At 42.1% G+C, this 57671-nt stretch carries 58 protein-coding genes and 2 riboswitches (1 of these 60 running past the window's edge); of the genes, 49 read left to right on the top strand and 9 right to left on the bottom strand.

Annotation, left to right across the window (positions count from 1 at the left end):
* Positions 1-97 precede the first annotated feature (97 nt).
* The 6 genes from ACZ5NG_RS02340 (at position 98) to ACZ5NG_RS02365 (ending at position 5879) form a co-directional block, all read left to right on the top strand.
* Complete coding sequence (locus tag ACZ5NG_RS02340) at positions 98-799, top strand: MBL fold metallo-hydrolase (protein ID WP_464252394.1); 702 nt, start codon at positions 98-100, stop codon at positions 797-799.
* Positions 800-1834: 1035 nt separating this feature from the next.
* Positions 1835-2527, top strand: coding sequence for a response regulator transcription factor (locus tag ACZ5NG_RS02345; RefSeq protein ID WP_093755188.1), 693 nt, complete (start codon positions 1835-1837; stop codon positions 2525-2527).
* 84 nt (positions 2528-2611) lie between these two features.
* Complete coding sequence (locus ACZ5NG_RS02350; RefSeq protein WP_461040651.1) at positions 2612-3535, top strand: ATP-binding cassette domain-containing protein; 924 nt, start codon at positions 2612-2614, stop codon at positions 3533-3535.
* Positions 3528-4298: an ABC transporter permease gene (locus tag ACZ5NG_RS02355; RefSeq protein ID WP_464252395.1), complete on the top strand. Its 771-nt coding sequence runs from the start codon at positions 3528-3530 to the stop codon at positions 4296-4298. Before ACZ5NG_RS02350 ends, ACZ5NG_RS02355 begins: the two co-directional genes overlap by 8 nt.
* A gap of 11 nt (positions 4299-4309) precedes the next feature.
* Positions 4310-5227, top strand: coding sequence for a sensor histidine kinase (locus tag ACZ5NG_RS02360; RefSeq protein ID WP_464252396.1), 918 nt, complete (start codon positions 4310-4312; stop codon positions 5225-5227).
* A 364-nt stretch (positions 5228-5591) separates the two neighbouring features.
* A complete protein-coding gene (locus ACZ5NG_RS02365; RefSeq protein WP_464252397.1) occupies positions 5592-5879 on the top strand; it encodes a hypothetical protein in 288 nt (95 codons plus the stop codon).
* On the opposite strand, the gene ACZ5NG_RS02370 is transcribed toward ACZ5NG_RS02365, so the two are convergent.
* The gene (locus ACZ5NG_RS02370; RefSeq protein ID WP_464252398.1) at positions 5853-6098 is read right to left on the bottom strand and encodes a hypothetical protein; all 246 of its coding nucleotides are present in this window, start codon (positions 6096-6098) and stop codon (positions 5853-5855) included. The genes ACZ5NG_RS02365 and ACZ5NG_RS02370 overlap by 27 nt on opposite strands.
* Before the next feature lie 687 nt (positions 6099-6785).
* On the opposite strand from ACZ5NG_RS02370, the gene ACZ5NG_RS02375 reads away from it, so the two are divergent.
* The gene (locus ACZ5NG_RS02375; protein WP_464252399.1) at positions 6786-6944 is read left to right on the top strand and encodes a hypothetical protein; all 159 of its coding nucleotides are present in this window, start codon (positions 6786-6788) and stop codon (positions 6942-6944) included.
* A 145-nt stretch (positions 6945-7089) separates the two neighbouring features.
* Here the strand turns inward: ACZ5NG_RS02375 and ACZ5NG_RS02380 are convergent, their stop codons facing one another.
* From ACZ5NG_RS02380 to istA (ACZ5NG_RS02395), 4 genes are read right to left on the bottom strand one after another with little or no spacing between them, the layout of a single operon-like run.
* Positions 7090-7986 carry an IS3 family transposase gene (locus ACZ5NG_RS02380; protein WP_464252400.1) on the bottom strand — a complete coding sequence of 299 codons (897 nt, stop codon included), beginning with the start codon at positions 7984-7986 and terminating at the stop codon, positions 7090-7092.
* Positions 7977-8660 carry a transposase gene (locus ACZ5NG_RS02385; protein ID WP_464252401.1) on the bottom strand — a complete coding sequence of 228 codons (684 nt, stop codon included), beginning with the start codon at positions 8658-8660 and terminating at the stop codon, positions 7977-7979. Before ACZ5NG_RS02385 ends, ACZ5NG_RS02380 begins: the two co-directional genes overlap by 10 nt.
* A gap of 34 nt (positions 8661-8694) precedes the next feature.
* Complete coding sequence (gene istB, locus ACZ5NG_RS02390; RefSeq protein WP_464252402.1) at positions 8695-9489, bottom strand: IS21-like element helper ATPase IstB; 795 nt, start codon at positions 9487-9489, stop codon at positions 8695-8697.
* A gap of 2 nt (positions 9490-9491) precedes the next feature.
* On the bottom strand, positions 9492-10703 hold the full coding sequence (istA, locus tag ACZ5NG_RS02395) for an IS21 family transposase (protein WP_464251620.1): 1212 nt from the start codon (positions 10701-10703) through the stop codon (positions 9492-9494).
* 132 nt (positions 10704-10835) lie between these two features.
* On the opposite strand from istA (ACZ5NG_RS02395), the gene ACZ5NG_RS02400 reads away from it, so the two are divergent.
* The 15 genes from ACZ5NG_RS02400 to ACZ5NG_RS02470 all read left to right on the top strand — a co-directional run bounded on the left by ACZ5NG_RS02400 (position 10836) and on the right by ACZ5NG_RS02470 (position 26348).
* On the top strand, positions 10836-13787 hold the full coding sequence (locus tag ACZ5NG_RS02400; protein WP_464252403.1) for a DNA methyltransferase: 2952 nt from the start codon (positions 10836-10838) through the stop codon (positions 13785-13787).
* A gap of 2 nt (positions 13788-13789) precedes the next feature.
* Complete coding sequence (locus tag ACZ5NG_RS02405; protein ID WP_464252404.1) at positions 13790-15553, top strand: GmrSD restriction endonuclease domain-containing protein; 1764 nt, start codon at positions 13790-13792, stop codon at positions 15551-15553.
* Positions 15550-18048: a DEAD/DEAH box helicase family protein gene (locus tag ACZ5NG_RS02410; RefSeq protein WP_464252405.1), complete on the top strand. Its 2499-nt coding sequence runs from the start codon at positions 15550-15552 to the stop codon at positions 18046-18048. The genes ACZ5NG_RS02405 and ACZ5NG_RS02410 overlap by 4 nt, the downstream gene beginning before the upstream one ends.
* 95 nt (positions 18049-18143) lie before the next feature.
* A complete protein-coding gene (istA, locus tag ACZ5NG_RS02415) occupies positions 18144-19355 on the top strand; it encodes an IS21 family transposase (RefSeq protein WP_464251620.1) in 1212 nt (403 codons plus the stop codon).
* A 2-nt stretch (positions 19356-19357) separates the two neighbouring features.
* Complete coding sequence (istB, locus tag ACZ5NG_RS02420; protein WP_464250998.1) at positions 19358-20131, top strand: IS21-like element helper ATPase IstB; 774 nt, start codon at positions 19358-19360, stop codon at positions 20129-20131.
* Positions 20132-20208: 77 nt separating this feature from the next.
* Positions 20209-20925 (top strand): hypothetical protein, encoded by a 717-nt coding sequence (locus tag ACZ5NG_RS02425; RefSeq protein WP_464252406.1) that lies wholly within the window; start codon positions 20209-20211, stop codon positions 20923-20925.
* 335 nt (positions 20926-21260) lie between these two features.
* A complete protein-coding gene (locus tag ACZ5NG_RS02430) occupies positions 21261-21605 on the top strand; it encodes a transposase (RefSeq protein ID WP_464253097.1) in 345 nt (114 codons plus the stop codon).
* On the top strand, positions 21593-22012 hold the full coding sequence (locus ACZ5NG_RS02435) for an IS3 family transposase (RefSeq protein WP_464252407.1): 420 nt from the start codon (positions 21593-21595) through the stop codon (positions 22010-22012). Before ACZ5NG_RS02430 ends, ACZ5NG_RS02435 begins: the two co-directional genes overlap by 13 nt.
* A gap of 259 nt (positions 22013-22271) precedes the next feature.
* Positions 22272-22439 carry a BlaI/MecI/CopY family transcriptional regulator gene (locus ACZ5NG_RS02440; protein ID WP_464252408.1) on the top strand — a complete coding sequence of 56 codons (168 nt, stop codon included), beginning with the start codon at positions 22272-22274 and terminating at the stop codon, positions 22437-22439.
* A 157-nt stretch (positions 22440-22596) separates the two neighbouring features.
* The gene (locus ACZ5NG_RS02445; RefSeq protein ID WP_464252409.1) at positions 22597-23133 is read left to right on the top strand and encodes a DUF4825 domain-containing protein; all 537 of its coding nucleotides are present in this window, start codon (positions 22597-22599) and stop codon (positions 23131-23133) included.
* A 69-nt stretch (positions 23134-23202) separates the two neighbouring features.
* Positions 23203-23766 carry an N-acetyltransferase family protein gene (locus ACZ5NG_RS02450; RefSeq protein ID WP_464252410.1) on the top strand — a complete coding sequence of 188 codons (564 nt, stop codon included), beginning with the start codon at positions 23203-23205 and terminating at the stop codon, positions 23764-23766.
* An 83-nt stretch (positions 23767-23849) separates the two neighbouring features.
* On the top strand, positions 23850-24029 hold the full coding sequence (locus ACZ5NG_RS02455) for a hypothetical protein (protein ID WP_464252411.1): 180 nt from the start codon (positions 23850-23852) through the stop codon (positions 24027-24029).
* 346 nt (positions 24030-24375) lie between these two features.
* A complete protein-coding gene (locus tag ACZ5NG_RS02460; protein WP_464252412.1) occupies positions 24376-24711 on the top strand; it encodes an ArsR/SmtB family transcription factor in 336 nt (111 codons plus the stop codon).
* Positions 24712-24877: 166 nt separating this feature from the next.
* Positions 24878-25930 carry an ACR3 family arsenite efflux transporter gene (arsB, locus tag ACZ5NG_RS02465; RefSeq protein ID WP_464252413.1) on the top strand — a complete coding sequence of 351 codons (1053 nt, stop codon included), beginning with the start codon at positions 24878-24880 and terminating at the stop codon, positions 25928-25930.
* Between the two features lie 16 nt (positions 25931-25946).
* Positions 25947-26348 (top strand): arsenate reductase ArsC, encoded by a 402-nt coding sequence (locus ACZ5NG_RS02470; RefSeq protein ID WP_464252414.1) that lies wholly within the window; start codon positions 25947-25949, stop codon positions 26346-26348.
* Positions 26349-26408: 60 nt separating this feature from the next.
* Here ACZ5NG_RS02470 and ACZ5NG_RS02475 read toward each other — a convergent pair whose 3' ends face one another.
* On the bottom strand, positions 26409-26810 hold the full coding sequence (locus tag ACZ5NG_RS02475; RefSeq protein ID WP_464252415.1) for a bacteriohemerythrin: 402 nt from the start codon (positions 26808-26810) through the stop codon (positions 26409-26411).
* A 457-nt stretch (positions 26811-27267) separates the two neighbouring features.
* On the opposite strand from ACZ5NG_RS02475, the gene ACZ5NG_RS02480 reads away from it, so the two are divergent.
* On the top strand, positions 27268-27705 hold the full coding sequence (locus ACZ5NG_RS02480; RefSeq protein WP_464252416.1) for a hypothetical protein: 438 nt from the start codon (positions 27268-27270) through the stop codon (positions 27703-27705).
* A gap of 229 nt (positions 27706-27934) precedes the next feature.
* Here the strand turns inward: ACZ5NG_RS02480 and ACZ5NG_RS02485 are convergent, their stop codons facing one another.
* The 3 genes from ACZ5NG_RS02485 to ACZ5NG_RS02495 form a co-directional block, all read right to left on the bottom strand.
* Complete coding sequence (locus ACZ5NG_RS02485; RefSeq protein ID WP_464252417.1) at positions 27935-28891, bottom strand: hypothetical protein; 957 nt, start codon at positions 28889-28891, stop codon at positions 27935-27937.
* 207 nt (positions 28892-29098) lie between these two features.
* Complete coding sequence (locus tag ACZ5NG_RS02490) at positions 29099-29356, bottom strand: hypothetical protein (RefSeq protein ID WP_464252418.1); 258 nt, start codon at positions 29354-29356, stop codon at positions 29099-29101.
* A 484-nt stretch (positions 29357-29840) separates the two neighbouring features.
* Positions 29841-30404, bottom strand: a complete 564-nt coding sequence (locus tag ACZ5NG_RS02495; RefSeq protein WP_464252419.1) for a hypothetical protein — start codon at positions 30402-30404, stop codon at positions 29841-29843.
* Positions 30405-31083: 679 nt separating this feature from the next.
* Positions 31084-31195, top strand: a riboswitch (TPP riboswitch).
* A 101-nt stretch (positions 31196-31296) separates the two neighbouring features.
* On the opposite strand from ACZ5NG_RS02495, the gene thiM (ACZ5NG_RS02500) reads away from it, so the two are divergent.
* From thiM (ACZ5NG_RS02500) to ACZ5NG_RS02625, 26 genes are all read left to right on the top strand, one after another.
* A complete protein-coding gene (gene thiM, locus ACZ5NG_RS02500; protein WP_464252420.1) occupies positions 31297-32118 on the top strand; it encodes a hydroxyethylthiazole kinase in 822 nt (273 codons plus the stop codon).
* Entirely contained in the window at positions 32105-32746 is a 642-nt protein-coding gene (gene thiE, locus ACZ5NG_RS02505) for a thiamine phosphate synthase (protein WP_464252421.1), read from the top strand. Before thiM (ACZ5NG_RS02500) ends, thiE begins: the two co-directional genes overlap by 14 nt.
* Complete coding sequence (locus ACZ5NG_RS02510; protein ID WP_464252422.1) at positions 32743-33399, top strand: HAD family hydrolase; 657 nt, start codon at positions 32743-32745, stop codon at positions 33397-33399. The genes thiE and ACZ5NG_RS02510 overlap by 4 nt, the downstream gene beginning before the upstream one ends.
* A 25-nt stretch (positions 33400-33424) precedes the next feature.
* Positions 33425-34219: a bifunctional hydroxymethylpyrimidine kinase/phosphomethylpyrimidine kinase gene (gene thiD, locus ACZ5NG_RS02515; RefSeq protein ID WP_464252423.1), complete on the top strand. Its 795-nt coding sequence runs from the start codon at positions 33425-33427 to the stop codon at positions 34217-34219.
* Positions 34220-34421: 202 nt separating this feature from the next.
* On the top strand, positions 34422-35126 hold the full coding sequence (locus tag ACZ5NG_RS02520) for a response regulator (protein WP_464252424.1): 705 nt from the start codon (positions 34422-34424) through the stop codon (positions 35124-35126).
* A 155-nt stretch (positions 35127-35281) separates the two neighbouring features.
* Positions 35282-36109 (top strand): sensor histidine kinase, encoded by an 828-nt coding sequence (locus ACZ5NG_RS02525; protein ID WP_464252425.1) that lies wholly within the window; start codon positions 35282-35284, stop codon positions 36107-36109.
* A gap of 105 nt (positions 36110-36214) precedes the next feature.
* Positions 36215-36988 carry an ABC transporter ATP-binding protein gene (locus ACZ5NG_RS02530; RefSeq protein ID WP_464252426.1) on the top strand — a complete coding sequence of 258 codons (774 nt, stop codon included), beginning with the start codon at positions 36215-36217 and terminating at the stop codon, positions 36986-36988.
* Positions 36960-38897, top strand: a complete 1938-nt coding sequence (locus ACZ5NG_RS02535) for an ABC transporter permease (RefSeq protein WP_464252427.1) — start codon at positions 36960-36962, stop codon at positions 38895-38897. The genes ACZ5NG_RS02530 and ACZ5NG_RS02535 overlap by 29 nt, the downstream gene beginning before the upstream one ends.
* Before the next feature lie 128 nt (positions 38898-39025).
* Positions 39026-39125: riboswitch (TPP riboswitch) on the top strand.
* Positions 39126-39193: 68 nt separating this feature from the next.
* On the top strand, positions 39194-40027 hold the full coding sequence (gene thiM / locus ACZ5NG_RS02540; protein WP_464252428.1) for a hydroxyethylthiazole kinase: 834 nt from the start codon (positions 39194-39196) through the stop codon (positions 40025-40027).
* A gap of 4 nt (positions 40028-40031) precedes the next feature.
* Positions 40032-40154: a hypothetical protein gene (locus ACZ5NG_RS02545; RefSeq protein ID WP_464252429.1), complete on the top strand. Its 123-nt coding sequence runs from the start codon at positions 40032-40034 to the stop codon at positions 40152-40154.
* Between the two features lie 50 nt (positions 40155-40204).
* Entirely contained in the window at positions 40205-40606 is a 402-nt protein-coding gene (gene panD / locus ACZ5NG_RS02550) for an aspartate 1-decarboxylase (protein WP_464252430.1), read from the top strand.
* A gap of 115 nt (positions 40607-40721) precedes the next feature.
* Positions 40722-42737, top strand: coding sequence for a sigma-54-dependent Fis family transcriptional regulator (locus ACZ5NG_RS02555; RefSeq protein ID WP_464252431.1), 2016 nt, complete (start codon positions 40722-40724; stop codon positions 42735-42737).
* 325 nt (positions 42738-43062) lie between these two features.
* Positions 43063-44088, top strand: a complete 1026-nt coding sequence (locus tag ACZ5NG_RS02560) for a molybdopterin-binding protein (protein WP_464252432.1) — start codon at positions 43063-43065, stop codon at positions 44086-44088.
* Between the two features lie 51 nt (positions 44089-44139).
* Positions 44140-46887, top strand: coding sequence for a molybdopterin-dependent aldehyde oxidoreductase (locus ACZ5NG_RS02565; protein WP_464252433.1), 2748 nt, complete (start codon positions 44140-44142; stop codon positions 46885-46887).
* A 157-nt stretch (positions 46888-47044) separates the two neighbouring features.
* The gene (locus ACZ5NG_RS02570) at positions 47045-49369 is read left to right on the top strand and encodes a pyridine nucleotide-disulfide oxidoreductase/dicluster-binding protein (protein WP_464252434.1); all 2325 of its coding nucleotides are present in this window, start codon (positions 47045-47047) and stop codon (positions 49367-49369) included.
* 18 nt (positions 49370-49387) lie between these two features.
* A complete protein-coding gene (locus ACZ5NG_RS02575; RefSeq protein WP_464252435.1) occupies positions 49388-49594 on the top strand; it encodes a DVU_1557 family redox protein in 207 nt (68 codons plus the stop codon).
* Between the two features lie 15 nt (positions 49595-49609).
* A complete protein-coding gene (trsM, locus tag ACZ5NG_RS02580) occupies positions 49610-50308 on the top strand; it encodes a DVU_1556 family methyltransferase (protein WP_464252436.1) in 699 nt (232 codons plus the stop codon).
* Positions 50309-50349: 41 nt separating this feature from the next.
* The gene (locus ACZ5NG_RS02585; RefSeq protein ID WP_464252437.1) at positions 50350-50781 is read left to right on the top strand and encodes a DVU_1555 family C-GCAxxG-C-C protein; all 432 of its coding nucleotides are present in this window, start codon (positions 50350-50352) and stop codon (positions 50779-50781) included.
* Between the two features lie 17 nt (positions 50782-50798).
* Entirely contained in the window at positions 50799-51842 is a 1044-nt protein-coding gene (locus tag ACZ5NG_RS02590; RefSeq protein ID WP_464252438.1) for an XdhC family aldehyde oxidoreductase maturation factor, read from the top strand.
* A complete protein-coding gene (locus ACZ5NG_RS02595; protein WP_464252439.1) occupies positions 51839-52969 on the top strand; it encodes a DVU_1551 family NTP transferase in 1131 nt (376 codons plus the stop codon). Before ACZ5NG_RS02590 ends, ACZ5NG_RS02595 begins: the two co-directional genes overlap by 4 nt.
* A gap of 5 nt (positions 52970-52974) precedes the next feature.
* Positions 52975-54354, top strand: coding sequence for a radical SAM (seleno)protein TrsS (gene trsS, locus ACZ5NG_RS02600; RefSeq protein ID WP_464252440.1), 1380 nt, complete (start codon positions 52975-52977; stop codon positions 54352-54354).
* A 20-nt stretch (positions 54355-54374) separates the two neighbouring features.
* Positions 54375-55676 carry a DVU_1553 family AMP-dependent CoA ligase gene (locus ACZ5NG_RS02605; RefSeq protein ID WP_464252441.1) on the top strand — a complete coding sequence of 434 codons (1302 nt, stop codon included), beginning with the start codon at positions 54375-54377 and terminating at the stop codon, positions 55674-55676.
* Between the two features lie 6 nt (positions 55677-55682).
* Positions 55683-56306 (top strand): alpha-ribazole phosphatase, encoded by a 624-nt coding sequence (gene cobC / locus ACZ5NG_RS02610; protein WP_464252442.1) that lies wholly within the window; start codon positions 55683-55685, stop codon positions 56304-56306.
* 38 nt (positions 56307-56344) lie between these two features.
* Complete coding sequence (locus ACZ5NG_RS02615; protein WP_464252443.1) at positions 56345-56779, top strand: hypothetical protein; 435 nt, start codon at positions 56345-56347, stop codon at positions 56777-56779.
* Between the two features lie 335 nt (positions 56780-57114).
* Positions 57115-57543 (top strand): bacteriohemerythrin, encoded by a 429-nt coding sequence (locus ACZ5NG_RS02620; protein ID WP_464252444.1) that lies wholly within the window; start codon positions 57115-57117, stop codon positions 57541-57543.
* Positions 57533-57671, top strand: partial view of a chemotaxis protein CheX gene (locus tag ACZ5NG_RS02625; RefSeq protein ID WP_464252445.1) — the 5' end (the start) only. The gene runs 311 nt beyond the window's last position; only the first 139 of its 450 coding nucleotides appear in the window; its start codon is at positions 57533-57535; its stop codon lies beyond the right edge, outside the window. The genes ACZ5NG_RS02620 and ACZ5NG_RS02625 overlap by 11 nt, the downstream gene beginning before the upstream one ends.

Below are 57671 nucleotides of genomic sequence, written 5' to 3' on the forward strand. Positions count from 1 at the left end.
CTTGTACGGTGCCTGTGTTTAAGCAGCTTACCGCAAAAATTGGATCAAGATTGGTGTCTAGCAAATAGATGCCATACTAATATTTGGAGGGGTACTGATGGCTGACATTATTCAAATAAACGGTAATACTTGGCGAATCGAGGACAACGGGGTACGTTTTTTCTTGCTGACAGGAACGGAAAAGGCACTGCTCATTGACAGCGGTATGAATACGCCGAATGCAAAACAGATTACAGAAAGTATCACAAAACTGCCGGTCATGCTTCTAAATACACATGCTGATCCGGATCATATTTCAGGTAACGGAAGTTTTGATTATTTTTATATGCATCCTGACGAAGAGGATAATTATAGGGCAAATGGCGGTTTGGGAGCTATTCTGCCTGTAAAGGATAATGATGTTATAGATCTTGGAAACAGACCGTTGAAAATTATTTTTATACCAGGGCATACGCCCGGTAGCATAGCTGTGCTGGATGTAAACAACAGGGTGCTTATTTCAGGAGATACCGTTCAGGATGGAAATATCTTTATGTTTAAGGAACACAGGAATATGTCCCTGTATATTGAGAGCCTGAAGAAGTTGTCCATGCTTACCGATGAATTTGATACAATATACCCGTCGCATGGTTCCTTCCCGGTCTGCTCCGAATTAATTGCAAGCCTTATTGAAGGAGCTGGGCAGATTTTGGATGGAACGGCAAAAGGTAAGGTTGTTGATATGTTCGGTACCCCGGTAATGTTTTATAAATTTCCATATGCAGGTTTCCTGTGCGAAATCCCTGAGAGCAAATCATGAAGAAAACACATAGGGCATCATTTTATTGTGGCTTATATTTCTGCCAGGGTTGACGGCCGATATCGATTTCTGGCAGAAGCAATTGAGGCCGATCTGGCATATGAAATCTAGCTAAAAGCATGAGCGCATTGCACCGTGGGCGAAGGATGACAACCCTTCTACCCTGGCCACAAGGTTCTAAACTTCGAAAGGTGCAGCCGGTGGACATGTTCCCTTAGACCCATCATGTGGAGTGTATGGTAGAGATGCAAAAAGTATAATCTTTCAAATAGACTGACTTTACAAGGCTTCCGACGGTTTTCAGTTTGTTATAAATGGAAGGGAAATTAAGAACTTTATTAATTGATGATTGGAAAATTGTTATATCTGATGAATCGCTAGATCCTTAGAATCTAAAGGTAGGGCAGTTAATTTCAATTATGTTTAAAAATTGGAGGCACTTCAATGAAAATTGTAGAAACGTCCTAGGAGTTCTATAAGTTTGCTTTATTCGTATTTGGTGTTTCACTTTTTCTAATAGGTCTTATAAATAATGGTTATGGGTGGAATTTAAGTATTCTTATTAAAAGGGTTTTATATGGATTATTTTAGGTGTGGGACTTAAAATTAAAAGCTATTATAAAGACATAAACTTGGAAACTTAAAAAGAGAAGGTCTTTGTTATGATGGCTCTGTAATAAAAATAATTCTTTCTCCATGGGTTAGGATTGGGAGTTTTATAGCAGCAAGTGTTAAATGTTTCTACAAAACTGAAAATGGCGAAAGATTAGCTAGGAGTGGCTATCATCTTCTTTTGACTTTTAATAGAAGAGAAGATTTGCATGCAAAAATTTACATTGCTCATAACATTTTGGAGAATTACGTTATAGAACTTTATCGAAGGGGTAGCCACAGATATGCAAGTCATGAAAAATAGTAGGTTTTGCAAAATAAATGAAAGTTTGTCTACACTTATTTCACTTTATTATTTAACTTATTGTTGCTATACTTGCATTAAAATCTAAATAGAAATCATCACTAAAGTAAAAAGGTGATATTATGAAAAAAATAAATATTTTAGTCGTAGAAGATGATAATGATATAAATAATTTATTATGTAATATTATAAAAAAAAGCGGATACACAGCACAAGCTGCTTATTCAGGAACTGAAGCAATGCTTTATATTGAAAAACAAGAGTGGGATATGGTACTTCTTGATTTGATGCTTCCAGGAATGACTGGTGAAGAGGTTCTTTCAAAGATTAGAGAAAATAGTTTGGCACCTGTAATTATTATTTCAGCTAAGGGAGAAGCCCAAACAAAGGTGAAAACCTTAAGGACAGGTGCAGATGACTATATTACCAAGCCCTTCGATATCGAAGAAGTTTCAGCAAGAATCGATTCTCTTTTAAGAAGATATAAGCATTCAAAAGGCTCTGAACGAAGGAAGATATTTACCCATAAAGACATCTGTCTTGATACGGAGTCAAAAATAGTTACAGTAAATGGGGTTGAGGTCCCATTAACAGCCCGTGAATATGAAATATTATTGCTTTTGATGCAATCGCCAAAAAAGATCTTTACTAAATCTAATATTTACGAGAGCATATGGGGAGATGATTTTTTAGGAGATGAAAATACCATTAATGTCCATATAAGTCATATAAGGAATAAATTATCAAAAATCAATCCAGAGGAAGAATATATTGAAACTATCTGGGGCATGGGATATAGATTAAAAAATTAAGGTTTTTTTAATAATTTATTAAGACTCTCTTATGAATTAATTATTATATTAAGGATATAACCATAAGAGAGGTAGGTAGATTCAATGGGTGAATATGTATTAAGAACTAAGAATATTTATAAAAAATATGGAAAAAGTCTTGCTCTTGACAATATAAATATTGAGATAAAAAAGGGCGAGATTTATGGATTTATTGGACAAAATGGTGCTGGAAAAACAACTCTACTTAGAGTAGTTACAGGTCTTACAATTCCCACTAAAGGAACTGTGGAATTATTTGGACAAAGTAGTGAGAAAGGATTAGTAAAATCCATTAAGAGAGTAGGGGCAGTAGTTGAAAGTCCTGCTTTATTTCCAAATATGTCAGCATATGAAAACTTGGAGCTACATCGCTTACAAAAGGGAATTCCAGATAAAAAATGTATTGATAGGACCTTAAAATTAGTCGGACTAGAAAACACAGGAAGAAAGAAGGTAGTAAATTTTTCACTAGGTATGAAGCAAAGATTGGGTATTGCCATTGCACTTTTAAGCGATCCTGAATTTCTAATTCTTGATGAGCCTACAAATGGATTAGACCCTATGGGAATAGTTGAACTTCGTAAACTTATAAAAAGGCTAAATAGAGAAAGAGAAATGACCGTTTTAATATCTAGTCATATACTAAGTGAACTACATCAACTTGCCACACGATATGGTATTATTCATAAAGGAGGGCTTTTAGAAGAGATTTCAGCATCAGAACTAAATCAAAAATGTAGGCAGTATTTACGGATTAAGGTGGATAATCCTAGCAAGGGAGCTACTGTGTTGGAAACTGAACTTAATTCAACAGATTTTGAAATTATGCCAGATGGAATCATAAAGTTATACAGCCATCTAAATGATATACAAAGGGTATCCTTAGCACTGACTAAGAACAATCTTATTATAGAACACTTTTCACAAGCAGGTGATGACTTGGAAAGTTATTTTGCAAAACTTGTGGGAGGTGTTAACAATGATTAATCTAATTAAGGCTGAATTATTTAAGTTAAAAAGGAATCGTACTTTTTGGGTTTTGATGGGAGTAGTAACATTTATATATGGACTGGCTAACTATTTAGTTATAATAGATTGGTGGAAAATGCACAATACAGGCTTTTACAATATAGGATTAAAAGAGTACAATGCCATGGAAATGGTAAAGCTGCCACTGATTTTTAATTTAATTATAAGTACTTTGGCTGGTTTTTTTATTAATATAGACTATACTACAGGAACCATTAAAAATCAGATCTTAAGTGGAAATGAAAGAAGCCGCATTTATTTAGCAAAGTTAATTGTTTTTTCCTTAGGCTCAGTAATTACTGCTGTAATATTGCCATTAATGACAGTTGTACTTGAAACTATTTTTTTAGGCCATAGTGATATTTATACTAGTGAAACAGTTATGTATTTATTAAGGGCTTTTAGTTTATATACTCTGATTATAATTGCTTATTCATCAATTATAATGTTGATAGCTTCTATAACTAAAGAAAGTGGAAGGACTATTATTATTACTATTATTATGACTATTATATTATTTATAATCGATAAGGCTTTAATCTTTAAATATGAAATAGTTAGAACCATATATGAAAATACTATATTCTATCAGATTTATCAAGCATTCAATTCTTCCATTACATCCGATGAAATTGGGAAGAATATTTTAATTTCCTTAGCAACATTTATTGTAATATCTTTTTGTGGTAGTAGGATTTTTAAAAAACAAGAAATCAAATAATATGAAAGTGGGTGAGAAAAATACTATATATAATAATTATATTAAGCTTATTATTAATAGTTTTTCTTACCCAATTATTATTTATAAAAAAACAACTTAAAAATATAACAGAGCAATTGAAAAATTATAATATGAGAAAAACTGATAAGAAAATAGACATAACATTCCTAAATAGGGAGATAGAAAGTATTGCTAGTGAAATTAATAATTTAATTGATTTGCATATACAATCAAATACAGAGAAAAAATCTGCTGAAAGACAGCTAAAACAGGCTATAGCAAATATGTCCCATGATCTAAGAACACCCTTAACATCTATTTTAGGATATATTCAACTGATGGAAGATGATGAGATTTCGGATGAAGAGAGGAAGCAATATTTAAAAATTGCTAAGGACAGAACAAAGAGGTTACAGACTTTACTAAATGACTTTTTTGAACTTTCTGTTATTGAATCTGTTGATTATAGTTTGAAATTAGAAAATTTAAATATAAAAAGTATTGTCGAAGAAACCATTATAAATCTATACGATAAATTTAATGAAAAACAAATAGTGCCAGATATTCAAATGCCTAAAGAAAAAGTTAGTATTAATGCAGATGAATCAGCTACAAAAAGGGTTATAGAAAATCTTGTCTCTAATGCTATAAAATATTCATATAGAAATATAGCTATAATACTTGAAAAGTCGAAAACAACTGTAGATTTAACTATAAGCAATGATGCGGAAAATTTAACAGAGAAGGATGTTGAATTATTTTTTGATAGATTTTACATGGCAGATCAAACTCGCTCAGGTAAAGGAACAGGATTAGGCCTATCTATTGCACAGAGTTTAATGGATAAAATGAATGGAGAGCTTTCTGCTGAATTAAAGGATGGGTACTTACATATGAAGTGCAGTTGGGCACTAACGGATAATAAATAAGCTAGGAGTTAAAGCCTATTCCAATAGAAGTAAGCTTACTTATTAAAGCGTTAATAGTGCAAGAAGACTATGACTATGATACTTAAATATCTAAGCAAATAGCAAAGGAACTTGGCTTGTCAAGAGATTCAGTTAGGGGTTACTGTAAAAGAAATGGATTAGACGGGTACGGTACGGAGAAGAGTTCTTTAGTGAATATAAGAAAACAAGAGTAGGGGGGTACTAATACCAAAATCCCCTATTTCTGCGTATTATTATCATTTCTCTGCCACAATCCATGTGGAGACGGTTGTTCTTTTGTCCCACAAAAGAACTTGATGATTTTATCTGCGTAAAGATAAATTTGTCAAGCAATAGACAGAGGATGCCTGACATAGTTACATATAAGTTGATTCAGCAGTATGTTGAGGAGCATTACGGATTCAAGGTTCATACAGCGTATGTTGCGGAAGTAAAAAGAAAGCTGGGTTTGCCAACATACCCAGCTCCCAATGCAGTAGCACGAAGAAAATATCGTTATTATTCAGTGCCCCAGTATAAAGAAGAAGCTATAATAGACGCCTTAAATACTTCAAGGTTATTGATTAAACTTCTTGACGGTTTTATTCGTCAAGGAGTTTTTATTTTATCCGCACCCATAAAGGGTCAATAAAGCTCTGTAAGCGTCAGGGTTTCTATTATCTAGCCATTCTTCTAAATTTGCCACAATTACACGTTTGTCAAAGTTGACTATATCGTCGTCACATTCTCCGGGTGGATGCCAGTAGGCACAGCCCAAAGCGGTAAATCTCTTGTATGTTTCACTAGCGACGTCTACATCCTCATAAGCTGCACAATACCGGTTTTGGAGACCCCCTCCCGCCCATGTCACCCGCTCGCCTCCCGACCCCTTACTTTAAGCGGCTTTCAGCCGCTGGTAGGATTTACCTTCATGCTTTAGCCGTTACCTTTTCTTGTATCACAGTGTTTGACCGAATCGTTACCAATGATATCCAGCTTTAGGATGGCATTCCTTTACAAAAACTGCTGTAAAGCCACGACCGCCTCTATACCCCTTCCTCCGTTGGTGATAATAGTTATACATCAACAGAGAAAAGTATACAAGTCTATTTGGCAAAGTTAAACATGGGATTGCACAAGTTGCTGCTCTTCTAGAGAGATCTTTAACTCTGCTCTTTCAACAAAGACAGGCACGTCATGGATATGTTTGTTCATAACAGGTATTTGAATGGATTGAATGATAGCTCGACTCCTTTATATCCTTGTATCATTGTGCATGATAGGGTAGGTATTGCACGTATTCTATTATTCTGTACAAAACAGGCCTATGAAGTACATGATCAAACAGCGTCTTATGTGTTGCTTTTAGTTTCTTCCGAATTCTATTCTAAGGAGGATGAAATTGACTATCGATGTAGAATAATTATATGAAGGTAAAGCTACAGGCAGGATGCTTCGGAAATCGTTTAAATAGGTTTTCGTTGTGCCTATCATCTCGGACCTGGTGGAGAAAGGCCGGGAGGAGTCAGAAAAAGAAAGAAAGGCAAGGTGAATAGCGATGAGCACTCCTCAGATAAAATTCCAACAACTTCTGCGCGAGCTATTTCAATTTGACTGTGCTGACCTGGATTTCGGCATCTACCGCATCATGAACTTCAAGCGGGCAATCATCGAGCGCTTTATCTCCGAGGACCTGCCACTGTCAACACCGGTTTAAAATTCCCCGATTTCTCCGGTGAGAAATTCCCCACCCTAGTGTAAAATTATCTAGCTTTCATCATCCCTGAACTGCCCCCTGTCAAGTAGACGGCTGAAAAAATAAAAACTCTGCAACTGGACTCCTAAAAAAGAGGTCCAGTTTTTTATGCCGCATTTTCGAGCAGTTGGCGGTATGTCATGGGAGGCATTCCGTTCAGCTTCTTTTGCCGACGCTCGTAGTTGTAGAAATATATGTATTTCTCAATAGCTGCTGCCAGACTGTCGTAATCCTCAAATTTGTTAAGATAGTACATTTCACATTTAATAATACCCCAAAAGCCTTCCATAGGGCCGTTATCAATACAACAACCGACCCTTGACATGCTTTGTGTCATGCCTGCCTTATCTAATCTAGCCTTAAATTGCCTACTCGTGTATTGAAAGCCTCTATCACTATGAAACAGCGGGCGCGCATCTGGGTATTTGGATACGGCCAAGTCAAAGGTGTCAAGTACAAGTTGATTGTTGTTACTGCGGCCCATAGCAAAAGAGACAATGCTTTTGTCCTTAAGGTCGAGAATTGCACTCAAATACAGCCTCTCATTATTTCCATACCTGAATTCTGTTACATCGGTCAGCCATTTCTCGTTAAGTTTTTCAGCTGTGAAATCACGATTTAAGATGTTCTCTGCGGTAATCTCCGGCGTAGAACGCTGGTATTGTGGTCGCTTTCTGCGAATGACGGCTTTTAAACCCGCAAGACTGGTAAGTCGATATATTCGTTTGTAATTGTAATTGGTTCCGTATCTTGCGTTTAGCTCATCTGTCAATCGCCTGTATCCATATATGCCATTGAATTCAGCGTAAAGATGACCGAGTTTATGAAGAATATCCTCGTTTTCCCGCTCACGGGCACTCTTCGTGCGGCGGAGCCACTTGTAATAGGATGATCTGTTCAAATCTAATATCCTGCAAATATTTTCTATTGGATATCCTTCTTTTTCATGCAGCTCCTTTACTGTCAGGTAAAGCTTTTCCTGACGGACGCCGCTTAACCCCACCTCCTTTCGATTTCTTGGAGCTTTTTTAATACGGCGTTCTCCATTTCTTTCTGTTTGAGCTCGGCTTTAAGCATCCTGTTCTCTGCTCTTAAACGCTCAGTTTCATTCATTTCTTCCAGTGGCTTGCGTTTCCCACGCCTGTCAACGAGGCCATCTACGCCATTTTTCTCATACTTACGTACCCAGCTATATATCTGCTGATAAGAGACCCCATACTTCTCAATTGTTGCAGCATAGTCCTTACCATTGGCTATGCAGTAGCTTACAATTTCAATTCTCTCATCTAATGTGGTCTTACGCCCTTTGGTCATATAGATTTCTCTCCCTCGGCCTTCTGGGGCCCGAAATTCTTTATGACCATTATACACCTTTATCCAATACCGAAGTGGTGTTGTACTACGGATTTTAAACCTTTTACATATCTCCAGTAGACTTCCTTCACCATTGAGATATGCCTTTACTGCTGCAGTTTTAAGCTCTACGCTATACCTAGTGTTCGTTTGTGTCGTTGCTAAACCGGATGGCCCCATGGCATCATAATTTGCTAACCAATGTCTAATACTAGAACGGCTTACTCCGTATTCACGCGAGATGCTTTCGAGGTTTCCTTCACCTCGCAGGTACTTTTCGACTGCTTCTAATTTCTCTTCGTAACTGATGTTTTTTTGTCCCATGAAAAACTCCCCTTTAAGTAATCATCAATTTCAGTTATTTCAAGCATCTACTCAAAGGGGAGCATATCACCCCCTTACTAAGGCATAAGCCTGATTTTTTCTTGTTTTTCATGCGGTAACTGGAGCCGCGAATGTTAACAATGCTAGCATGGTGCAATAATCTGTCCAAAATGGCAGTAGCTATGACACTTTCACCAAATATATCAGCCCATTCCGTGAAGCTCTTGTTGGAAGTAAGGATAATACTCCCGTTTTCATACCGCTCGGATATGATATTGAAGAATAAAGATGCTGAGAGCTTGTCTAGCGGATGGTAGCCAATTTCGTCAATTAAGAGAACTTTCGGACGTATATACTTTTTCATCTTCTTTTTTAGGCGATTTTCCTCATAAGCTTTCTTTAGATCGGCAATAAGTTCATCAGTCTTTACAAAATATGCAGTTGCTCCCTGGGCAATAGCTTCCATAGCAAGGGCTACCGACAAATGCGTTTTCCCCACTCCCGGCGGCCCTAAGAAAACTACATTCCCGGCCTCATGTACAAACCGTAAAGTGGCCAATTCTTTAATTTGCCGTTCATCTACTGATGGTTGAAATGAAAAGTCAAAATCGGCAATAGTCTTCTGGAAGGGAAGTCGTGCCATGCTTAACCTGGTTTTAAATGCACGGTCCTTCCGGGCTGATAATTCTTCCTCTACCAGTGTATTTAGAAAATCAAAGTATGTTTGGTCTTTATCAACTGCTTCTTGAAGCCGGTATTCTAAAGTTCTGGCCATTTCTTTTAGCCCCAGTTCGGTAAGATGTTCACGCAATATTTCAATCTGCAGCATTGCTATACACCTTCCCAAACCAGGGATTCATAGTAGTCTAAAGGCCTTTTTTCAACCTGAGGCGGTTGAAGCACTGTTACAGAGTTTTTTCTGCGCTGGCTGGTAATGTTTTGGCCAGGAAGCCCATAGTAATGTTCCGGTTTTGCAATACGCTGATAACGTTTATGTTTTACCAGGGTGTGTTGAGTGAGCATTTGCCCTTGCCAATATACTTGTAGTTGGTCCCCGATAATTCTAAGCAAAACATCTCGTCCGATTAACTGCCAGGGTACAGAATAGAAGTTGCATTTGTAGGAAACAAAGCAGTCTCGGCTGACTTTGCGCTGGCAGTAATATGCCAAGTCAAAGTCTGGGTAACCGGTATATGGCTGCAATAACTCATGGGCCCACCGAGTAACCGGCTTTTCTAGAGTAGTAGAGTGAATACGTACGTTGGCCTTTTCATCCCGCCACTTGTGGGCTTGGAAATTGAGGTCTTCCAAGGAACTGAACTTGCGCCCGGGAAAGAAGTTTTCCCGGATATACCGGATTGGGCGTTCTACTTTGCCTTTAGTCCGCGCCCTGTACGGATGACAAAGCCGGGGACTGAAATTAAAGTGAACACTAAAATCCAAAAACCGTTCGTTCCAGATGATATGACCGTTATCATCACGCCCCAGGGTTACTGTCTTGGTGTTGTCGTAAAGTATTTCTTTTGGTATGCCTCCAAAAAATTCAAAAGCATTAATGTGGCATTTTAATAGTGTTGCAACATCCTGAGATGTGGTAAACTCTAGATAGAGCATACGTGAGTAACTTAATACCATAACAAAGCAATACAAGGGACGGCGTGCTCCATCTAGGTCGATGATATAGCCGAAATGAGCCCAATCTACCTGGGCCTGTTCACCAGGTCTTGTTTCATATCTTACGGTTGCTTGGGCCTTTAATACTGGCCGGTATGGCTGCATAAAGTCTCTCAATATGGTAATTTTACCTTTATAGCCCTTATCTTTTATTTCATCATAGATGACGGTGGCGTTAAGTACACCTTCTTGCATACGGGAAACTATATATTCTTTATATTCATCTAACTTACTAGGTCTTCTCCGCCTAACTTTTTTGGGCGGGCCATCAGATTGTATCCATTTTCTTATGGTTTTGCGGTCTCGCCCGGTACGGCGAGCAATTTCGCTGATAGAAACACCATTTTCATACATTTGCTTAATGTTCAACCATTCCCCACTCCCTACGTAAATTTTAAACACCTCCGATTTGCCAGATCTTCGGTGTTTATATTTCTAGGGGGTGGGGATTTTTTCCCCGGTGATTATAGGGATTTTATCACCGTTTTTAACACACGCTTGGTGAACGATGAGCTAAACAAGGGGGCACTGGCTGCGCAAAGTCAAGCCATGCAAGAGCTGGATGCTGCCCGGAAAAAGGTGCTGGAAGCGCTGGGCGAGGGTGCCCTCGACGCTGATGGCAACTTAGCCGAGAAATACCGTGAGACAAAGGCAGGAAGAGAATATCTTGTTGCTCAGGAACGGGCTAGATCCGCCAAGGGACGCGAGGCGCTGGAGACGGCTATCTACAACCATCTTTATTCCTTTTTCAGCCGCTACTGGCAGGACGGCGACTTCATTTCCAAGCGCCGTTACTCCAAAAAGGAACGCTACGCCATCCCCTACAATGGTGAGGAGGTCTATCTTTATTGGGCCAACTACGACCAGTATTACGTCAAGACCGGTGAGTACTTCACTGATTATACATGGAAGGCTCCCCATGGCGTAATTGTGTACTTCAAGCTAAAGGGCGCCGACGTGGAACAGAACAACATCAAGGGTGAAAAGCGCTTCTTTCTGCCGGGACTGGACGAAATCACCTGGGACGCCAACACCAGTACCCTCATCATTCCCTTCGAGTTCCGCCCGCTTAACCAGGAAGAGCAGAGTACCTACGGTAAAAGGAACCAGCAGGAGGCCATTATTACTGAAGCACTGGAAAAGATTCCAAAACGTCTGCCCAAGAACGCCCCTGAGGCTTTGGCAGCACTGATTGCCGAAAAGCGCCGCACCGACGGGACGGCAGTAACCCTGCTGGAACACCACCTGCGCCAGTACACCCGGCGCAACACCAGCGACTTTTTCATCCACAAGGACCTGAAGGGCTTCCTCTCCCGCGAACTGGACTTTTACCTGAAGAACGAGGTGCTCAACTTGGAGGAGATGGAAGCCGCGGGCGAGGGGCTGGCCGAGGGTTGGTTCCAACTCATGCGTCTGATCAAGCGCATCGGCCTAATCATCATTGAGTTCCTGGCACAGATAGAAAACTTCCAGAAAATGCTCTGGGAAAAGAAGAAATTCATCACCGAGACTTTTTATGTCATCACTGTTGGCAACATTCCCGAGACGTTCTACCCCGAGATTGCCGAAAACGAGGCGCAGTGGGAAGAATGGAAGAAGATCTTAGCCATTGATACCCTGCCACAAGACCTGCTTTCCGGCAACTGTCAAACGCCGGAAGGCCGTATTGCATTTCTCAAAGCACACCCCTCCCTGCCGCTGGATACGCGCCACTTTTCGCCAGACTTCACCGACCGTCTGCTGGCGAGTTTTGACGATTTGGACGAAATGACTGACGGCCTCTTGGTACACTCCGAAAACTGGCAGGCGCTCAACCTGCTCCAGGAGAAGTACCGCGGGCGGGTGAAGTGTGTGTACATAGATCCGCCGTATAACACGGGAAGCGATGAGTTCATTTACAAAGACAATTATCAACATTCCTGCTGGATATCAATGATAGCCGACAGATTATCAATAGCTAGCCCTTTATGGGGAGATGGCCTTATTTTCATAAGTTGTGATTTCCATGAATATCAAAATCTTATAGGCATAATGGAGGCTCTTTATGGCGAAACCAATCGAGTGGCTACTTTTCACTTTAAGGTAAGACATGAAGGGCGAATTCTTACTGGCGATAAAGAAGTCCAGGAAGTGATAGAGTACGTAGTCGCGTTTAAACGGCCTTGTTATGCAGTTGCTAAGCTGGAGATGCCCGAACGGTTAGAGAATTATCGATACCGGGTAGTACTTGATAAAGAGCCATCAGAAGTCACTACACTTGGTGGTAGACGCGTAGAGGTTTTTGAACCTGAGCACTATCACATAATAGTTGAGGAAATGCCTGACAGTTCGCTTCTCAAACCTATTAGCGTTCGTGGCACTATACGTAAAGGTAATAGTAGCGGTAGGTTTGCAGTTGCAAACATTGAAGGCCGTTACGCTCCTGGTACATTGCTAAAAGTGGAAGGAATTGGTGATGATGGGTTGGGTTATAGGTTCTTTTTAGTGCCAAAGGATGCTAAGAACATAATCTATTTTCAAGGAGTTCCTCGCACCCGTATTGGAAGGAAAAAGCCTTTTCCAACATTTTATGATATGGTAGACGAGTTTAATGTGGTTGGTTACGAAGGCGATGTAAATTTCAGATACGGAAAGAAACCTGTCGCATTTATGCGGAAGCTGTTCGAAATAGCCGATCCTCCCAAAGACGCATTTATCCTCGACTACTTCGCTGGCTCCGGCACCACCGGCCATGCCGTCATCAACCTGAACCGCGAAGACGGCGGGCGGCGGAAGTTTATCTTGGTGGAGATGGCGGATTACTTTGATACCGTGCTCCTGCCACGCTTGAAGAAAGTTACCTTCTCGCCGGAGTGGAAGGACGGCAAGCCCAAACGTGTGGCCACGGCAGAAGAAGCCGAGCGGGGTCCGCGTATCATCAAGGTAATACGCCTGGAATCCTACGAAGACGCCCTCAACAATCTATTACCCTTCGATGAAAGCGGTGGGCAGGTGGCGATGCAGTTCGAGGACTACTTACTCAAGTACATGCTTCGGTGGGAGACGCGCAAAAGCGAAACCATGCTGAATGTGGAAAAACTCAGCAAGCCCTTTGACTACTGCTTGCACATTTACTGCGATGGCGAGACTTGTGTTAAAAAAGTGGACCTTCCCGAGACCTTCAACTATCTCATCGGTCTGGACGTGGCAAAGCGGCAGGTGCTGGACGATAACGGCCGTTACTACCTGGTTTATCGCGGCGCGACGCGCGATGGCAAGAGCACCGTGGTCATCTGGCGCGAAACCGCAGGCTGGACAGAGGAAGATTACAAAAGCGATCGCGATTTTGTGGCCAAGCACAAATTTACCGAGGGTGCGGACGTTATCTATGTCAACGGCGATTCGCTCATCCCCGGCGCACAGGCGTTGGAAGGTGTGTTCAAGGCAAAAATGTTTGCAGGCGTGGAGGGATAGGTATGGCAGAAGTACTTTTCAAGAAGGTTGATTATATACTTAAGAAACTGGTTGAAGATATATCTATGGGAGAAATCGGGCTGCCTGACATTCAGCGTCCCTTTGTTTGGCCGATGACCAAGGTACGTGATTTGTTTGACTCGATGTATCGCGGCTTTCCCATTGGTTATCTTCTCTTCTGGGAAAATGGTTGTTCTGATACCCACCGAACGATTGGTGCTGCTCCAAAACAAAAAGTGGCGCGTCTGCTCATCGTAGATGGCCAGCAAAGGTTGACCTCATTATACGCAGTTATGAAAGCCGTACCCGTGATTACAAAAGACTTCAAGTCCCAGCGGATAAAAATAGCTTTTCATCCGCTGAGTGAGAAATTTGAAGTCTCTAATGCAGCGATTGAGAAGGACGTAGAGTGGATTCCTGACATTAGCATTTTATGGCAACCCGATACGAAACCGCATGCTTTCAAGAGAAAATTCCTTGAGAAATTAGGAAAACGGCGCCCCTTGACCGTCGAAGAAGAAGATATAATTCATGAGAGAATTGACCGACTGATCAAACTGGAAGAATATCCACTCACCGCGCTGGAGATCTCCTCTTCCGTTGACGAAGACAAGGTTTCAGAGATCTTTGTGCGTATCAATAGTAAAGGGACACCTCTAAATCAGGCCAATTTTATTCTTACATTGATGTCCGTATTCTGGGACGAGGGTCGCAAAGAGCTGGAAGAATTTTGTCGGCGCAGCAAAGCACCCTCCCCGGATGGTAGTCCTTCGCCTTTTAATCATTATTTGCGCCCTAATCCTGAGCAGCTGCTGCGCGTAAGCGTGGCACTGGGGTTTCGCCGCGCTCGCTTAGAGCATGTTTATTCCCTGCTTCGAGGGAAGGACCTGGAAACGCGGCAATTCTCAGATGAACAGCGCGTGAAGCAGTTTGCCTTATTGCAAGAGGCTCAGGTATACGCTTTGGACCTTCAAAACTGGCATGAGTTCTTCAAGGTGCTGAAAAGGGCAGGATACCCCTCCGATCAACTCATCTCCTCACAAATGGCTGTTCTTTACACCTATGCATTGTGGCTCATAGGGAAGCGGGACTTCAAAGTAGATTTGTACCGCTTGCGTGAAGTGATGGCGCGCTGGTTCTTTATGGCAACGCTCACGGGGCGTTATACAGGTTCGCCCGAAGCGCGGTTTGAACAGGATATGGCCCTACTGCGCGGCGCAAACAGAGCCGATGACTTTGTCCGCATTCTCGATGAGCAGATTGGCGCCGTCTTGACAAAAGACTATTGGGAAGTAACCTTACCCAACGAATTGGAAACCGCTGCTGCCAGGAACACTGCGCAATTTGCCTACTATGCCGCGCTTTGTCTGTTGGAAGCGCGGGTCTTGTATTCGAAGATGAAGGTGTCCGAGTTGCTGGATCCTACCACGAAGGCCAAAAAGACTGCTTTGGAACGTCATCATCTCTTCCCCCGCAAATACTTGCAACGAATAGGGGTTCGAGAAAAGCGTCTCATTAACCAGGTAGCAAACTATGCTTTAGTGGAATGGAGCGACAATATCAAGATTTCCGACAGAGCTCCCAGGGACTATGTGCCGGAATTAGAAGAACGCTTTGCTTCCGATGAGCTTCAACAGATGTATGATTGGCATGGATTGCCTTCAAACTGGTACGAACTTGATTACAAGGATTTCCTCAAAGAACGAAGGAGACGAATTGCTCTTATTATAAAATCCGGTTTTGAGAGGTTGGTGGTTGGCGCATGAGCAACGGATCAACCCAATACCAAAAACTTGAAAATCGCCTGCTCCTGCTTTCCTGGCTCAACAGCCTGCTGGGTTACGAGAAAAACCGTGAACTGCTGGAGGACATGAAACAGGCTGAGGAAGGTTTTGATGCGCAGGGACGCAGCCATATTTACTACCGCCTTATCTCGCGCGGCAGCAAGCTCAAAATCTCTGCCGATGACCTTGCACGCTATGACGACAACATTCGCGCCCACCTGGCAGTCATTAACGCCCGCCGCACCCAGCCCATCACCCTCCGCTATTTTCAATACTTGGCAGCGCTGTACACGGAAATCGTCCTCGACCGCCTGTTCAACCACAAAGCGCAACTCCTGGCCGACCTGAACGCCTTTGTGTGCCAGCGCAACGCAAAGAAATTGCCCGGCGAACCGCAGGACGAGCCCTTCACCGAAGCCGACCTGACCAAGCTGGCTTACTGGATGGCTACGGGTAGCGGCAAGACGCTGATTCTGCATCTTAACTACTATCAATTCCTGCATTACAACAAGGAGCCGCTCGATAACATCCTTCTGGTCACGCCCAACGAGGGCCTGAGCGAGCAACACCTGGCCGAACTTGCTGCTTCCGGTATTCCCGCCCGCCGCTTCGACCTCAACCACAGCGGCTTGTGGAGCGACAGTAAATACACCGTACAGGTTATCGAAATCACTAAACTGGTAGAAGAAAAGCGCGGTGGTGGGGTTAGCGTGCCAGTGGAGGCATTCGAGGGCCGTAATCTGATCTTTGTGGACGAAGGGCACAAAGGCTCCGGCGGCGAAGCCTGGCGCAAGTACCGCGATGCGCTTGGCGAAACAGGTTTCACCTTTGAATACAGCGCTACCTTTGGGCAGGCTCTCTCGGCGGCGCGCAACGATCCGCTTACTGCCGAATACGGCAAGGCCATCGTCTTTGACTACTCCTACCGCTACTTTTACGGGGATGGCTACGGCAAGGACTTTCGCATCCTCAACCTGCAGGATGAGACCGACGAGGATAAAACCGATCTGCTCCTTCTGGGCAACCTGCTCTCTTTCTATGAGCAGCAGCGCCTGTTTGACGAACAAGCCGAGGTCCTGCGCCCATACAATTTGGAAAAGCCGCTCTGGGTGTTTGTCGGCAGCACGGTCAACGCTGTCTATAGCGAGAATAAACAGAAGCGCAGCGACGTGCTAACTGTGGTGCGTTTTCTCCATCGCGTGCTGGCAAACCGCGACTGGGCGGTCAAAGGCATCGAAGAACTGCTGGCGGGAAAAAGCGGTCTGATTACGCCAGATGGGATAGACCTGTTCGCCGGGCGCTTCCCGTACGTGCGTGAAACTGGCCTTACCGCCGAAGCCTTATACGACGACATCCTGTGGCGGGTCTTTCACTCTTCGGCCAGTGGCGGTCTGCACCTGTGCGACATTAAAAGTGCCGCCGGCGAGCTGGGGTTAAGGGCATCCGGTGCAAAGAAGTATTTTGGTCTCATCTACATTGGCGACACCAACGATTTCAAAAAACTGGTGGAAACCGATGACACCGGTATCACGCTGGAGGAAGACGCTATCGCTTCCTCGCTCTTTACGGATATCAACCACCCCGATACGCCGCTAAATATTCTTATTGGTGCCAAGAAATTTATGGAAGGCTGGAATTCCTGGCGCGTCTCCAACATGGGACTTCTCAACATTGGGCGGCGGGAAGGTTCACAAATCATCCAACTCTTCGGGCGCGGTGTACGCTTGCGCGGGAAAAACCATTCTCTAAAACGCAGTGCTGCCCTTCCGGGCAATCATCCACCGCATATAAAACTGCTGGAGACACTCAACATCTTTGCTGTGCGCGCCAACTACATGGCCCAATTCCGTGATTATCTCGAACGAGAAGGGGTAGAGACCGAGCCGCCGGTTGAACTACCGCTCCCTGTGTGGACCAACGAACAGATGCTTCAGCGCGGGCTGGTGCTACCGCGTCCTGAGAGCGGCCGTGACTTTGCTACCGAGACGATACTCCTGCTTACCCCTGATGAAAAAATCCGCCTGAGAGTGGATTTATCGGTCAAAGTGCAGGCACTGGAAAGCGACGCGGATGGCCTGCAGGACGCTCGCGCCCAAAGCGAATATAAGGCGACCACTATCCCGCCAGAAAGTCTGACATTGGTGGATTGGGAGCAGGCCTACCTCGAATTGCTGGACTACAAGGCGCGCAAGGGCTGGAGCAACATGGTTATTCGTCCCGAAACCCTGCGCGCTATCCTAGAAAAAGTTCCCTATACCCTGAAGGCAAGTGATGCTGTGTTCCGTCCTCGCACCGTCACTGACCGCACCCGTTTGCAAGAGGCGGTCACAGCTATCCTGCGGAAGTACCTGGACACCTTCTACCGCCGAGCTCACGAGCGCTGGGACAGCGAAAACCTAGTCTATCGTCCTCTTGACCTTGATGATCCCAACTTGGCTTTCAACCGTCTGTTAAAAACGGTGATAAAATCCCTATAATCACCGGGGAAAAAATCCCCACCCCCTAGAAATATAAACACCGAAGATCTGGCAAATCGGAGGTGTTTAAAATTTACGTAGGGAGTGGGGAATGGTTGAACATTAAGCAAATGTATGAAAATGGTGTTTCTATCAGCGAAATTGCTCGCCGTACCGGGCGAGACCGCAAAACCATAAGAAAATGGATACAATCTGATGGCCCGCCCAAAAAAGTTAGGCGGAGAAGACCTAGTAAGTTAGATGAATATAAAGAATATATAGTTTCCCGTATGCAAGAAGGTGTACTTAACGCCACCGTCATCTATGATGAAATAAAAGATAAGGGCTATAAAGGTAAAATTACCATATTGAGAGACTTTATGCAGCCATACCGGCCAGTATTAAAGGCCCAAGCAACCGTAAGATATGAAACAAGACCTGGTGAACAGGCCCAGGTAGATTGGGCTCATTTCGGCTATATCATCGACCTAGATGGAGCACGCCGTCCCTTGTATTGCTTTGTTATGGTATTAAGTTACTCACGTATGCTCTATCTAGAGTTTACCACATCTCAGGATGTTGCAACACTATTAAAATGCCACATTAATGCTTTTGAATTTTTTGGAGGCATACCAAAAGAAATACTTTACGACAACACCAAGACAGTAACCCTGGGGCGTGATGATAACGGTCATATCATCTGGAACGAACGGTTTTTGGATTTTAGTGTTCACTTTAATTTCAGTCCCCGGCTTTGTCATCCGTACAGGGCGCGGACTAAAGGCAAAGTAGAACGCCCAATCCGGTATATCCGGGAAAACTTCTTTCCCGGGCGCAAGTTCAGTTCCTTGGAAGACCTCAATTTCCAAGCCCACAAGTGGCGGGATGAAAAGGCCAACGTACGTATTCACTCTACTACTCTAGAAAAGCCGGTTACTCGGTGGGCCCATGAGTTATTGCAGCCATATACCGGTTACCCAGACTTTGACTTGGCATATTACTGCCAGCGCAAAGTCAGCCGAGACTGCTTTGTTTCCTACAAATGCAACTTCTATTCTGTACCCTGGCAGTTAATCGGACGAGATGTTTTGCTTAGAATTATCGGGGACCAACTACAAGTATATTGGCAAGGGCAAATGCTCACTCAACACACCCTGGTAAAACATAAACGTTATCAGCGTATTGCAAAACCGGAACATTACTATGGGCTTCCTGGCCAAAACATTACCAGCCAGCGCAGAAAAAACTCTGTAACAGTGCTTCAACCGCCTCAGGTTGAAAAAAGGCCTTTAGACTACTATGAATCCCTGGTTTGGGAAGGTGTATAGCAATGCTGCAGATTGAAATATTGCGTGAACATCTTACCGAACTGGGGCTAAAAGAAATGGCCAGAACTTTAGAATACCGGCTTCAAGAAGCAGTTGATAAAGACCAAACATACTTTGATTTTCTAAATACACTGGTAGAGGAAGAATTATCAGCCCGGAAGGACCGTGCATTTAAAACCAGGTTAAGCATGGCACGACTTCCCTTCCAGAAGACTATTGCCGATTTTGACTTTTCATTTCAACCATCAGTAGATGAACGGCAAATTAAAGAATTGGCCACTTTACGGTTTGTACATGAGGCCGGGAATGTAGTTTTCTTAGGACCGCCGGGAGTGGGGAAAACGCATTTGTCGGTAGCCCTTGCTATGGAAGCTATTGCCCAGGGAGCAACTGCATATTTTGTAAAGACTGATGAACTTATTGCCGATCTAAAGAAAGCTTATGAGGAAAATCGCCTAAAAAAGAAGATGAAAAAGTATATACGTCCGAAAGTTCTCTTAATTGACGAAATTGGCTACCATCCGCTAGACAAGCTCTCAGCATCTTTATTCTTCAATATCATATCCGAGCGGTATGAAAACGGGAGTATTATCCTTACTTCCAACAAGAGCTTCACGGAATGGGCTGATATATTTGGTGAAAGTGTCATAGCTACTGCCATTTTGGACAGATTATTGCACCATGCTAGCATTGTTAACATTCGCGGCTCCAGTTACCGCATGAAAAACAAGAAAAAATCAGGCTTATGCCTTAGTAAGGGGGATGATGAAAGCTAGATAATTTTACACTAGGGTGGGGAATTTCTCACCGGAGAAATCGGGGAATTTTAAACCGGTGTTGACACCGTCCGAGCGTGCAGGAAAAAAAAGCCGCCTACATCGTGCGCGTACCGCGTTCACACAGCGACCTAGTTGCTGCCATCGAAAAACTATGCGAAGATATGGATAAACTTATTAAAGAAGAAAACAGTGGCTTACCACGCCTCTACTTCGACCGGAGCATCTATCTGCCTCTGCTTCTCAAAAAAGGCAGTGTGCTCACCGCTGATCCGCTGCCGCTTGAAGAGAGTGAAGAACGCTTCGTCCGTGACCTGAGGGCCTACTGGGAAGCCGAAAAGGACAAGTCGCTGGCGGGAAAGGAAATCTTCCTCCTGCGAAACTTGAGCAGAGGCAAAGGCGTGGGTTTCTTCAAGGAGAGCAAATTCCACCCTGATTTTATCTTGTGGATTGTGGTTGAGAAAAAACAGCACATCGTCTTTATCGAGCCGCACGGCATGATACACGCTAAAGCCTACAAGCATGATGAGAAAGCCAGTTTGTGGGAGCGCTTACGCGAGCTAGAAAAAGAGGTAGGGCAAAGAAGCGGCCGACAGGACATTACGCTAGATTCATTCATTATCTCAGCTACGCCCTACGATGACTTATGCAAGCACTACGATGATGGTAGTTGGGACCGAGACAAGTTTGCCAAACATCATATCTTGTTCCCAGAACGGAATCAGGATTACGACTATCTCTGTAAAATCTTTCATGGCTATTGCATCAACCAGCAGATTTCAGGGCTAAAGTAATTGTGCATGAACTGTTGCACCTTAAAGTGCCAAATCATAGTCTATTATTAAAAGTGTTAAAAACGGTGATAAAATCCCTATAAGGACATGCGGACAAAATCTTAGACTCTAGCTGAGAGAAGAGGATGTCCGCATGTATTGAAGAGAAGAACGCAAAAAAGCGATTAGACTTTACATTAAATACGATAAATGTGCAGCAGATGTAATTCGTGAACTTAGTTACCCGGAACCGAAAAACCTTGAGAAAGTGGTACAGGACACACGTAGAAACTAGGGTTTTATTTGAACCGTATACACAAAGCTCTAAGTATTCGTTAGAACAAAAGAAAGATTCTGTGGAATGCTACCTGAAACACGGCCGCAATTTATCACGAACAATTAGGGCCTTGGGGTACCCTTCAGAAGATACATTAAGAGCATGGTGTAATGAATTACTGCCAGATTATCACAGTAAACGTGTCGGTAGTATTAGTATTACCCCAAAGCAGAAAAAAGAAGCGGTACTTGAACTATGCACCCGAACCGGCACTGCAAAAGATATAGCAAAAAAGTATGGCATTACCCGGGTAACATTGTATAACTGGAAAAACAATCTATTGCCCGGGGGTGCAGACAAAACAGTGGCTAGTAAAAATGACAAGCTTCTACCTAATGATAAGATACTCTTTTGTCTGAAATAGAAGCATTGAAGCGCCAAATTAATAAATTAAAACTTGAGAAAGACATCTTGGAACGGACTGTAGAAATCATAAAAAAAGACCCGGGCGTCGATCCGAAAAACCTGACTAACAAAGAAAAAACTCTTCTGGTCGACGCCCTGAGAAATCAATATCCTTTAAAGGAGTTACTTCATTGCTTGGGGTTGGCCCGTAGTAGCTATTTCTACCATCGAAAAATTGCCTCATTACCATCCAAGTACGAGAGACTAGAGCACCGTATCATAGAGCTTTTTAAAAATAATAGTGGGCGCTATGGGTATCGCCGGATCCACGCCTTATTAGCGCGGGAAGGGACACGTGTTTCCGAAAAGGTTGTGCGACGCATAATGTCGGAATGTGGCCTAGTTGTTGTCCTGAAAAAGACGTAAATATAACGCCTATCAGAGTGAAAGTGTGCCCGTTGCGGACAACTTGATTAAGCGTGATTTTCACACAGATGCGCCAAACGTCAAATGGGTTACTGATATAACAGAGTTCTCAATTCCGGCCGGGAAAGTGTATCTTTTGCCGGAGGTGGCAATGTCAGGAAACCCTTATTTTTTTTGCGATAACATCTGCCGGCAATTTTTGATTCGATAAATCTGCTTCATAACCGTTGACAACTTGGTCTATAAGATATAGACTGATTTGATTACAAGGGAGGAATATTATTCCCGGCAAAGTAGACGTTTTGTTGAGGATACCTTTGGCGGATCTTTGCCGAAGTTTTTAGCGGCTTTTATCGGCGGAAAAAAACTAAGCAAACAGCAGGCGGAAGAGTTGAAAAGATTGATTGACGAGCATAAGGAAGTGTAGAAATAAGTGGCATGGTTTGCATTCGGGTTAATGAGCATGGATATGGGGCTAACCTGTGACGAAAGGGTATTGAAAATAATGAATGAAGACGGCATGTTCTAAATAGAAGCCCTCTTGCTTTTGGCGAGGGGGATGTAAGAGAGGGAGGATTAAAAACGTGTTAAGTTATAAAAAACCGAGTTTTTGGCTGATTGCTGTTGTTTTGGTTACAGCCGTAGTTGTCGGCTTTGGCCTGTTTGCCGACCCAATGCCGTCTAAACCGGATGATAGAACTATTGTTTCGCGGCTTTGGGAAAATAAAACCGATTATGTAGGCGATAACTCAAAGGTTGGGGCTATCATTTCTTTATTAACCTTTCCCCAAAACATAGTTTACGACACCTTTGAGCTTTTTACTGATAGTGAGCCTTATGGGATCACTGTCAACCTAAAAACAGATACAAAAACCAAAAATTCTTATAGTGATGAAACAAGTCAACAACAGTTTAAAAATAATGCTATAATTATGTTTGCCCTGATTAGAAACGTAGAGTATATCAATTTCAACCTAGATGACGGGTTAGCCCCCTATTCCATGCAGTACACGCGGGAATGGGCGAATCAACAATATGGAAAAGATGTGCGTGATTTTGCCGTAAGCAAAGAAGAACTTAGCAAGCTGATTAACGGCATATCTGCTAACGGCAAAAATTAAGACGTGATATCGGAAGGCTTTGACAATCCGAAAAGAGATGAAATACAAATAATTTAAGGAGATGTGTGTATGAGAATAGATAAAGTTACTATAGAAGATGCCTCAGAACTACTTTCAATATATGGCCCCTATGTCAGAGATACTGCAATTACATTTGAACATGACGTGCCGACTTTAGAGGAGTTTCAAAGCAGAATCGTAAAGATATCGTCAAAATATCCTTATATAAAGGCAGTAGATAACGGAGAAATATTAGGATATGCATATGCTAATACTTTTAGGGCTCCTAAAGCATATGACTGGGCTGTAGAAACAACTATTTATGTTAAACAGGGCAAACATAGAATGGGTATCGGAAAATTACTTTATAACGCATTAGAAAAATCTTTAAAAAATATGGGAATTCTAAATATGAATGCTTGCATAGCCCTTCCTGTAAAAGAAGATGATCACCTTACTGATGTTAGCTACCGCTTTCATAAGAAGATGGGGTTTACTCTGGTAGGAAGATTTCATAACGTGGGATATAAGTTTAATACCTGGTACGATATGATTTGGATGGAAAAGATGCTTGGTGAGCATAATGATTTTGCACCGGATGTACAATTTGGCAAATGGACAGTTATAGAGTGATCAAGTCTATTTTTTAATTTTAAAAGTTACCCTGCTCATTAATAAACTAATGGTATAGAGAAAAGGGATATGAGAATTTTTCCGTGGGTGCCCCTGCGGATGCGTTGGTCGTCAAAACAGTTTTTCTGTATAACCATGTTTCCGGCATGGAAGATCTCAAGCTCACCATGGGATTGCCGAAGGTGCCAAATGCCGTTCCGGATCAGGCGGCAGCCCAAATCATAAATCCGATCATACAAGTGCTTTCCGGTTACGATGTATAAGCGCCGTTCCCGCGGTGCTGAATGTCGAGCTGGCGCTCTTGAACGCTATAGTGCTGTTTTTCTCGTTTCGCAGGAAGGTATTGTTGAAAACTTGCAGAGACGGTTCTTCTGAAAGCCAAAATGCACATTTTGAGAATACATAGCGTGCTGTTTAAAATGGGAGTCGAAATTGGTGCAGATATAAAATGGATTTGACCGCCGATTAAGGTGAGTGGCATCTTAGTCGGCGGTTTTTTAGTTAACATATTGCAAAATCATATTGACAACTATCGATATGCTTGATATATTGTAATATCGAAAAAATTCGATATCATTGATGTTTATAAATATACAGGAGGTAATTTTTATGAAGCATTCATATGCAGAATATGTTCCTGCAATTAAGGCCATGTCAGATGAAACGCGATTAAAGATTATTGATATGCTATCCTGCGGAGAAATGTGTGCATGCGATATTTTAAAAGAATTCAGCATTTCTCAATCCACTCTTAGCTATCATATGAAAATTTTATCTGAAAGCGGCCTTGTAAATGCAGTACGTGATGGGGCTTGGATGAGATATACCTTAAACAAGGAGAAAATAGATGAACTCAAAACCTTTATTGCATATATAACAAGCGACAAAGAAGACTGTATTTGTAAGACGTACAAAAATAAAAAATCTGATAATCAATGTTGTTAAAAAGGATTTTTGCCCCGGTATTGCTTGATTGCCAACCGCCAAAATCCATGAAAGAGGTTTAAGGTGGCCGTAATTCAGTCCCTTCATCAGATAATGAGAAGTATGAAATCCCACAAAACTTAATTAATTTTTTTGGTAGCTTAGAAAGAAAGAAGGATTGATTTCTATGAGTAAGGAACAAAACAGTGGAATTGGTTTTTTTGAAAGGTATTTAACCATATGGGTTATTTTATGTATGTTTGCAGGGGTATTGATTGGTAAGTTTCTGCCCGGAATTCCAAATTTTTTGGAACGTTTCGAATATGCAAATGTATCAATACCTATTGCCATACTAATTTGGCTTATGATTTATCCGATGATGCTCAAAGTTGACTTCCAGAGTATCAAAAATGTCGGTAAAAACCCAAAGGGATTATTTTTAACCTGGGTAACCAACTGGTTGATAAAGCCTTTTACCATGTTCGGCATTGCATGGCTGTTTTTCTTTGTAATTTTTAAATCTCTAATTCCGGCAGAATTGGCACAAGACTATCTTGCGGGAGCGATACTTCTTGGGGCAGCACCGTGTACAGCGATGGTATTCGTATGGAGTTATTTAACCAAAGGCAACCCAGCCTATACCGTCGTGCAAGTGGCAACAAATGATCTTATAATTCTCATAGCTTTCACGCCTATAGTTGCCTTTCTTCTGGGTGTGGGCGGTGTAACCATACCGTGGGATACTCTTATCCTTTCCGTAGTATTGTTTGTTGTTATTCCGCTGGCTGGTGGAGCAATTACCCGTAATTACATTACCAAAAAGCATGGACTTAATTACTTTGAAAAGAGTTTTATACCTAAATTTGGAAATATTACAACCATTGGCTTATTGTTAACATTGATAATAATTTTTTCATTCCAGGGAGATGTAATTCTGAATAACCCACTGCACATTGTTTTAATTGCTATACCATTAATTATTCAGACTTTCCTAATCTTTTTCATTGCCTATCTGGCAAGCAAAGCTATAAAGCTTCCCCATGAAATAGCAGCGCCTGCCAGTTTGATTGGTGCATCCAACTTTTTTGAATTAGCGGTTGCCGTTGCAATCTCATTGTTTGGCACCCAAAGCCCGGCTGCCCTTGCTACCATTGTGGGTGTTCTTACAGAAGTGCCTGTTATGTTGACGCTTGTAAAGATAGCAAATAACACAAGACACTGGTTCCCGGTAAGAAGCTAAAAAGTGGGTATGGCCAATGAGTAATAAGCTTAAGGTGGCATTTATATGCGTTCATAATTCATGTCGAAGCCAAATAGCTGAGGCCCTTGGTAAGCATTTGGCAGGAGATGTTTTTGAAAGCTACTCTGCCGGCACGGAAACAAAGCCTCAAATTAACCAGGATGCTGTGCGCCTAATGAAAGAGCTTTATGATATAGACATGGAGAAAACCCAGTATTCAAAGCACATTGATGAAATCCCTCCGGTAGATATTGTTATTACAATGGGATGCAATGTAGAATGCCCTTACCTTCCATGTAAACACCGGGAAGATTGGGGACTGGATGATCCCACAGGCAAAGGTGATGAAGAATTTAAAAAAGTGATATCTATAATAGAGACAAAGATTAAAGAGCTAAAAGAAAGACTGAAGCCATAATAATAACGCCAATCACAAATAGAGTGGTTGGCGTTATTATTATAGTCGATTAATTAAAAATTAAAGATTTTTTGCGTACTCACCTATTTTCTTGTCCATGGTACTTATGTGATTCGTAAGCCAGTTTACAACCAATTTATTGGCATTAATTATGACCAGAAGATTACCGCCGCTTTTGTTATACTCGCTTTTCAATTTGGCAAGTTCACTAATAAAGTTTGCGTGTGCTCTTTTTTGAGTTTCCAGCCCAGGGTAGCCGATTTTTTCCATATAGGCTTCTTCATCTCTAAAGTGTTGCTTTGTGTATTCATCTAAGAAATCAAGCATTTGACCAATATACTCTTTTGCTCTCTGTTCCTTTCCGGCTTGAAACAGCATATTCGCCTTTTCAAACAATGTTTTGTGTTGATCATCAATATGTTTAACACCGACCGACAAGTTAGGAGTCCATTTTATTGCCATATAAATCCTCCTTAATTAGACTATTTTTATCCTATTTGGCAGAATACTTCCCTTTAATAGGCATTAGCGCCTTAATCTCCGTTGACAAAGCGGATACACCTCAAGCTTATGAAATCAAACTGCTTGGCAATCTTCACTTCAAATTTAACTAGGCAATTAACTGGTGGGTAGTTCGTTATGTAGATTTTATACCTTTTTTTGGATAAATTCAATAGATTTTCAGAATAATGACACAATTATGAGCTTTTTACCCTTAACCGGGCCTGTCATGGGGACGTTCCTTATGGCAGGTTTAGCGCTTTGTATTTGTCGTATAATACAAAAAAGCTATTATTCATCGGAAACTTTTATAATGAAGTTGGAGCAAAGCCATAAAGTATAGGCCTTGGACTTTTTCAAAAACAGGCTTTTTTAAGCTTTGCTCTAAAGTAATGAAGGTTCGGAGAAATGAGGGTATTTGCTTAAGTTAATGAATTTTTCCACCCAATTACAATATGACCCATGGGAGCCATCCATTATACCGGCGGAACTGATCAAGGGATTTCACATGAGCTTTTGGCTCTCCTGGCTTGAGTTCTGGAAAGGTGATATTGAAGAACTAAATAAGCAATTTAAAGGTAACTGGGCCTATAAAGACTATTATGGCAGTGATTCCCCAATTGCATTAGTAGAGCACTACCGTAAGGAAATCCACACTGCCCTTAAAATCGGAGTCAAGTATGTGGTATTTCACGTCAGCCATTCCCGCCTCCAGGACAGTTACACTTACCACTTTACTTACACTGACAGGGAAGTGGCGGAAGCTTTTATAGAATTGCTAAATGAAGTGCTGGCAGGGGTACCGGCAGATTTCTATTTAAACATAAAGCTAAAAAAATTTTCCGTCGACCTGTAATAATGCAAAAACCCCTGGGGATCGACGAAAAAAAAACCGCCCATCTATGGAAAAGTTGGCAAATGTTAAAAACGGTGATTGGTTTAAGCGGGGTGTTTCAGTAGATACTTCAAAGAGTCAAGTACTGCAAATTGACAACTCAGACCATCGGCCAGTGCTGGCTTACGTATATACCGGTTAATGAAATAGGGGGTTTTAAACCCCCCCTCTTCTTTTTTAGTCTCCAGTTTTAATCTCTGGTGACTTCAGTGCTGATAAAATTTCCTATCGGTGTTCCATCTTTCAGTAGTTTCCATACCCTTACAAAGTTACCCGTGTCTGAATCGGTAACCAATAAGATGTATTCATCAAAATCATCACTTATTTTAACAAGATCTATCACACGCCAATAGTGAAAGTTATCTAAGGCTATGTCAAAAAGTTTGCGCAAACTGCCGGTACCCGGCCTGTATTTGTAAAGATTTCCACCAGTGTCCACGATATATAAAGAAAAATCTTGATAATCTAATATTCTAGTGGTAGAAGAAGTTGTGGAAAAGCTTTTTGCTATGATTTTCCGCAGATCATATGTATTTATTATGCTTCCTTTACCATCTAATTCGAAGACTATGCTGCTGAAGGGTATTCTTTGATGAAGCTCCACAAACAGGTGATCATTCTTACCCACAAAAATTCCACTAAAATATGCATCTTCCTGTTGTTGATCGGAAGGAAGGTTTTCAAAAGCAAAAAACAGTTTTTTTTCTCCCTCTGGTGTTATTTTCAATACCTGTTTAGCTGATACCAGGTAAAAGTTACCTTTTTGATCCAAATCCATTGAGGTATAGTTGTCATTATCCGAAAAGATCTTTTTGTTCTCTTTTTTCCGGACATCAATCATGTAGAGACTCGAGCCGGTTAGAGCCGCTATCTCGGAGGGGTTTACCACGGCAAATTCCATTATTATATTTTCCTTTTTAAACCCCTCAGGCAACCAAGATGTGAGATCATAAATTGTTCCCCGGTCGTATATTTTTATTGCAGAATATGTGTCTAAAAAATATAAATAATTCTCATGTACTTCTATCTGAGTAGGGTTATTCAGCTGGCTTTTTACTTTCCAGGATGTCGTTGAACAAGCAGTTATTGTCACTGTTATTAATAAAGATAAGACAATCAGGATAATTACCTGTAATTTTTTGGACATTTTTCCGCGCCCCAAAAAAATTTCTTATCACTAAAAACCTACTTTAAAAAATCTCTCAATAATAATAATAGGCGGATAAATGGCCTACTTTGTTCCGCTCTCCGCAACAAAATCTTTCAACGACCCTGCCAGCAAGATTAACCTTTACCTTCTCCAGGCAGGAAAGAACCCCTCCCATCAAAGTTTTATAAGGCAACTGACACGTTGCTACTCTTTCAAGGATTTCGATATCTTTTCGTATTCGTCTCGGTTACCTTCATCGTTTACAAGCATATATCCCTGAATGTGAATTTCATTTTTAGTAAACTCATAACTACAAATATGCTTAGCCCAAGCGGAGATGTCGCTAATTTTACCTGGTCCTTCTAAATCCTCTGTGAAGATTATTCGCCCTTCCAGAGATGTACTGTCGCCTTTCATCTCTGTTACCATTAACACTTCAAATTTTTCCGGGTCATACCACAATTGTTTTACCATCTTTTCAGTTGGTATCCCTGGATTATTCCGCATAAATATTCCGTAATACTGAAAACGCTCCGGTAGATATTCAGGAGTTACAAGGTTATAGCCGGACTGATTTTTAACTTCCTTAGCAAGTAACCTGTTCGTATTCCTCTAACAACATACTATGTATGTCCTCCACCATAATCTTTTCACTGGAAGGCATCTTCGGTAACAACCCACTCAATTCAACAAATATGTCCCGGGCTTGTTCAATCTTCTGTGAGTTATCATCACGTATCCCTTTAATAGCTAATTGAAAACCGTCATTTACACTCGGAAATGGCCCTGATTTTCCGTTTGTAGCCTACCTATGAGGGATTGAAATGAAAATAAAAAGGCCCAATTGCGGGCACTTTTAGCCGGTTTGTAGTCTACCTATTATGTACCCTTTGAGCAAGGATGTAGCAAAATATGAGAAAGATGCATCGCCAATTACAAAAAATTTTTATCTATTCTCATATTGCTTCTTAAAAAAATAGCTTAATCCACATATACAAATAATTAAGCCCAATATTGCAGGTTTTAGAATAGATATGCCTGCTTCACCGCTAAATGCAATGCTCCAAATAAATTTCAGCACAGCTGCCCCTATGATGACACCTACAAGCCATTTCCAGTTTCTTTTCCATGCTGCTGTAATAAGCATAAAGAAAAATAGGGGTACTGCCAAACTCATAACTATTTTGGGAGCGGTCCATGCACTTTTAAGGTAATCCATTTCAAAAGCTAAAAATTCCAAAACCTGAGGATTACTTGTAGCTGGGACAGGAAACCAGAACATACTTGTAAACAGAGCGAATATTGAAGCGAATATGCCGGTAAAACTTTTCTTAAACGCAAATATAACCATCGGTATAATAAATAAAGGCCTTATATACCAGCTTAATATATTATGATGCCTTTCAAATGCCCAATTAAAGAACATATCATTGGTCAGAAATAATACTATAAATGTTATGGTAGCAGCTGCAAATAGCATCCCTATTATAAAATCTGTTTTCTTATTCATGGCAAGCCTCCTTTAATTTTTTTATTCTGAATCTGATTTAGCCGATGTATTATTTTCTTTGGAGAATTGCTTGCCTAAGGCAGCGTATTGAGGATGTTTTTTAGAAAGTCCTCTCGCGTCAGTTTTTATTAAAGCTTATCAAAACCCATTGATATGTTCCCACGAACAGATGGTTTCAAACATTAGCCATAGAGTTATTTAGACTTTATGGCTTTTTTTATTGCTTTAAGCCCATTTGCGTTTCAGGCAAATATAAATTCTTTCTTGTAAAATCCAGTATTCTAAAACTTAGGGCAAATGGCTTGCACACTAATACAAAAAAAGATGGTCGGTATTTACTGCTGCGTGAGTACAAACAGTATTGATGGGTTATCCGAAAGTGCGGCATAAAAAAACTGGACCCCATTTTTGGTAGTCCGGTTATACAGCTTTTCTTTTTTCATCTGTCTACTTGACAGGGAGCATATCACCCGCTTTGAAGGAAGCGGGTTTTTTTGTGTGTGCTCTGCACGCAACAATTTGGCGAGACAAGCTTCTTTATTTTACTGCTGGCATCTTATTTCTTTTTTCTTACAACAATTTTACACTATGGTGAATTATTAAGGTTGATTTTTATTGCTATGCTGTAATATAATCATACGGTATATAACATAATTATGCGATATGGAATAATTAAAACTAAATAACAAAGGGGAGCTTGCTTTAAGCAGGCTGAGAGTAAGCTGTATTGCTTAGACCCTTAGAACCTGACTTGGGTAATGCCAACGTAGGGAAATAAATTTGCAGGAATTTCTGCGTATATGAATTACTGCATATATGCTTTTGTTGGCATGTATGCAGTTTTTTTGTACTGCTGACAGGCCATCAGTTTGTAATTTAAGGGGGAGATGCCATGATGAAAAAATGCTTGGAAAACGTCCGTAGAAAAATGCCGCTTATTCACAATATTACAAACTATGTAACGGTAAATGATGTGGCAAATGTGCTTCTTGCTTGTGGGGCTAAACCGATCATGTCTGATGATCCGGAGGAAGTGGAAGAAATCACCTCCATCTGTGGAGGGCTGAATATTAATATCGGAACCCTGAACAAAAATACCATCCCCGCCATGTTTCTTGCCGGAAAAAAAGCAAACCAACTGGGGCATAAGGTTTTGCTTGATCCGGTTGGGGCAGGGGCAAGCAGGCTGCGTACAGATACGGCCCTCAAGTTGCTTAAAGAGATTAAGTTTAATGGGATCAGAGGTAATATTTCTGAGATCAAGACATTGGCCCTGGGAAGTGGAAGAACAAAGGGTGTAGAAGCTGATGTTGCAGATGCCGTAACCGAAGATACCCTTGACGATGGAATAACTTTTGTAAAAGCCTTTGCCAAAAAGGCAGGATGTATTATAGCAGTTACGGGGGCAATTGACCTTGTTAGCGATGGAGATAAATGCTATGTCATCAGAAATGGCAGGGCGGAAATGGCAGAAATCACCGGCACCGGTTGCCAGCTTTCTGCAATGATAACGGCTTTTCTTGTGGCCAATCCGGATAATGAACTTGAGGCAGCCGCAGCTGCTGTCTGTGCCCTGGGGCTGGCGGGAGAAATAGGATGGAGCAATATGCAGCCTGGCGATGGAAATTCCACATATCGGAACAGAATTATTGATGCAATTTATAACATGGATGGAGAAAGCCTGGAGAGAGGAGCAAAGTATGAAATTCGATAAGAAGAGTTTACTTTTATATGCTGTCACCGACAGGTCCTGGCTTGGCAGTGAAACCCTCGAAAGTGCGGTGGAAAAGGCGCTGATAGGCGGTGCCACCATTGTGCAACTTAGAGAGAAAGAACTGGATACGGAAAAATTTCTCGCGGAAGCAAAAGTGATTAAAGAATTGTGTAAAAAATATCAGGTACCTTTTATTGTCAATGATAATGTAGATATAGCCATAGCGGTGGATGCCGACGGAGTACACGTAGGGCAAAAGGATATGGAAGCCGGCAAAGTACGCGAACTGATCGGTAGAGATAAAATTCTTGGAGTGTCAGTGCAGACAGTGGAACAGGCGGTATTGGCAGAAAAAAGAGGAGCGGATTATTTGGGAGTGGGGGCGGTATTTCATACCGGTTCCAAGGCTGATGCGGATCATGTAAGCTATGAAACCCTAAAAGAAATCTGTAAAACAGTAAGTATACCTGTTGTGGCAATTGGGGGCATAAACAAAGATAACATAATGGAATTGTCAGGCTCCGGAATATGCGGCATAGCCGTTATCAGCGCAATTTTTGCCCAGCCTGACATTGTGAAGGCTACTGCCCAATTAAAAGAGTTAACCCAAAAGCTGGTGAAGCTATGATTAAAGGAGCAATCTTTGACCTGGATGGAACCGTTTTAGATTCCATGCAAGTCTGGGATAAGGCAGGGGAAATGTTTTTAAAAAGTATGGGGATTGAGGCAGAGCCCGGCTTGAGCAAAATTATGTTTTCCATGAGCATGACCGAAGGAGCTGAATTTTTAAAGGACAGGTACCGCCTGGATATGGATATACCTGCAATAATGGCGGGAATTAACCGCACCATTGAAGATTTTTATTCTTATCAGGTTCCACTAAAGGAAGGCGTGGAACAATTCTTAAAAGACATGAAGCAAGCGGGAATTAAAATGGTGGCGGCAACGTCCAGTGACAGGCAGGTTGTGGAAAGAGCTTTAAAGAGACTTAATGTCATGAATTATTTTGACCGGATATTTACCTGTACGGAAATCGGTGCCGGTAAAGTAAAGCCGGATATTTATCTGGCTGCCGCAAGGTATATGGGAACACTTCCAAAGGAAACATGGGTTTTTGAAGATGCTTTGTACGCAATTCGCACGGCAAAAAAAGCCGGATTCATGACAGTAGGAGTATATGATGCTTCTAGCATGGAAGACCGGGAAGAGATTAAGGCAATCTGTGACATCTATTTAAATAAGTGGGATGATTTTTATAGTTTGCTAGAAAGAATAAACTAAAATATAAAAAGGGTAGGAGAAGAATATGAGAACAGCATTAACGATAGCCGGAAGCGATTCAAGCGGAGGCGCCGGTATCCAGGCAGATATTAAGACCATGACCGCCCTTGGTGTGTATGCCATGAGTGCGATTACGGCCCTGACGGCCCAGAACACAACCGGCGTTACAGACATTATGGAGGTTACACCGGAATTTTTAGGCAAACAGCTGGACAGTGTTTTTACCGATATCTATCCGGACGCTGTCAAGATTGGCATGGTTTCATCGGCTAAATTAATTGAAACCATATCCGAAAAGCTGAAATTTTATAATGCAAAGAACATTGTTGTGGATCCGGTAATGATTTCCACAAGCGGTTCAAAGCTTCTGCAGGATGATGCCATAGAAACCTTGAAATACAGCTTGTTCCCTCAGGCAGTCTTATTGACACCGAATATTCCGGAAGCGTCTGTCTTATCGGGAATAACCATTACAAATGAAAAAGATATGATTAAAGCGGCTGAAATTATCAGCAACCAATTCGGGTGCGCGGTTCTTTGCAAGGGCGGGCATAGGGTAAACGATGCCAATGATTTGTTGTACTATAACCATAAATTCAAATGGTTTATGAGTGAGAAAATTAACAATGAAAATACCCATGGAACCGGATGCACTTTATCCAGTGCTATCGCTTGCGGTCTTGCTAAAGGCATGGATTTGGAGACATCAATTCAATTGGCCAAGGATTATGTATCAGGTGCATTAAAGTCAATGCTTGATCTGGGAAAAGGATGTGGACCCCTTAACCACATGTGGAATATCTATAAGGAAGAAAGATGATCATGAGGGAATATGCAGCCGGATAATACATAACCCGCTTTGAAAGAAGCGGGTTTTTCTGTGTGCCCTGCATGGGCAACAATTTGGCGGTAAAGCCCTAACTGTATAATAATATTATAAGTTAAATGACATAAAAGAGATGATTTGCTAACATGAAGGAGTTATATCATTACTGGGTTTAGTAAGGAGGGATGATAGGAGTATGGAATATAAAATAATGCTGGTTGAAGATGATGCCGCTATAGCAAAGCTGCTTAGCTCGCACATTGAGAAGTATGGATACAAAACTGTAACGGTGAGTGATTTTGATAAAGTTTTGGATACATTTATTGAGACGAACCCACATCTTGTTTTACTGGATATCAATTTGCCCAAATACGACGGCTATTATTGGTGTAGAAAGATTAGACAGATATCAACGAACCCGATCATTTTAATTTCCGCCCGTGACGGTGAAATGGATCAGGTGATGGGCATAGAAAGCGGGGCGGATGATTATATAACAAAGCCTTTTTATTACGATGTAGTAATTGCTAAAATAAAAAGCCAGTTAAGGCGCTGCTATGGTGCATTTGCCCACCATTCGTCTGAAGAAAGAAAAATAGAGTTAGATGGGCTTACCTTGTACCCCGAAAGGCCGGAGCTGCATTTTAATAATAATTCAACTGTGCTGACCAAAAAGGAAGCTGTACTTGCTGAAACATTAATGCGCAAATCCCCGAGGGCTGTAAGTCGAGATGTGCTTATGGAAAAACTTTGGGATGACCAGGCCTTTATCGATGAAAATACGTTAAATGTGAATGTGGCCCGTCTGAGAAAAAAACTTAAAGAAATTGGTATTGATCAGGCGCTGGAAACGGTTAGAGGACATGGATACAGATTGAATGTAACCTGGAGGAAAATTTAATGAAAATATTCTTTAGAGACCATCTGTCATTTGTAATGTTATACCTTTTCAATATGCTTTTTCTGTTTGTTTTTTATCACAAGCTAGGGGGATTTGAGACTTCAGAAAACGTTTATTACTTCATATTTTTAAGTACCTTCCTGCTGGGAATATTTTTGTTATACCGTTATTTTTCCCAGAAAATGTTATATGAAAAGCTGACTAACCTGCCTGCTAAACTTGAAGACACCCTGTCTTCGGCCGGAAGCGCACCTGTCTCGGAAGCTGTCAACCGGCTGCTGCGGGTACAATATAATCTATACCGGGAAGAAATCCAGCTGTACAAACGGAAACAGGAAGAACATTTGACCTTTATTCATCAATGGGTGCATCAAATGAAAACACCGATATCGGTAATTCACTTAATACTTCAAGAGAACGAAGGGGAGCCTTATACAGAAAATATCCGCCAAGAGATTGAGCGTATCAACAGAGGTTTAAACATGGCGCTACATATGGCCAGGCTGGACAGTTTTAAACATGATTTTTCTGTAGAAACCGTTTCATTGTATTCCGTTGTGCTTGAAGTCATCAATGAGCAAAAAAGGTATTTTATCCGCAAAAGGGTTTATCCGGAAGTGAAAGTGGATGGGAACATGTCGGTTAAATCCGACCGGAAATGGCTTAAGTTCATAGTAGAACAGTTATTGGTTAATGCTATTAAATACACGGTAGGGGAAAACAAAAAAGTGATTGTCTCGGCTTATGAGACTGAAAAGGGTAAGATTTTGGAAGTAAAGGATCAGGGTGTTGGCATTCCCCAACAAGATATCCGGCGCGTTTTTGAACCCTTTTACACCGGTGAAAACGGACGCAGGTTCGGTGAATCTACGGGCATGGGTTTATACCTGGTAAATGAGGTGTGCCAAAAATTACAACACCGAATTGAGCTGGAATCAAAACCGGCAGAAGGGACAACTATTCGCATTGTCTTTACCGGTTAAAAGCAACCTTACATCGCTGTAAGGTTAATGTAATGAACATCGATAGCAGGCGGTGCACGGCTACCTTACAATAAAGCTATCAAAAGACGAAGGGATGTTTGGAAATTGGAGATCTTAAAACTAAGTCATATTTCCAAAATATATGGAGACAAGGTACCGTACAGTGCACTGAAAGATATCAACTTGACGATCGAAAAAGGGGAATTTGTCGGCATCATGGGCCCTTCCGGGAGTGGAAAGACAACCCTGCTTAATGTAATTTCCACTATCGATCCCCCCACGGCCGGTGAGGTACTGATCAACGGTGAAAATCCTTATAAACTTGACAATTCAAAGCTGGCATTGTTCCGGAGAAGGAAGCTGGGCTTTGTTTTTCAGGACTTCAATCTAATTGATACATTAACCATCGGCGAGAATATTGTGCTTCCTTTAACACTGGATGGGCAAAAAGTTTCTACCATGGATAAAAAACTGAAAGAAGTAGCTGCCCGGCTTAATATAGAAGATATTCTCGCGAAAAGGACCTATGAAGTATCAGGCGGACAGGCCCAGCGCACTGCCATTGCCCGTGCCATTATTCACTCCCCCTTGCTTTTGCTGGCAGATGAACCGACGGGAAATCTTGACTCCAAAGCGGCCAAAGATGTAATGGCGCTATTTGAAAGCATAAATAAGGATACGGGAGTAACCACGGTGATGGTAACCCATGACGCTAAATCCGCAAGTTACTGCCATCGGGTGATATTTATAAAAGACGGCCGGTTCTTTAATGAGATTCATCGCGGGGATAGCCGCCAGAAGTTTTACCAGCAGATAATCGACGTGCTTGCGCTGCTGGGGGGTGAAGCAGATGACATTTCTGCAATTCGCTTTAAATAATGTAAAACGAAATACAAGGGTGTATCTGGCCTATTTTCTAAGCAGTGTTTTTACCATTATGGTCTTTTTCTCCTTTGCCGTTAATATGTTTCACCCCGTTATAGTAAGTAAAAGAGGCGGGGCAATTGAACTGATCATCGGACAAACTGAACTGGCAATCCTCCTATTTTCATTTTTCTTTGTGCTGATCTCAGTGAGCGCCTTTTTGAAAGTGCGTAGCAAGGAATTCGGCATTCTGATGATACTGGGAATGTCCAAAAAACAGCTTAGGCGGCTGGTTTTCCTGGAAAATATGATCATCGGATGTTTAGCCATTATTGTCGGTATCACCGTGGGATTGGTATTTTCCAAGCTTTTTTTAATGCTTTTAAGCAGCATTTTATCTTTTGGTTCCCTGTCTTTTTATTTTCCATCTGAAGCGATACTGTTGACCGCAGGATTCTTTATATTGATATTCCTGGGTATATCAGCTTTAACTCCGCTTATCATACGCACAAGTAACATCATTAATCTGTTAAAGGGAACAAAAAGACCTAACAGGGAGATAAAGTTTTCTAAAGTTCAATCTTTGGCCGCAGTGCTGTTGTTGGGTTTAGGTTATTTTATGGCCTTATCTCCCCAATTGTATGATTTAAACCCGTTTTTAGACAAGGTTGTTTTATTCATTGAAGACCTCCCATATGCTGAAATTATAATCACAACTTCAGTGGTTATGGGCACTTATTTGTTTTTCTCCCAGTTCAGTGTTTTTGTATTACACCGGCTGAAGGGGAAGAGAAGTTTCTACCTGCATAAAACCAATATGCTATGGATTTCGGATCTCATTTACCGGATGAGAGATAATACACGGATGCTTTTTTTAGTAACTATTCTTTCGGCGGTTGCCTTTACTGCTATAACCGGAGTATATGCCCTAAGTTCAGTGGTTAAGGATGAGGCCCTAAAAGACAATCCATTTGCCCTCACTTACACCTCATATAGCGGCAATGAAAATGAAGGGCAACACATAAAAACAATTGATGAAATGCTGGCAAGTCATGGCTTTAAGTACGAAAAATACAAAAGTGAAGTGATCAAGCAGGTTTCCCATAACAATCAAGTAGCCCATATAATTAGGCAGTCGGATTATAACAACCGGGCAGCTGCCCTGGGATTGGAGCAGGCGGTTCTGGATAAGGATCAGACATTATTGGTTCCGGTCTATGTAAGATATGATCCCAAAAGAGATAAGACATTAAGCCGGCAAAGCATTTCCCTTGATAACGGAGAAATAAATCTTAAAGTAGTTGGAGTAGCGCCCAAAGTTATCTTCTACTCCGGCTTGTTTCAAAACTTGATTGTCGTTAATGATGAAACCTATAATAAAATAACCGGTGTACAGGAAAAATACCATTCATATTCCTATGATATTCCCGATTGGCTAAACACTCTTGAAGTTACTGAAAAACTAAGGGAAGAACTTGGGGTAGGTGAACGGGGCCAATATTTCTGGTCAACGAGGATAGAAGGATATACTTTGGAGAATCAAAACAAGAAATTGTTTTTATATGTAGGGTTCTTCCTGGGGGCAATATTCTTTTTGGGAGCCAGTAGCTTTTTGTATTTCAGGCTATATACCGACTTGAACCGGGAAAAGAGCAAATATATTGGCATATCAAAATTAGGTTTAAGTTTTGATGAAATGAAAAAGGTAGCCAGTATTCAAATTGCAGTGTTGTTTTTTGTGCCTTTTATTCTTGCCGGCATGCACACTTATTTTGCCATCACTGTGCTGCAAACAGTATTGTATTCGTCAGTTTTTAAGCAGTTCTTAGTAGTTATAGGGGCATTTTTAATATTGAATATTATCTACTATATTTCGGTTCGTTCGCGGTATATAAATTACTTGAAGCGATTTGTTGTACCATAGTTGATTTGCTTCTTCCATGTTGCGTGGGTGGAGGTCCGGTCACATATTTTTGACTTCTTCAGGAGAACAAGGTTCCTGCAAAACTTAATGGAACTTGACACCATAAGGTTACAAGAGATATTTTATAAGAAAAGTTGCGGGGGAACTCATTTTGAGTTGAGAAGGTAAAACCTGACCCTTTGAACCTGTCAGTTAACACTGTCGTAGGGAAGCAACTAAGTATTAATGAAGAAGTGCGTTCCTTATGAGGGAGCGCTTTTTTTTTAAAGGTTATACCAATAAAAGGAGAAGGGGAAATGACTAAAGAGGAGATTCAAAAGCAAATTTTTCAAGCGGTGGAAACGGTAAAGCGGACGAATCCAATGGCCGGGTCAATTACCAATATGGTTACGATTAATTTTGTAGCCAATGCTCAGTTGGCCGTCGGCGGCTCCGCCGCCATGGTTTATCTACCCGAAGAGGGTGAGTTTTTGGCCAAAGCCGGCGGAGCTATCTATATAAACGTCGGCACACTTTTACCGATTCATGAGCAGGCTTTACCCTATGTAGCAAAAGTATTGCATGATACAGGTAAGCCTTGGGTGCTGGATCCGGTGGCTGTGGGGATTGGTTCCCTGCGAACTCAGTTGTTAAGGCAGTTTAAAGAATACAAACCCGATATAATCAGAGGAAATGCTTCGGAAATTATTGCTCTGGCCGGTCTATGGGAGTTAGAGGGTGGAACGGCTACCTCCAAGGTGCGTGGTGTTGATTCCACGGATTCTGTAAAAGCGGCAAAGACTGCCGCTGTCTCACTGGCCAAATGGACAGGCGGAGCGGTTGCTGTATCCGGAGAAACGGATTTAGTCACCGATGGAACTGTTATCGCCTACTCTTATGGAGGGTCGCACTTTATGCCTAAAATTACCGGAGCAGGCTGTTCATTGGGTGGAGTCGTCGCGGTCTATGCAACGGCTGCATCACCGTTTATTGCGGCTCTTACCGGTACTGCGGTATACAATTTGGCGGGAACCCGCGCTGAAAAAAAGGTAAAGGGTCCGGGGAGCTTTCAGATTCAATTCCTTGACGAACTGTATAAAGCAAGTGCAGAGGACATTGCTAACAATCCATTTGAGATAGAGGCGGTTTAGTTTAATGATGAATACCTTAATTGCAGTAAAAATAATCAATTTAGCCCTGTCAATTGAGGTGCATGTATTAAAGCCGAAAGACAAAGACTTATTAACAGATGAAGAAAAAATCTTGGAAAAAGGTTAAATAGTTTTGGCTATAGATTTTGATAATTTTTTGCCGGAGGTGAAATAAACATGTTTCGAGTGATGATGAAATCAAAAATTCACCGGGCCAGGGTTACCGAGGCCGATTTGAATTACGTAGGCAGTATCACCATTGACAGTGAACTCCTGGAAGCTGCCGATATTCTGCCCAACGAAAAGGTGCAGATCGTCAACAATAACAACGGGGCCCGTTTGGAAACCTACGTCATTCCCGCCCCTCCCGGTTCCGGGGTCATCTGCCTTAACGGTGCCGCCGCCCGCTTGGTTCAACCCGGCGATATCGTAATTATCATCAGTTATACATATTTAACCGACGAGGAAGCCAAAAGGCACCGGCCCACCGTAATTTTTGTCGATGAAAATAACCGGATACAAAATACCGGCATAGAAAAGCCTTTTACTAAAACTTCCCATTATGAAAAAGATTTTTGAAATGCACCGAGCTAAGTGTGGGGTGAAATTGTGACTGTTAATTTTCATCGGTTAATGATATAGTGTAATAAAAAGCTTTTCTTTTTGGTCGGATTTCGTGTACGGGGTGATTTTAATGAGTATGGTTTTATTAACTGAGCAGGATTATGTTTATACTCAATGGGAAAAATTTATCCGTACAGGTAGGGAAAATGGGGTAGAGGTTCGTCTTCCCATATTGGAATCATGGAAAAGGTGTTATTCTTTAGGAATCGACCCATTTAATCCCGAAATCCACCGCTCTCTAGATGAACAAACAATTAGGAAGGTAAGAAAAGAAAAAGAGAACCTTATTCAAATAGCCAGGCCGTTTATGGCCAATCTTTATAAATTCGTTAGAGGTACCGGTTTTGTTGTTGTTTTAACAGATGAAAAGGGGAATATTATCGAGCTCTTTGCTGATAAACATTCAATGCAAAAGCCCTTAACCAGAAATTTCTTTATCGGATCAAATTGGAGTGAAGAAGAAGCAGGTACCAATGCGATTGGCACTGCGTTGGTAATGAGGAAACATGTCCAAGTATCCGGCCCGGAGCATTATTGTCAGAAGCATCATTGTTTAACCTGTTCCGCTGCCCCGATTTTTGACAACCGAGGAAATCTTACAGCCATTCTTGATATTTCAGGTCCTTCCTATGCCTCTCACTTACATACACTGGGCATGGTAGTGGCGGCAGCAGAGGCTATTATGGCTCAGCTTAGGATTCAACAGAAAAATAATGAATTAGCTTTGGTAAATAAAAGATTGACTAACTTCTTTAAAACCGTTTCCGACGGTGTGATTATTGTCAGTAAAGACGGAAAAGTGACAGAAGTAAATCCGGCGGCCCGGGTTCTTTTAGGCCGGAGTGAAAAAAATATTATCGGAGCGCCGGTCAGTGAGTTGTTTGAATTCAGATCATCTTTTTTAAAAGGTAAGAAGTTTTCTATATATGAACAGTTTTCCGATGTGGATATTATGGTGGAAAACAAAGAGGGGGTCAGTTATTACCTGGCTTCTTCAGAACCTGTCATCAATGAACAGGGAGAAGTAACCGGTGGAATAATTATTATTCGGCCCATTAATCAAGTACAAAATCTGGTAAACAGATTGAGTGGACATAGTGCAAGCTTGGAATTTAAAGATATTATCAGCCAGAGTCCTGAAATTCTGAAAATTATTCGTTTAGCCAAACTCACCGCTGTCAGCAGCTCCAGCGTTTTATTGCAAGGAGAAAGCGGTACAGGTAAGGAGGTTTTTGCCCAAGCTATCCATAACGGCAGCTTCCGAAGCAACGGGCCCTTTGTAGCCGTCAACTGTGCAGCCATCCCCCGGGAGTTAATTGGCAGTGAACTGTTCGGCTATGAAGAAGGAGCATTTACCGGTGCCAAAAAAGGTGGCAAACCGGGGAAATTTGAATTAGCCAACGGAGGCACTTTATTTCTGGATGAAATCGGGGATATGCCCCTTGAACAACAAACAGCTTTACTTAGAGTTATACAAGAAAAAAAAGTAGCCCGGATCGGTAGTACCAGGATGATTCCGGTGAATGTGCGTTTAATCTGTGCCACTAATAAAGACTTGCGGCAAGAAGTGGAAAAAGGCACTTTTCGCAAAGATTTATTTTATAGATTAAATGTAATCACTATTACCATTCCACCGCTACGGCGGCGTAAGGAAGATGTGCCCCTTCTTTTTCAACATTTTTTAGATAAGTTGTCTTCTGACTGGAATTGTACCTTTCAGGTGGAGCCGGGGGTAATAGAATGTTTAATGAATTATAATTGGCCGGGTAATGTGCGGGAATTACAAAACGTGGTAGAGCGGGTTGCCCATTTTGCCCATTTTGCCGAAAACGGAGTCATCACCGTAAAAAATCTACCCCCGGAATTGCGGGAGGCTGCCCAAGCCGATTCGAAAAGTAGAGAAACCTACTCTTCTTCACTAAACAGCCGGGAAGAGAGGAAAAAACAGGCAATGGAAAGGGAAAAACAACAAATCCTGGCTCTATTGGATAAACACGGCGGAAACATCAGTAAAGTGGCCAGGGAAATGGGGGTTTCCCGGAAAACAATTTATAATAAAATGCGTCTTTATTCAATAAAAAACTAATATAAGAATTTGCTAAGTGTTACCTAAGTGTGAAAAAAGTGTTACCTATTTTATTCAAGGTAACACTTTTTTCACATAATGTCACAGGTGGCCTTCTTTTTAAAATCTAAGGAAATAATGATAAAACCTTAAACCAACTTGCTTTTCACGAAGAAAGTTGGTTTTTCTTTTTGCTGGCATAAATTTTGCGTATACAAACATAGTGAGTTTATCAAATTTTCGAAATTTAATCATGTGATTAAATTTTGAAAAAAGAAACACAGTGATTCTGTAATTGGCAGAGTAAGCAAAACACTGGGTTTTTACTAAGGGGGGATGCCGATAGATGAAAACGATACCTGTAATTGATGCGGTAGGAATGGTATTGTGCCATGACATAACGGAGATTGTTCCTGGCAAAGTGAAAGGCAGGGCCTTTAAAAAAGGTCATATCGTTCAACAGGAAGATATACCTAAATTACTTAATCTGGGGAAAGAACACCTCTATGTCTGGGAAATAAATGAAAACACCCTTCATGAAAACGATGCGGCAATCAGGATTGCCCAGGCAATAACCGGCCCGGGAATAACCCTAACAGAACCTAAAGAAGGAAAAGTGGAATTAAAGGCTGATCTGAACGGCTTATTAAAAATTAATACCCAGGCCTTAGAAGATATTAATTTTATTAATGAAATCGTAGTAGCATCCATCCATTCTAACCAAGTAGTTAAAAAAGGCAGGACTTTGGCCGGATGCCGGGTGGTCCCTTTAGTGATAGATAAAGGGAAAATTGAAAAAGTGGAGCAAATCGCAGGCCTAAACTACCCGGTTTTTGAAGTAAAACCCTTAAAATCCTTGAAAGCGGGAATCGTTACCACAGGCAGTGAAGTTTATCACGGTAGAATTAAAGACCGGTTTGGTCCTGTTATTCGGCGAAAGCTGGAAGAATTAGGCAACCAGGTTATCAGGCAGATTTATGCTAATGATGATATTTCCATGATTTCCAATGCAATAAAAGAACTGATTGAAGAAGGTGCGGAAATAGTTCTTATTACCGGGGGCATGTCAGTAGACCCTGATGATGTCAGCCCGGCCGGCATCCGAGCTGCCGGCGGGGAAGTGGTAGTATACGGCGCACCTGTTCTTCCGGGGTCCATGTTTATGCTGGCGTATATAGATGATATTCCCATCTTAGGTTTGCCCGGGTGTGTAATGTACCATCGGACAACAGTTTTTGATCTTGTGCTTCCTCGGATTTTAGCCGGAGAGAAGATCACCCGTAAGGATATCATCAGTTTAGCCCATGGCGGTTTATGTAATGTCTGTGATACTTGCACTTATCCTCACTGTTACTTTGGTAAGGGTAGTTAATACCGGGGCCTTTGGCCTTAATATAATAAATTAAACAAAGGAGTTGAAAGAATGCTGACAAAAAAGGTATTAAACATCAACGGTATCCCCAGAACCTTGCTTGTAGACCCTGAAGCCAGCCTAGCCAGCGTATTGCGGGAACAGCTGTTGCTCACCGGCTGTAAAGTAGGCTGTAATCAAGGTCAATGCGGAACTTGTTCCATCATCATGGACGGCGAAGTAGTACGCTCTTGTATCGTGAAGATGAAAAGAGTCCGCGATGAGGCTAATATTACCACCATTGAAGGGCTGGCTACCCCTGACAACCTTCATCCGTTACAGGTTGCTTGGATAGCTTACGGCTGTGCTCAATGTGGTTTCTGCAGTCCTGGATTTATCCTGTCGGCTAAAGTGCTTTTGGACAAAAACCCCAACCCCACACGGGAGGAAGTTCGTGCCTGGTTCAAGAAGAACCGCAATGCCTGCCGTTGCACCGGCTATAAGCCAATAGTGGACGCTGTAATGGCTGCCGCCAAGGTCATTCGGGGCGAAATGCGGAAAGAGGATCTGCTTTTCAAACCTGTGGGCAACAAAATTTATGGAACAACCTATCATCGTCCTTCCGCTATCCAAAAGGTTACCGGTACCTGGGACTACGGTGCCGATGTCAATTTGCAAATGCCGCCCGGCACACTGCGCTTAGCTTTGGTACAAGCGGAAGTATCCCATGCAATTATCAAAAACATTGATACTTCAGAAGCTGAAAAAATGCCCGGTGTTTATAAGGTAATTACCCATAAAGATGTTATAGGCAGAAACCGCATCTGTGGCTTAGTTACTTTCCCCACTAACAAAGGTGACGGTTGGGACCGGCCAATCCTTTGTGATGAAAAAGTATTCCAATACGGAGACGCCATTGCCATAGTTGCCGCTGATACTGAAGAACATGCACGGGCTGCGGCTAAAAAAGTTAAAGTTGATTTAGAGGTACTACCGGCATATATGAGTGCTCCTGCTGCTATGGCACCTGATGCCATCGAAATTCACCCCGGTACTCCTAATGTTTATTTTGAAATGGGCATTAAAAAAGGAGAAGAGACCAAGCCTTATTTTGAGCGGGAAGATGCGGTAACAATAGAAGTAAATACTTATTGCAGCCGGCAGCCTCACCTGCCCCTGGAACCGGACTGCGGTTGTGCCTATATTGATGAAGAAGGCCGTCTGACCATTCACTCTAAGAGTATCGGCATACATTTGCACCATGCCATGATTTGTGAGGGAATCGGTGTAGAGCCGGAAAAATTACGTTTGGTGCAAAACCCCACCGGAGGTACTTTTGGTTACAAATTCAGTCCCACCATCGAGGCATTACTGGGAGTAGCATGCTTGGCCACAGGCAGACCGGTTACTCTGGCCTTTGATATGTATCAAAATATTACCTATACAGGTAAACGTTCTCCGGGATTTGTTAAATGCAGACTGGCAGCCGATAAGGACGGAAAACTGTTGGCCATGGAAACCGACTGGACTATCGACCATGGTCCCTATTCAGAATTCGGCGATCTGCTCACTATGCGTTTAGCCCAGTTCATCGGTGCCGGTTACGATATCCCCAATATCCGTGGTCAAGGCCGTACCGTTTGCACTAACCATGCTTGGGGTTCCGCATTCCGCGGTTATGGTTCACCACAATCTTTCCTGGCTTCGGAAATTGCCATGGACGTATTGGCTGAAAAATTAGGCATGGATCCCTTTGATCTTCGTTATAAGAATATTTATCGTCCGGGAGCTACTACTCCTACCCAACAGGTTCCGGAAGTATTTTGCTTGGAGGAAATGTTTGATAAATTACGTCCTCATTATGAAGAAGCCAAGAAACGTTGCAAAGAATTATCAACTCCTGAAAAGAAACGTGGTGTAGGATTAGCCCTGGGTATTTACGGCTGCGGCTTAGACGGTCCTGATACTTCAGAAGCTTGGGTAGAGTTGACTAAAGAAGGAGTAACTGTTGGCGCATCCTGGGGAGAACACGGTCAAGGTGCAGATATAGGTGCCCTGACCATGGCCCATGAAACCTTACGGCCCCTGGGGATTAAACCTGAGCAAATTAAACTGGTCATGAATGATATGGCCTATACTCCTAACAGCGGTCCCGCCGGAGGCAGCCGTTCCAATGTAATGGTGGGTAATGCTATCCGGGTAGCCTGTGAAATGTTGCTTAACGCTATGCGTAAACCCGACGGCACCTACCGCACCTATGAAGAAATGGTTGCTGATAAAGTTCCGTTGCGTTATGACGGCAAATGGGTAGCTTCCGTATGTACTCCTTGTGATCCTGAAACCGCCAAGGGAGAACCTTTCTCCAACTATGTCTATGAATTATTTATGCCCGAAGTAGAAGTAGACATGAAGACCGGCAAAGTTAAAGTGGTTAAATATACAACTGTGGTGGATTGCGGTGTAATTACCAACAAAACTGCCGTTGACGGGCAGATCTACGGCGGCTTGGCTCAAGGTATCGGTTTAGCTCTCAAAGAAGATTTTGAAGACTTGAAGGTACACACCAACTTAGTAAAATGCGGTCTCCCCTACATCGATGACATTCCCGATGACATTGAGATCATTTATGTTGAAACTCCTCGTCCCACAGGACCTCACGGATCTTCCGGTGTAGGCGAAGGCCCCCTGACTGCCGGTCATGCGGCTATCCTCAATGCCATCTATAATGCTTGTGGCGTAAGGATTTACGATGTTCCCGCTTTACCGGAAAAAGTCAAAGCCGGTTTAGAAGCTTTAGCCGCTAAAAAGGAAGATAAATAAACTGAATACACTTCTCAAGCTTTAACTTTGAGAAATATAGTTTATCGGTTTCTTTAATAAAAATGGGGGACACTCCTGTAGAAAGAATTATATAAGTTTTGCAGGCGTGTTCCCTTTTTTCCACATAGTAATAACTTATATAGCGGGGGGTAGAAACATGGATCAAAAGAAAATGCGGGAATTGGAAGCGAGATGTACTCAAGATGAACCGCCCGGCTGTACCACAAATTGTCCGGTCCATGTTGACGGTCGTGGACTAATCGAGGCCTTTCAGAATAAAGACTTTACAAAAGCTTATCAAATTTTTCAGCAAGGGGTGCCTTTTCCGCGAATCATCAGCCGAATTTGCGATTCTCCTTGCAGGGAGGGCTGCAAAAGGAAAGAAATTGATGAGCCGATTAATATTAATGCTTTAGAAAGATTCCTAGTGGATAATATTGAATCGCCGCCTGTTAAAAACCTTCCGATAAGAGCCAAAACCGAAAGAATAGCAGTAATCGGCGGCGGTTTAAGCGGACTGACGGTGGCTTATGAGCTGGCGAAAAAGGGCTTTAATATCGTGATTTTTGAAGCAACTGAGGCTTTAGGCGGAAGTATACGGGATATCCCTGAAAAGGAATTGCCTCGGCAGGCTATAGAAGATGATTTTGCTCCAATTAAAAATAATTCCTTAATCGATATTAGATTAAATACCCTGGTGGGCAACCATAAAGATGCGGATATAACCTTTGATAACATCTGTAATGAGTTTGATTTAGTTTATCTGGGAATAGGAGGGAGAGAAATTGCCTCTTTAGAGCTGGGGCTGGAAATTGACAGTAACGGTAATTTAAAGATTGACCCGATTACTTTGGCCACCAGCCATCCTAAAGTTTTCGCCGGCGGCAGTTTATACTTGGGTAATGACGATAAATTACCTATTAATTCCATATATCAAGGTAAAAAGGCTTCTATCTCCATTGACAGATTATTGCAGAAATCTTCCCTTACTTCCAATCGGGAGAAGGAAGGGCCTTATCCTACCGCCCTGTACACCAGTTTAAAAGGGGTAAAAGTGGAAGCTCAAATACCCATGAGTGATCCCGGTAAAGGCTATTCAATGGAGGAAGCCCTGCAAGAGGCTAACCGATGTCTATTGTGTGAATGTTTAGAGTGTGTGAAAGTCTGTGAGTTCTTAGCCAATTACCGCTCCTATCCCAAGCGGTATGTGCGCGAAATTTATAATAACTTATCCATTGTTATGGGCATCCACTTTGCCAATAAAATGATAAATTCTTGCAGTTTATGTGGCTTATGTGAAGAAGTTTGTCCTAACAATTTAAATATGGGACAAATTATTCATGAAGCCCGGAAGCAAATGGTACGCAAGGGGAAAATGCCTCCCTCGGCCCATGATTTTGCTTTGCGGGATATGGAATTTAGTACCGGGGAAAAATTTATTCTTAATAGACATCAACCGGGGTTTAGCACCAGCAAAGCGGTGTTTTTCCCGGGATGTCAGCTTAGCGGTTCCGCTCCTCAACATGTAAGCAGTATTTACCGCTATCTATGCGAAAAAATCAGTGACGGTGTAGGCCTTAGCCTGGGTTGCTGCGGTGCGCCTGCCCTTTGGTCCGGAAGGGAAGAATTATTTAAAGAAAACCTGAAAACCCTTGAGGAAAATTGGCTTGAATTAGGAAAGCCAAAAGTTATTACCGGGTGTCCCACCTGCTACAGAGTTTTCAAAGAATGGCTGCCTCAAGTAGAGGTGGAAACCATTTGGACCCTTTTAGATGAGCTGGGGCTTCCGGAGACGGATGTCCCGAGGACGGCACCGAAACGGCTGGCGATCCATGACGCTTGTACTACTCGGCAGGAAGTGGAGTTGCACAACAGCGTCCGTAATATTTTACGTAAACTGGGCCATACAATAGTAGAGCTGGAAAATAGTTGTCAGACTACCGGCTGTTGTGGTTATGGCGGCTTAATGATGTTTGCCAACAGGGACCTGGCTAAGCAGGTGGTAGACCGGCGCCTTCAGGAAGCGGAAGAAGACTATCTGGCTTACTGTGCCATGTGCCGGGATAATTTTGTCAAACAGGGAAAAAGGACCTATCATCTTTTAGACTTAATTTTCGGTATAGACAGTGAAGACCAAAAGGCACCGGATTTTTCCCAACGGCGGGAAAACAGAGCCAGATGCAAACAAAAATTATTGAAGGAGATTTGGGGCGAGAAAATGGCAGAGGAAACCAGTAAAATTAAACTTATTATTACCGACCGGGTTCGTGAACTTTTGGAAGACAGGATGATTTTGCTGGATGATATTAGACAGGTTATCGAATATGCAGAATCAACCGGAAACCGGCTGAAAAACCTGGAAACCGGCCGTTACATTGCTTACCATAAACCGGCTGCCGTGACATACTGGGTAGAATATACCCCTCAAGAAGACGGTTTTGTGATTCATAATGCCTATAGTCACAGATTGGAAATCAGTTAATAGTGGGGCGGGATGAAAATGTATAAAGTGATTGAACAAAAACTACCAATAATTTGTGATAAATGTAATGTTGAGTTAACTCTGGGCATGGTAACATTGTCTTACTTGGGAAGCAGTTTTCCTGTGGAATTACCAAAATGTCCCAAATGCGGATTGGTCTATATCCCTGAAGATCTGGCCCTGGGGAAAATGGATCAGGTAGAAAAGGCCCTGGAAGATAAATGATTCGGGGTGAATTAAGTGAGCGTAAAACTTATTGACGGAGTTTTGCATCCCGGAGGCCTGGAGCTAACTAAGAGACTGGTTGATTACTGTTCTTTTGCACCAAGTGAAAAAATACTTGATTTAGGTTGTGGTATAGGAACAACGGTGGAATATTTAACGGATGTATATGGCTTAGACGTGATCGGTGTTGATTTATCCCGGGAATCAATTGAGACAGGTAAAAAGCGTAATCCTCACTTGCAACTAATTGAAGGCTCAGGGGAAAAACTGCCTTTCAGGGACTGTTCCCTGAAAGGTGTTATAGCTGAATGTTCTTTATCGGTTATGCAGTATGCTGACGAAGTTTTAAAAGAAATCAACCGGGTCTTAGAAATGGAAGGGAAACTGGGTATAAATGACTTATACATCCGGGAAAGGAAGGAAAAAAATTCACCGGCTTGCAACTCCCAAAAAGCCAATTGTCTTACAGGTGCCCTGGAATATTCCCAGTTAGTCCGGGTGTTAGAGAATAACGGCTTTCAAATAATCCGTTGGGAAGATCATTCCCCACGTTTAAAAGAGTTTGTCGCCCGGTACATAATGGAATACGGCTCTTTAAAGGATTTTTTCCAATGTAGGCAGGAAGTAAAAGGACAGGCTTTGGGAGGAAAAACCCACAATAAAATGGGCTACTTTCTGCTGGTGGCCAAAAAGATAAAGAACATTAAAAGCTAGAGGAATCTATGGGTGAATTCCTGAGGAGGTAAGGTACATCCATGATGAATGACAATTTTTTTAAAATGATAGAAATGACCCAGCAAGGCTTTTATTGCAGCCAGATTTTAATAAAATTGGGTCTGGAAAAACAAGGCAAGGAAAATGAAGATTTGGTCCGGGCTATGGCCGGTTTGGCAGGGGGCTTGGGTTTTACCGGGAAAACCTGTGGCACCCTTACCGGCGGTGTTTGTCTTCTGGCTTTATTTGCAGGTAAGGGTACCCCGGAAGAAAGGGAAGACCCGCGGCTTAACCTGATGATCAATGAATTAGTCCAATGGTTTGAAGAGGAGTTCGGCAGTTTATACGGCGGAATTGATTGCCGGAACATCCTGCAGGAAGATGAACGTAATCGCTTGCAACGGTGTCCCCAAATAGTTGATCGGACCTATGGAAAGGTCATGGAATTATTGGATGCTAATGGCGTTACATAAATTATGGAGGGATAGTTTTGGAAACAATCTGGCAGGAAATGGTAAATACCTTAAGTAAAGGTGAAAGTTTAGTAACAGCCACTGTTTTTAATACCGCCGGTTCAGCCCCCCGTACCGCCGGTGCTAAAATGCTGTTAAAAGGAGACGGCTCTATAGTGGGAACTATCGGCGGCGGCAGATTGGAAGGGGAGGTCAGAGAGTTAGCCGGGAAAGTTTTCAAAACTAAAAAACCTTATATTAAGGCTTTTCAGTTAACCGGGGCTGATGCGGCTGAGATGGACATGATTTGCGGCGGTAAAGGTGAAGTCCTACTGGATTATATTGACGGAGAAGATAAATTAAATCTGGAAATTTATCAAGGTATTTTAGATGTGTTTTTGAGAAAAGAAAAAGCCTGGTTAATTACTGCCGTAAGTAAAAGGAACAATGAATACCGACAACAGTGTTTAGTTAAAAAGGACGGTACACTTTTGGGCTCCTTGGACTGTGATCCTGATTTTCTGGAAAAGCTCATTAAAGGTCCGGCAAAAATCACCATCCATTCTCAAGTTTGGGAAGACCGGCGTTTATTGATTGAACCTATCCGGAATACGGGGACGGTGTTTATTTTTGGTGCGGGTCATGTGGCACAACAAATAGCTCCTTTAGCGGAAAGGGTAGGCTTTAAAACCGTAGTTTTAGATGACCGGAAAGAATATGCCAATAAGGAACGCTTCCCTGAATCGGAAGTAATTCTCCTGTCTTCATTTTCCGAACCTTTGCCCCCCTTGGATATTGATGAAGATAGTTATTTGGTGATAGTAACCCGGGGTCATCTCCATGATAAGACTGTCTTGGAACAGGTATTGCCTAAAGATGTGGCCTATATTGGCATGATCGGAAGTAAAAGAAAACGGAATATGATTTATCAGGCCTTAAAAGAGGAAAAGGGCTTTACCGATGAAGATTTTAAAAGGGTCTATTCACCTATCGGAATAGATATACTGGCTGAAACCCCTGAAGAAATTGCGGTAAGTGTGGTGGCAGAGCTGATTAAAGTTAGGGCGGAAAGAGAACAATGACCCGGGGGAAAATAGTTGCCCTGATTTTAGCGGCTGGATATTCCTCCCGGATGGGAGACTTCAAACCCCTGTTGTCTTTAGAGGGGAAGCCGGTTATTGCCAGATCCGTTTCTTCTTTGCGAGAGGCCGGAATTACAGATATCCGAGTGGTAGTGGGATTCAGAGGCAGGGAATTAAAACAGCTTTTGGATAAACTGGAAGTAAAATCAATATTTAATGAAAACTTTGACCGGGGCATGTTTTCCTCCGTTCTGGCGGGGGTGAGAACCTTTACCCCTAATGTGGAGGGTTTTCTCTTATTACCGGGGGATATACCTTTAGTAAAAAGTGATACTATTAAAAAGCTTTTGGAGATTAATGAGGCCAGTGCCTGTAGTGTGATCTATCCCTGTTATTTCGGACTAAAGGGTCACCCTCCTTTAATCGGCAAAAAATGTTTCCCCCGGATTTTAGCGCAAGATTTTTCAGGAAACTTACGTTCTGTTTTAAAGGAATTTGAACAGGATGCCTGTATGGTTGAGACCTTTGATTACGGTATCTTGCCGGATATGGACACTCCCGGAGACTACCGGAAAATTACGGAGATTGCCCGGAGGAATCTCCCTACTGTTGAAGAGTGTTTTGAGATGTTTGAAGTTTATCAAGTCCCGGAAAGAGTAATCAATCATGGCTGGGCTGTGGCTCAGGCGGCGGTGAAAATTGCCAAAGGGCTTAATGCTACAAGGAAGCTTTCTTTAGACCTGGAGGTAATTGCCCTGGGCAGCCTCCTGCATGACATAGGCAAAGGCCGGCCTGATCATGCCCGGGCGGGAGCGGCCCTTTTAGAAAAGGCGGGTTATCCTGAGCTGGCAGAAGTTGTCGGAAATCATATGGATTTGGAACTATATGAAGATGATCCTAATCCGGTAATCAATGAGGTCAGGCTTGTATTTCTGGTGGACAAGCTGGTTCGGGAAACAAAGCCGGTTACCATTGAGGAGCGATTTGCCAAAGCTTTTAAAAAATACGCCAACGAACCGGAAGTTCTGAAAAAGGTTAAAAAAAGAATGAGGAATGCTTTGTGGCTGAAAGAAAAAGTCGAGTCCCTATTAGGCATCGATGATTTATATTCTTTTATAAAGGGGTAATTGTTATGGAGTATAAGGTGCTGAGCAATACGGAAAGCGTATGCCCCCAATGCTTACAACGAATAACCGGGCAAAGGATAGTGAAGGGTGAAGAAGTTTACTTACGAAAAGAATGTCCGGAACACGGTACCTTTGAAGTTTTGATCTGGAAGGGCACTCCTAAATATGAAGACTGGCCCATAGAAAAAATCCCTATTACACCTTCTTTCTGCCAAAGGGAAATAGAAAAGGGTTGTCCTTATGACTGTGGCCTCTGTCCGGACCATAGGCAGGAAACTTGTTGCGTATTATTAGAGGTAACGGCAAATTGTAATCTTTATTGCCCGATATGTTTTGCCCAAGCCCAGGAAGGAAAAGCACCGGATCCGGATCTTACGGAAATTTCCCGCTGGTACGACAAATTAAAAGAACCCGGTTTTATAGCTAATATTCAAATTTCAGGGGGAGAACCGACGGTCAGGGACGATTTGCCGGAAATAATTGCCATGGGCCATGAAAAAGGCTTTTCTTATATTCAGTTAAATACCAACGGTTTACGGTTGGCTAAGGAACCATCTTTTGTGAAAAGTTTAAAAGAAGCCGGGTTAAATTCGGTATTTTTACAGTTTGACGGAACCAATGATGAAATATACCGGAAGATAAGAGGAAAGCCTTTATTGGATATTAAAAAAGCGGCCATTGATAATTGTGCCCGGGAAGGTATCGGAGTAGTCCTGGTTCCCACTTTAGTTCCCGGGGTTAACCTGGATAATGTCGGGGAGATTATTTTCTTTGCCGTTGAGCATATGCCAGGTGTTCGGGGTGTGCATTTTCAACCCGTCAGTTACTTTGGCCGCTATCCGGAGTCACCTCCTGCGGACCGAATTACCATTCCGGAGGTATTAAGGGCTCTAGAAAAGCAAACTTCAGGTAAGATAAAGGCAGAAAACTTTGCCCCGCCTGCGGCGGAAAATTCCTACTGTTCCTTCCAAGGTAATTTTATTTTAACGGAGGAAGGAGAGCTAAAACCTACCAAGTCTCAGGTAGCAGGTAAATGTTGCTCCCCGGTGAAGGCCCAAGAAGCCATACAAAAATCCAGGGCTTTTGTGGCCCGACAATGGTCAGCCCCGGACAATGCTTCTCCCAATAGGTCCTGTGCTTGTTCAAAAGTGGGAAATCAGTTATTGACAGGTGTAATCAATACAGATAGTCTGGATTTATTTCTGAGTCGAGCCAAGACTTACACCTTGTCCATTTCCGGTATGGCTTTTCAGGATGCTTGGACTTTGGATTTGGAGCGGTTACGGGATTGCAAGGTTCATGTATTTAGCCCCGATAATAGATTGATACCCTTTTGTGCCTATAATCTCACAGACCTGAATGGGAAAAGCCTTTACAGAAAATGATTAAAGAACGGTGAGGGACAGTGGATAATTGGATTAAAGAAAAAATAGGATCTACCGCTGAACAATTATCTAGACAAGATATAAATGAATATCGATTGGCAAAGCTCCGGGAAACCCTAGAGCATGCCCTTGAAAAAAGCCCTTTTTATCAGAAACACTTACAATATTATTCAAAAAATGGCTTAAAGGATTTAGCCGATTTTAAAAACATCCCTTTTACTTACCCTGAGGATATCCGGGATCATGGTTTGCAAATGCTCTGTGTGTCCCAAAGTGAAATTGAACGGGTGGTTACCCTGGACAGTTCCGGAACCACGGGGGAACCTAAACGCCTTTATTTTACCGCTGAGGATCAAAAATTGACTATTGACTTTTTTATGCAGGGTATGTCTTTGCTTACCTCCCCCGGAGATAAGGTTTTAATCCTCATGCCCGGCGAAAGGCCGGGAGGTATCGGTGCTCTTTTGTCTATAGCTTTGGAAAGGATAGGAGCCATTCCTGTTAAACATGGTTTTGTTACAGATTTAAGGGAAACCTTGGAGATAATCAGCAGGGACGGGATTAATGTTTTGGTGGGCGTTCCCATCCAGGTTCTGGCCTTGGCCAAATACTATGAATTGACAGGTTGGACAAAACCCTTAGCTTTAAAAAAGATGCTCTTAAGCGCCGATTATGTGCCCCAGGCAACTGTTGACTATATTCAAAGGGTTTGGGGTTGTGAAGTGTTTCGGTATTACGGGATGACCGAAATGGGACTGGGGGGAGGAATTGAGTGCAGTAAACATAATGGCTTTCATTTACATGTAGCGGATTTCTTGCTGGAAATCATAGACCCGGCTACCGGGGAAGTTTTGCCGGAAGGTGAATACGGTGAGCTTGTACTCACTACATTGACCAGAAAAGGTATGCCTTTGATCCGTTATCGCACCGGGGACCTTTCCCGTTACTTGCCCGGAATTTGCCCTTGTGGGTCAGTTATCCCCCGTTTAGAGAATATTAAAGCCAGAAAAAGCGGTGTTGTGCATATTACCCCGGATTATAGTTTTACCATAGCGGATTTAGACGAAAGTTTATTGCCCTTACCGGGGGTTGTGGATTTTTCGGCTACTGTTTTTAAAGAGCCGGGATTGACCGTTTTAGAGCTGGAAATTAAATCATTAGGGGAAAAGGCGGATCTTACTGCCGTCAGGGACAGGCTGTTTTTAAACCAAGCTTTCCAATTGGCTGCAAAGGAAGGAAAGCTGAAGGTAATTGTCAAGGAAGTGCATTATAAGGATAATTTTAGTCCTGAATGCAGAAAAAGAGTAATTAAAATAAGGTGATTTTTTATGGAACCAAAAACCATTTACCTAATCAGGCATGGGAAAATAGGCTTAAAAGATGGGGAACGTCGCTATATCGGGCAAATGGACATACCCTTAACTGAAGAAGGACGTGAACAGGCCAAAGCCCTAGCCCTAAAATTTAGGCAATTAAAAATTGAGGCGATTTATTGCAGTGATTTATCCCGTTCTAAAGACACAGCCTGGGAAATAGCCAAGGAACAGGGGCTGGTTCCCCGGGAAAGGAAGGATTTACGGGAGATAAGTTTAGGTAAATGGGAAGGTTTAAAATTTGCGGAAGTGGCCCAGCGCTATCCAAGGGAATTTAAACAGCGGGGAGCGGATATCGCCTATTTCCGGCCGCCGGGGGGAGAGAGTTTTGCCGATTGTAGTCAGAGGGCCGTGGCGGCTTTTTATGACATATTAGACAATGAGTATAAAAATATTTTGATAGTGGGTCATGCGGGGGTAAATCGTTTAATTATCAGTCATGTGCTGGGACTGCCTTTGAACAATTTGTTTCGGATTGGTCAGGATTATGGCTGTTTAAATATAATTTTAAAGGGAAAATGCGGTTTTCGGTTGACATTGCTTAATGAACCTGTTGTTTTAGCTGATAGCAGAGGATGATTTTGGGAAAAAACAAATAAAATTATGGAGGCCAAAAAATGAAGAAAACTATTATGGATGAATTAAAAGAAGAATTAAAGGAATTTAGTGCCAATTTATTTAAAAGGCTTACGGAAGAATACGACAATTATGAGGATATAATAGCCGGTTGGAACGAATTGCATACCCTTTTTTTGGAGTCAGTAAATCATCGCCTTCATGAATTGGCGGAAAAAGAACTTTCTGAAGATGAAACCATGGATAAAATCGAGGCTAATTCTGCGGTAATAGAGGTAAAAGATAAACATACAGGTTTACTGTTCAGGCGCAATATCCCTATAGATTATCTGGAAACCGATAACGGGATAATTATCAGGGGCGAAACCTTATCCGGCAAAATTTCTGAAATAGCTTTTCTTTCAGATATGGCCCTCTCCAGGATAAAAGACCTTCGCGGATTAGGTCCTGATAAAGGCCGTTGCGGAAATCATTAAAAAAGAAAAAAAAGGGGCCTAGCAGCAGGATATGTATAACTTGTTAATTTAACTTCCGTTGAATTAACAGGTTATACTTTTTTATTTTAAAGGCCTTGCAAACATCTGCTCAGTAGATGGCCATGTCATATGAAAGGGGATCTTGGCGCAAAGACAATAATTAACTGGATAACCAAACTAAAGTTATATACAATATTACCTAATAGAAAGAGCAACTCAAATGAAGCATGGCAGAGGATCGGATGCTTTGAAGGTGTATTGATAAGGTTAGAAGGCCGTCAAATAAACCATTGCTAAAGGCAATTAAAATAATTTAAGAAAGGAATGATGGTATTATGCTCTGGAAAGACAACTATGAGCTTGGCGTTCCTCTGATAGATGCGCAGCATAAAGAATTATTTAAGCGTGTCGGATCCTTTTTGCAGGTATTGCGCTCAGGGGGTAGCTGGGATGAGAAAATTCCGAAGATAAACGAAACATTGGAGTTTATGAAGAGATACGTTGTAGAGCATTTCCAGGCTGAAGAAGAATACCAGCGCAGTATTAATTATCCCGGATATAAATTTCATAAACAGATACATGACGACATGGTTAACTATGTGCAAGAGGTTTCTAAGCAATACGAACAATCCCAAAATGACGAACAATTAATGCAGCAGTTTGGAGGTAGACTGCTGGCATGGCTGATTAACCATGTAGCCGCAGAAGATCAACGCATAGCGGAATATGCAAAAAAGAAGGGGATGAGCGGAAATGGTAGATAAACTATACAGAACTTTTGTGGATGCAACACGTAATGTATTTAATTTGATGCTTAACATTTCGGAGATTTCCGATCATCCGACAGAGGATTTCAAATATGACGATGAGGTTGATATTGCCATCGGTATTG

It is taken from the genome of Desulfovectis peckii, from assembly GCF_055391705.1.

What these genes read in the sequence shown, in the direction of transcription:
- ACZ5NG_RS02555 (WP_464252431.1), top strand. Translation starts at nt 40,722, where the DNA reads ATGAGTATGGTTTTATTAACTGAGCAGGATTATGTTTATACTCAATGG.
- ACZ5NG_RS02350 (WP_461040651.1), top strand. Translation starts at nt 2,612, where the DNA reads ATGGGTGAATATGTATTAAGAACTAAGAATATTTATAAAAAATATGGA.
- ACZ5NG_RS02405 (WP_464252404.1), top strand. Translation starts at nt 13,790, where the DNA reads ATGGCAGAAGTACTTTTCAAGAAGGTTGATTATATACTTAAGAAACTG.
- istB (WP_464252402.1), bottom strand. Translation starts at nt 9,489, where the DNA reads ATGCTGCAGATTGAAATATTGCGTGAACATCTTACCGAACTGGGGCTA.
- ACZ5NG_RS02620 (WP_464252444.1), top strand. Translation starts at nt 57,115, where the DNA reads ATGCTCTGGAAAGACAACTATGAGCTTGGCGTTCCTCTGATAGATGCG.
- ACZ5NG_RS02535 (WP_464252427.1), top strand. Translation starts at nt 36,960, where the DNA reads ATGACATTTCTGCAATTCGCTTTAAATAATGTAAAACGAAATACAAGG.
- ACZ5NG_RS02575 (WP_464252435.1), top strand. Translation starts at nt 49,388, where the DNA reads ATGTATAAAGTGATTGAACAAAAACTACCAATAATTTGTGATAAATGT.
- istB (WP_464250998.1), top strand. Translation starts at nt 19,358, where the DNA reads ATGCTGCAGATTGAAATATTGCGTGAACATCTTACCGAACTGGGGCTA.
- ACZ5NG_RS02545 (WP_464252429.1), top strand. Translation starts at nt 40,032, where the DNA reads ATGATGAATACCTTAATTGCAGTAAAAATAATCAATTTAGCCCTGTCA.
- ACZ5NG_RS02355 (WP_464252395.1), top strand. Translation starts at nt 3,528, where the DNA reads ATGATTAATCTAATTAAGGCTGAATTATTTAAGTTAAAAAGGAATCGT.
- ACZ5NG_RS02520 (WP_464252424.1), top strand. Translation starts at nt 34,422, where the DNA reads ATGGAATATAAAATAATGCTGGTTGAAGATGATGCCGCTATAGCAAAG.
- ACZ5NG_RS02510 (WP_464252422.1), top strand. Translation starts at nt 32,743, where the DNA reads ATGATTAAAGGAGCAATCTTTGACCTGGATGGAACCGTTTTAGATTCC.
- thiM (WP_464252428.1), top strand. Translation starts at nt 39,194, where the DNA reads ATGACTAAAGAGGAGATTCAAAAGCAAATTTTTCAAGCGGTGGAAACG.
- thiE (WP_464252421.1), top strand. Translation starts at nt 32,105, where the DNA reads ATGAAATTCGATAAGAAGAGTTTACTTTTATATGCTGTCACCGACAGG.
- ACZ5NG_RS02460 (WP_464252412.1), top strand. Translation starts at nt 24,376, where the DNA reads ATGAAGCATTCATATGCAGAATATGTTCCTGCAATTAAGGCCATGTCA.
- thiD (WP_464252423.1), top strand. Translation starts at nt 33,425, where the DNA reads ATGAGAACAGCATTAACGATAGCCGGAAGCGATTCAAGCGGAGGCGCC.
- ACZ5NG_RS02365 (WP_464252397.1), top strand. Translation starts at nt 5,592, where the DNA reads ATGCCTGACATAGTTACATATAAGTTGATTCAGCAGTATGTTGAGGAG.
- ACZ5NG_RS02340 (WP_464252394.1), top strand. Translation starts at nt 98, where the DNA reads ATGGCTGACATTATTCAAATAAACGGTAATACTTGGCGAATCGAGGAC.
- arsB (WP_464252413.1), top strand. Translation starts at nt 24,878, where the DNA reads ATGAGTAAGGAACAAAACAGTGGAATTGGTTTTTTTGAAAGGTATTTA.
- ACZ5NG_RS02470 (WP_464252414.1), top strand. Translation starts at nt 25,947, where the DNA reads ATGAGTAATAAGCTTAAGGTGGCATTTATATGCGTTCATAATTCATGT.
- ACZ5NG_RS02375 (WP_464252399.1), top strand. Translation starts at nt 6,786, where the DNA reads ATGAGCACTCCTCAGATAAAATTCCAACAACTTCTGCGCGAGCTATTT.
- ACZ5NG_RS02565 (WP_464252433.1), top strand. Translation starts at nt 44,140, where the DNA reads ATGCTGACAAAAAAGGTATTAAACATCAACGGTATCCCCAGAACCTTG.
- ACZ5NG_RS02450 (WP_464252410.1), top strand. Translation starts at nt 23,203, where the DNA reads ATGAGAATAGATAAAGTTACTATAGAAGATGCCTCAGAACTACTTTCA.
- ACZ5NG_RS02615 (WP_464252443.1), top strand. Translation starts at nt 56,345, where the DNA reads ATGAAGAAAACTATTATGGATGAATTAAAAGAAGAATTAAAGGAATTT.
- ACZ5NG_RS02485 (WP_464252417.1), bottom strand. Translation starts at nt 28,891, where the DNA reads ATGTCCAAAAAATTACAGGTAATTATCCTGATTGTCTTATCTTTATTA.
- ACZ5NG_RS02495 (WP_464252419.1), bottom strand. Translation starts at nt 30,404, where the DNA reads ATGAATAAGAAAACAGATTTTATAATAGGGATGCTATTTGCAGCTGCT.
- thiM (WP_464252420.1), top strand. Translation starts at nt 31,297, where the DNA reads ATGATGAAAAAATGCTTGGAAAACGTCCGTAGAAAAATGCCGCTTATT.
- ACZ5NG_RS02385 (WP_464252401.1), bottom strand. Translation starts at nt 8,660, where the DNA reads ATGGGACAAAAAAACATCAGTTACGAAGAGAAATTAGAAGCAGTCGAA.
- ACZ5NG_RS02570 (WP_464252434.1), top strand. Translation starts at nt 47,045, where the DNA reads ATGGATCAAAAGAAAATGCGGGAATTGGAAGCGAGATGTACTCAAGAT.
- ACZ5NG_RS02475 (WP_464252415.1), bottom strand. Translation starts at nt 26,810, where the DNA reads ATGGCAATAAAATGGACTCCTAACTTGTCGGTCGGTGTTAAACATATT.
- ACZ5NG_RS02585 (WP_464252437.1), top strand. Translation starts at nt 50,350, where the DNA reads ATGATGAATGACAATTTTTTTAAAATGATAGAAATGACCCAGCAAGGC.
- cobC (WP_464252442.1), top strand. Translation starts at nt 55,683, where the DNA reads ATGGAACCAAAAACCATTTACCTAATCAGGCATGGGAAAATAGGCTTA.
- ACZ5NG_RS02410 (WP_464252405.1), top strand. Translation starts at nt 15,550, where the DNA reads ATGAGCAACGGATCAACCCAATACCAAAAACTTGAAAATCGCCTGCTC.
- trsS (WP_464252440.1), top strand. Translation starts at nt 52,975, where the DNA reads ATGGAGTATAAGGTGCTGAGCAATACGGAAAGCGTATGCCCCCAATGC.
- ACZ5NG_RS02595 (WP_464252439.1), top strand. Translation starts at nt 51,839, where the DNA reads ATGACCCGGGGGAAAATAGTTGCCCTGATTTTAGCGGCTGGATATTCC.
- panD (WP_464252430.1), top strand. Translation starts at nt 40,205, where the DNA reads ATGTTTCGAGTGATGATGAAATCAAAAATTCACCGGGCCAGGGTTACC.
- ACZ5NG_RS02560 (WP_464252432.1), top strand. Translation starts at nt 43,063, where the DNA reads ATGAAAACGATACCTGTAATTGATGCGGTAGGAATGGTATTGTGCCAT.